Origin of the sequence: Paenibacillus sp. UNC451MF, from assembly GCF_000686845.1 — a bacterium.
Taxonomy (GTDB): Bacteria; Bacillota; Bacilli; order Paenibacillales; family NBRC-103111; genus Paenibacillus_S.
The window spans coordinates 1-57,671 of the sequence record NZ_JMLS01000029.1; the positions used below are offsets into that span (position 1 = coordinate 1).

Consider the following 57,671-nt stretch of genomic DNA (forward strand, 5'->3'; position numbering starts at 1 on the left):
TAAGGATGGATATTTTCTCGCAGCGATTTCGAAGAAGCAAAGCTTCGAAAAATCCCGTTTGGTGATGATGGCGGAAGGGAACCACGCGTACCCATACCGAACACGAACGTTAAGCCTTCCAGCGTCGATGGTACTTGGACCGCAGGGTCCTGGGAGAGTAGAACGTCGCCAAGCAAATCAAAAAACACTCACTTTGTGGGTGTTTTTTTCTTTAGCTACAAACCCGCAAGAATGATCAAAATAAAATCCATCCTGGTCAACAAAAGACCAGGATGGATTTGTAATATCCTTTATTCAAATCAATTCAGATCACCACGATTGACGAAGCGTGAACAAATCGCGAAGCTCATCATTGGATAGCTCTGTAATCCAATTCTCTGAAGTAGAGATCACGTTCTCACTCAGGCTCATTTTGCTCTCCAGCATCTCGTCGATTTTCTCCTCCAGAGTGCCGAGGGATATGAATTTATGCACTTGCACGTTGCGTTTTTGCCCCATCCGATAGGCACGGTCGGTAGCCTGATTCTCCACGGCAGGGTTCCACCAGCGGTCGAAATGAAATACATGGTTGGCCGCCGTCAGGTTGAGGCCGACACCACCGGCTTTCAACGACAAAATAAAGATGCCGGGGCCCGATCCGTCTGGTGCCTGGAACGTATCGATCATTTTGTCGCGATCAGCCTTGGATGTGCTGCCGTTCAAATACAGAACGGGCTCATTTCGATGCTTCCCTAGCACGTCGGCTAGCATGCGTCCCATGCCTACATACTGGGTAAAAATCAGGCAGGAATCCCCTTCGTCCCGGAGCTCATCAACCATGGCGACAAGCCGTTCCAGCTTTGCGGACCGTGTGATGAACGATTCTCGCCGCTCCTCAGACAGAAGCACTTCCTCGGACAACGCATCTTCCTTGGTCAACAGCACGGGATGGTCACATAGCTGCTTGAGACGGGTCAAGGCACCAAGGATGGCTCCCTTTCTTTCAATACCCTCCAAATTCTTCATACGGTCCATCAGATCTTTGACCGCTTGCTCGTATAGAGCTCCTTGCTCAGCGGTGAGGTTGATATACACCTTCATCTCCAGCTTATCCGGCAGATCCAGCTGGATTGCAGGATCCTTCTTTTTACGGCGCAGCATAAAAGGTTTGACCAGCTTTTGCAGCTGTAGGGTCCGTTCCTCGTCATGATGCTTTTCGATAGGATTGGCAAATCGATGCTGAAAGCCGCGTGAGTTTCCCAAATAACCGGGATTGAGAAAATCGTAGATCGACCACAGCTCTGATAAGCGATTCTCAATCGGTGTTCCTGTCAATGCGATACGGTGCCGCGCTTTCAGGGAACGGACAGCGGCAGATTGTTTGTTTTGCGCGTTCTTGATGTTCTGCGCTTCATCCAGACCGAGAGAGCTCCATTGGATATCCCGTAGTGTCTCTTGATCCAGAAGAGCCGTCGTATAAGAGGTGAGTACAATGTCCGTATCCTGTAGTACAGTATGAAACGCCTCACCGTTTAACCTTCCTTTCCCATAATGCACCCACACCTTTAAATCAGGAGCAAAGCGGGCAATTTCCTTCTGCCAATTACCCAGCACAGATATTGGGCAAATGAGCAGAGCTGGCGATTCGGACTCTTCTTTGTGGTGAAGCAAATAGGTGATGAACTGAACGGTTTTACCGAGCCCCATGTCATCCGCTAAACAGGCACCGAGCCCAAGCTTTCTAAGAAAACTTAACCATGTGAAGCCTTCGCGTTGATAGCCGCGCAGCTCTGCCCGCAGACCATTGGGGACGGCAAGCTCCTTTAACTCAGTAGGCTGTCCGAGCTGACGGAGCAGCGCTAATAGATGGGAGTTCAGTTCAACCTCCAGCTTGATCCGTTCTTCCTCGTTCTCATCATCTATCTCTGTACTCCGTCGCCCTTCAGCTGAAGGCTTCTCCTGCTCCAGCTCGCTTAACAGGTGCAGCTGAAGAACATCCTGTAGGGATAAGCCTTCTTCCGGATTCATGCTTTCCATTAGTCTTCGGATCTGTTCCAGCAGGGCAGGGTCCAAGTAGACCCATTCGCCACGGAAGCGGATAAGCCGTTCTTTGCGGCTCAGCAGCTCGGCGAATTCGGCTTCATTCAAATCCGAGTTGCCGATGGCAATGCGCCAGTCGAAGTCGACAAGGGCATTGAGCCCGAAGAGCGACTGGCTTTTGCCGCCAGCCTCGGACGTGACTTGCGCGCGCAGCCGAGGCTTGCGCTTTGAAGCAGCTTCCCACCAGCCGGGAAGCATAACATTCCAGCCGTCGCTCAGCAATTCGCGGCTGTCTGTGGTTAGAAATCGCCAAGCGGCTTCATCACTCAGCGGCTCAGCAAAGAGCTCACCGCCATTATTAGCGCTTGGAAGTGCCGCGGCCAGCCTTGCCGTCCATCCGGGAGAACGCTCCCGGATATAAGGGCTCCACTCGCTGGTCCATGTTCCGAATGCTTGCCCATCCGCAGCCAGGCGGATGGGCACAAGCACGGTATTATCGTTCTTATCCTGCAGCACCAGCCGGAGGCGCCAATCGTACTGCTCTTCGTCTGGCTCCAGAAGCTGCAAAGCAGGGCGAAAGGGTGCCATATCCGGCTTCCAGCCCAAGGATGCAAGCCACTCTTCCTCCGTAAAAGCGCCAGCCGAAGCGGATGCTGCGGACTCACGCCCTTTAAACAACGCGGGATAATCCCTTCTAAGATCGGACATGGCGGCCTCGCTACCATAGTGCTGTCTTGTTACCGTCGCGGAAAACGCGGAACGAAGACCTGACAGCTCCTCCTCTGAGACGTCGAGACTTTTTAATGAATCCCAATCCAGCGTTTCCAATGTTTCAGATCCAGACACCCAAGTCCACTGCAGCTTTCCACTGCGAAAAGAGCTGTAGCTAGGCACATAATGGCCTTCAATTGCTTCTTTGAGTAGAAGGGGAGCGGCTTTAAGCAATCCATTAACCGCTTCATTTCCACTTTCCCACCGGATGATGTCGATGAAATTCGGCTCAGCGAAGAAGGGAAGCACCATTTCAGCAGGGAGAACCGTTACCGTCAGCTCACCAGCCTGTTGCAGCTCTAGAGTAGTTCCGTAGTAGGAAGGCTCGTGCCAAGCAAACAATAACTTCCGGAATTTGTCGCCGGGAACGTCATGTCCATTCTGCTGCCCCCATAGCAAGGCATCCCCGCTGTCTGTTAAAATGACGTGCAAAGTCATGTCATACCATTGTGTGATCATTCCAATAGCTTTCCTTTCTTCATTTCCTCTTGCAGCGCCCTCAATCGGCTATGCCGTTCTATAAACCCAGCAAAGAATCGGTCCCACCGCTCGACCTGCTTCATTTTTTTGTACACCTTATCCAATCGCTTCAAAAGCTTGACTGCTAGTTTGTAATCGTGGCGATTTTTAAGGGAGACATATTGCTCTATGGCTTGATGATAGAACGGGAGAAGAAGCTCAGGAGCTTCTTTCTCAATCGGCTGTAGAACGCTGACCTTATGGGAGTGGGGATCATGTCCCTGGATAATTTGCAGCTCAAGCCAAGGCTTCCATCTCCGCTGTTCGTACAGCACATCTTCCATAATCGGGATAGAATGAGGCAGCATCCCTTCTAGAGCAGTCCATAAATGGTTTTCCGCTTCCGGAACATGGGAAATGGCTGCTTTCCAATAGCCCATATAGGCATCAAGCTCTTTGTTTTTTTGACCGTAGAAACAATTAGCGGTCTTTATTAACCAGTCCACTAGCTCATCCCAATTGTGAGAATCCATAATACGATTCAAGAAAGGGAAGAAGAGACTCGCCGGTGCTTTTAGTAATGAGTTGCTTTCTTGTAAAGTCTCCCATGCCTTTTTATTTTTGGATTGATATAGATATAAGTAAGCCTTAGCCGCTAACAGAGAAGCCGATTGGGAATCGGACGTTTGCTTCTCTAATTCCGTAATCTCTTGAGTCACCCAATGCCCTAGTTCGGGGGAATGAGCTATTCCATGCTCCCATAGTGCTGTATATAGTCCGAAATCCAAATACTTATGATTGGTTTCATCCAGCATTTGCTGTCTTAAATAATCTAATGTTTCTTCAAGACGTTCTGCATGGAGAGAGAAATCGACTAAGGCGGATTGATGCTGCAGCCAGTCCTGAATTTTATCTGACAAACGGTACAAAGCAAAAGAAGTGTAATAATTAACGCTGTTTTGAGCCGAGTGCTCTTTCATTTTTCGCAAAATAAATAGCTCTTGATGCAGCTCGAAAAAGATTCGGTCCATATCAGAGAAATTTATAGAGTCTTTACGAATTGTTTGCAGCTGATTTCTCAGTGCGTCTGAATACATTCCGAGATCATAAGACGGTGTAACACGGGATGTATATTGTTTCATAACATCATGCCAGCCTGAAATCTTCATGCTCGGCAACTGATTAAGCGACGTTTCTGGGGAAGGTGTGATCCGTTTAAGGTGATGCTTGGCGTTCACAATCTGGGAGGCAGGATAGCCCAGCCTGTCGGCAAGCTCCATCATAACGGCTGCTTGATGCTTGCAGTTGGTTTGGACCGGACAGTTACAAGAGTTAGACTTAAAATGATTTAAATGCAGTGTAACCTTGTACTCTTCCGAGCCAGTCACCCATGCTTGAATAACCCGGTCCTCAGAAGCGACCAGTCTGACTACGCGCTGCTGTTTAAAATAATTAAACCCTCGGCTCAGGGTGACTTCATTAAAAGTTCCTGCTACTTGTTCAAGCAGCTGTAACCATTGCTCATCGTTTAAGGTAGAAAACAAACTCATAGCAAAGCTCCTTGCTATTAAAATAAAAAGTTATATTCATCTATTATAGAACGACGTGGGGATAAATACGATATGTACATGATTGGGCCGCAAAAAAGAGTCGGTTGAACATGACGATTTTACCATAATCATGTTGCTTGCTGGGGCTATATTCTAACAAAACAAACAGCCCTCACAATAATTTGTGAGGGCCACTTTCTACTCCAGATTGGCGTGACGGCCAAACATGGTACCAGAGTTCAAGCCTTGCTTTTCCATAATTTTTAGGATAACGGCGTCGAAGTATATTAATAGGGTTTGCTCAAATAATGCACCCATCGGTTGAATGGTTTGGGCGATATTACTGGATTGATCCTTCGGTGCGCCAGGCAGTTTCACGGCAAGCGCTGCTATTGTTCCAAGAGTGGATTCTGGAAAAATGGTTACAACGGCGACGGATCCGCCTAAGCCTTTAGCTTTTTCGGCCATTGGGACCAAGCTTCTAGTTTCCCCAGAGCCGGATCCGATAATTAACATATCCTCGGTTTCCATGTTCGGGGTGACTGTTTCTCCTACGACATACGCTTCGATTCCCATTTGCATCATCCGCATGGCGAAGGCCCGTACCATCAAACCGGATCGGCCAGCGCCCGCAACAAATACTTTTTTCGATCGAAGGATGCGATCCGCCAATTGCTCCACCTGTTCTTCAGAGATCAAGTCGACTGAGCGGCTTAATTCTTTGCTTATGGTGTCTAAATAAGGCGCTGTCTGCATCATAGACATTAACCTTGTTTGATCAGCTTTTGCATTTCAGCTGCAACGGCTTGTTTATTTTCTTCACCTGTAATTCCGCCGCCTACAATGACTAGATCCGGCTGCGCTTTAATGACTTCCGGCAGCGTGCTTAATTTAATGCCACCAGCGACAGCTGTTTTCGCATTTTTGACGACGCTTTTAATGGTCAGCAAATCTTCAAAGGAGTTTTTCCCGACTGCTTGAAGATCATAGCCTGTGTGAACGCAGATGTAGTCTACGCCGAACGCATCGACTTCTTTTGCTCGCTGTGCCAGATCCTTCACGCTGATCATGTCGATCAGAATTTTTTTGCCTTGCTTTTTGGCTTCTTCTACGGCACCCTTGATCGTCATATCTTCCGCAGCTCCAAGAATAGTGATAATGTCCGCGCCTGCTTCGGATGCTTTCATGACTTCGTAACCAGCTGCATCCATGACTTTTAGATCCGCCAGTACTTTCAAATGAGGAAATGCTTCTTTGATTTCTTTTACAGCCTTGAGTCCTTCATTTATAACAACGGGTGTGCCGATTTCTACGATATCGATGTAAGGCTCAACTTCCTTCACCAGTTCTTTCGCTTGCGGAATGTTAACCAAGTCCAACGCTAATTGCAGTTCCATAGTATTATGCCCTCCGGATAATGTTTTTTAATAAAAAGCTTTTCTGGTATAATTTGATTTCCCTTACCTGGCTTCATCTCATTGTCTCTAAGAAGCGTTTATCCTCTATATCAAGCTATTAATGAGCATGAACATGGTAAAGCACCTCTCTATGAAATGGATTGATTAAGACAAAATACATCTTAACCCTTATGGAGAGATTAAAGAAGAATGCACTTTTTTGTGCGGTGGTACCAAAAAAGTAACTTGAAAGCGTGGGAGAGAATCATGTCGGACCTCAGGCAAGAAATACTAGATAAGATCAAGAACGGAGATTTTAACTGCGAGAAAGAATTGACCCTAGCCATGATCAGCGGAAAGTGGAAGATTGTCATTCTGTGGCATTTGGGTACGGAGGGGACCCGCCGGTTCAGCGAGCTTCAGCGCTTGTTTCCCAAAATCACACATAAAATGCTTACAAGTCAACTAAAAGAATTGATGGACGACGGGATCGTGCACAGGGAAGTCATTCCCGAGGTGCCCCCGAAAGTCGAATATTCCATAACGGAGCTTGGAAAGACGCTGCTGCCGATTGTCGAAATGATGTACGAATGGGGTAAAAAGAGAATCGCGGATATTAAAGAAAATGAAGGAATCAGCATGCAGGACTCATGAATGCTTACTTTACCAACGAAATGAGAGCGGGAGCCGATACGGCCTCTCGTTTAAGATTCACCCACCGGGGAGAATCGTTTTATCCAATATGGCACATCTCAAAGCTTACCAAAATGTGGTACGATAACTAGAACTAGTTATGATCAAAGTGAGGTGCCACCAACAATGAGAGTATTGTTTTGCTCGGATCCGTTAAACGATAAGCGGGTTGATCCGGATTATGAGATGGAATATAAGGCTGCAGTCGAATTAGGCATAGAAGTGGAGCTCTTTTCATTGGAAAGCTTACTGGAAGGAAATCTATCTAAGGCCTTAAAGCGTATCTCCAATGCCGAAACTAAGGAAACCATTGTGTACTGTGGATGGATGATGAAGCCGGAAGTATATAAAAAGTAATTTTTTTACAATAGACATTGCCAAGAAGGCAAGCGGGGACTGGATCATTATCGAAGTAGGGGACGGTCAGGTATCAGGACTCCCAAGTCATACTCAGGTAGAGGGATTTTACCTTGCCATAAGGACCATGCTATCCTCTGAAAAAGAAAAGTAGAACATCCTCTCATTCTATTCTGTACGGTTATAGGAGGACCACCATGCATAAACGCTACCGCCAAACGATGATCATGCTGATGCTGCTATCTATATTCCAGGCCTATATATCCGCCTACACGGTGCTTTTTGATAGGGGTTCTACTATTCAAACTATCTCAAGCATAGGTTTGCTGCTGCAAAGCTTAACGGTATTAACCGTAACTTTGCTGGAATGGAGCTTTTCCGAGAGCCGTTGGTTTCACAGGGCTTACAAGGCTGCGACCTATATTGCGGTTATAGGGTTGGGTTTATGCACCAGCATTTTTATACAGCAAGGACTTTTCTCCATTGATAGTGTGGAAGTGCTTTTGTCAGTAATAACGACGGTTATATTAATACAAAAATATAATCTCCTTTACAAGGAATAAATGATAGAGCCAGCAGAACAAAAACTAGGGCAACAATCGACCTCTCAGAAGGTCCGAGGGTTGGTTTTTTTATCTATTTACTTATGTTCAGCTCCTAGAGAGCAATTAGACCAATTATTAACAATTCTTAAGTAAACAGGCAATGGAAATGGTGTACAATAGGTGGGGCTAATGACCTAAAATGAGCAAGGGGCTGCCATAAGAAATGAAATATACGGGACGTATCGTATCTCTCCTCATCGTCATGATCAGCTCGTTGGGGTTAATTGTATATAACTACATATTTCATGGTTTATTGGATGTGATTCATGTTACGGTTTCGGCTTTCTACTTGTTTTGTGGCTGGTGGCTCGGCAAGCAGTACGACAAGATCAAGTATTTGTCCGAAAAGGATTTATTGACGGAATGCTACACCCGCCGTTTCGTCATGGACAAGTTCCCGAAGCTAAAAAGCATATCGGATAGAAAAGGGCAGCAGCTGATTCTTTTTCTCATAGATGTAAATAACTTCAAATCAATTAACGATCAGCATGATCATGCTATGGGTGATCGGGTGCTGCAGCTTATTGCGAATACGCTCAAAAGCATTTTTAGAAAATCGGATTATGTGGTTCGATGGGGTGGCGATGAATTCCTGATCCTTCTTCCCTGTACGGACGAAGCGAGAATGCAAGAGCAGCAAAGCTATCTGCACCATGAATTGCAAGCACTGTCTGGTCTTGTTCCCATGACGGTTACTGTATCCGCAGGGTATGCGGTGTATCCGAATGAAGGTATAGGCTTGGATGATTTAATAAAGATCGCAGATAAGAAAATGTACACCAACAAGTATGGTAATCAAGCAAACAAGGAGCGCAGAATGAGCTTATGACGAAAATTATGGTAGTTGACGACGCAGCTTTTATGAGACAAATGTTAAAGGATATGCTGAGCTCGAGCGGTTTTGAGATTGCAGGAGAAGCAGCCAATGGTGAAGAAGCGGTTCAAATGTATAAAAAGGTAAAGCCGGATCTGGTGACGATGGACATCACGATGCCTGAGATGGATGGAATTGAGGCTCTGACCGAAATCAAAAAGCATGACCCGTACGCCAAAGTGATTATGTGCTCCGCAATGGGGCAGCAGGGAATGGTGGTTAACGCTATTAAGGCCGGTGCAAAAGACTTCATTGTTAAGCCGTTCCAAAAAGAGCGGGTATTGGAGGCCATTAGCAAGGTGCTGGTCAACTAATAATACGGCGGTATGGGAGGAAATGCATGGATAGATATCTCGGGAGAAAAGTGAAAAATGACATTACCAACTCGTATGGGATGACCCTCGTACCTGCGGGAACCACACTGATTGATCTTCATGTTGAGTTATTGAGAAATCATAACGTTGATCCCCTATCCATAATTCTCGTATCCGAAGTTGAGGATGTATACAAGCATTCTGTTGACAAAGCGGTCCAAACCTCCGAGGAGCTGTTTCAATCGATCGGAAAATCGAATAAGATCCCGCTGATAGAAATACAAGAGGAGCTTCTCCCAGTCATTCAGCAGGTATCGGAGCATTCCAATATTTTTCGTCTGTTCCAGGTCGTAAGGGCGACGGATGAGTATACGTACCAGCACAATATTGGGGTCGGGATCTTATCTACATTAATAGGAAAATGGTTAAAACTGCCGGAGCCGGATCTATCTACGCTATCGCTGGCTGCTACATTGCATGACGTCGGTAAAGTGAATGTGCCGATTGATATTTTGAATAAACCAGGCAAACTGACAAAGGAAGAGTATGAGCTTATTAAAAAGCATACGATTTACGGTTACGAACTTCTGAAAAATACAGAAGGCCTAAATCGACGCATTCCACTTGTAGCGTTACAGCATCATGAGCGCAATGACGGCAAAGGTTATCCTTTGGGCCTTAAGCATAACCAGGTCGATTATTTCAGTAAAATCGTAGCGGTTGCCGATATATTTCACGCTATGTCATCCAAACGGCCCTACCACGATCCAATCCCATTCCATGAAATTGTAAGTCGTATGAGAACCGGGCTATTCGGGGAGCTTGATCCGAACATCGTATCCGTGTTTCTTGATAATATGATAAACCGATTGATCGGCGAGACGGTTTCTTTATCAGATGGGAGAGAGGGAGAGGTTGTGTATTTGAATCCTCACAGCAGAGAGACTCCATTAGTCAAGGTCAATGAGGAGTTCGTTGATTTAAGTAAAAGATACGATATACGCATCCAAGAAGTTAACGTGTAAGAGGGCAAAAGTTTCTTGAGCTGCTCAGCATGAATACGTTACTGCGCAGTACAATAGTAGTCTGATAGATTCAAGCAGTTCTAGGCATCCCATTGTGCTTTGGCAAGGGGTGCTTTTTTTTGTGTGTAGTTAACTTAAGTTAATATCCAATAGAAAATGGTTTTGGTACTATAGTACCATTCGTAAGTCGATTGAGCGGCTTGTCGCTCTGATGTATAAGGAGGAATAACCAGTTGATACAAAAAATGCTGCGCGGACTGTTCTTGCTCGCGGTTTTTGTCGTTTGTTGGCTTGCAGGCTGGGATCGGATGGCTCATGCAGCCGTGATGATAGAGCAGCTGCCGACTTCCGCTAATTTGCCTGAAGTGCTGCCGGGTGCTTCGGCTAGCACGCTCTCAGGTCAAGAGATTTTACTGACCGGAGGAGAGGATGCAAGTAAATTCAAGTATCCACAGCACTCCTACGTATTCAATACGGTTAGTCAGACGTGGTCCTCTTACGCTCCTCCATTGAACCTGGCTTTTCATATCCAATCCAAGCTTCAGGATGGCAAGGTGCTAGTAACCGGTGGGAACAATTTCACAAGCGGAGTCGGGTATACCTATAATAACCTTGCACGGATATACAATACCGGCTCGAACACCTGGACCAATGCGGCGAGTTTACCTCATGACTCTCTGGGCCACACCCAAAGTACGCTGTTGGATGGTAGAGTGCTCGTTGTGGGGGGAGCCAATGAGATTTATTCTCCCGGGAGCAGTACATTATACAATAATGCTTACATATACAGTCCAACAGCCAATCGATGGGATGAAGCGGCTCCTAGTCCAATCGGATTGTATGGTGCCGCACAAAGCACGCTCAAAGACGGCCGTGTGTTGGTGACAGGGGGACTGAGCGGATATGTTTATTCTTTTAATACTTATATATACGATCCTTCAAACAATACATGGACTAAAATGGCAAGCTTGCCTTTTTCGGATAGGGATATATTTTTTAGACATAATCAGGTGACGCTGCCTAACGGCAAGGTGTTGGTCATGGGCAATTATAATTTTTACCTGTACGATCCAGATACGAATACTTGGACACAGGACAAGCCGAATCCGAATTACTTGATCAATTCGAGTTTGATGCTGATAGGAAATGATGTATATATCATGGGTGGCTACAACGATTTGGATTATACTAACAATTCTGCAGTCTATAAGCTGACATTTGATTTTACACCTCCGACTGCGCCTGTCATTTCCGGAGCCCAAGCCGATTGGAAGGCTTCTGACGTTAATTTGACCATTGCACAGGGAACGGATGCGGAATCCGGTGTCACTCGAACAGAATACAGCTTGTCAGGGGCAACAGTGCAGGAGTGGACTCCGTATACGAATGGTTCTACGATTACCATCACCAATTCCGGCCAAACCACCATAAGTGCAAGGACAGTGGACAATGCCGGAAATACAAGCACTCTAGCAACAGCTGTTGTCAAAATTGATCGGAGTCCACCGACAGCCCCTGTTATTAACCGGTCATCTGCTTCCTGGACCAATGCTAATGTCACGTTCACGCTAGCGGGGGCAACGGATACCGGCGGTTCGGGAGTGAACCGACTGGAATTCAGCTTGTCGGGAGCCACGACGCTGGATTGGACAACCTACACGGGAACCGTAACCATTGCTACTGAGGGACAAACAACGGTCAAATCCAGAACCGTGGACAATGTAGGCAATATCAGTACCGAAAGCACAGCAGACATTTATATGGATAAAACATTGCCGACAGCACCAACTGTCGCTCCTGCAACCACAGCTTGGAGTAAATCAGACGTCTCAGTTACGGTTACTCCAGGCACGGATGATGCTTCAGGGGTGAGCAGGACGGAGTATAAGTTATCAGGGGTGACGACGTCAGGCTGGACGACCTATAGCGGAGCGATTACGATTAATGCCGAAGGTCAAACGACTATTGATGCTCGAACAATAGATATTGCAGGCAATATTAGCATAATAGGGACGGCGGTGGTCAAGCTGGATAAGACGCTGCCGACCACACCTACAGTGAGTCCTGCGACAACGGCATGGTCGAAAGGTGCAAATGTCCAAGCTACGATAACAGGAGGGGCGGATAACGCATCCGGAGTTAACCGAACGGAGTACAGCTTAAGCGGAGCGACCATATTGGGCTGGACGACGTATACGGTACCTGTCGTGATCAATAAGGAAGGACAGACAACTGTAACGGCCCGAACCGTAGACAATGCGGGGAATGTAAGCAGCACGGCCTCTACGGTGGTCAAAATAGATCGGACAGAACCAACGGCACCAACCGTAACACCGTCCGTTACGACATGGACGTCAGCGAACGTGAACGTTGCATTAACTGCAGGAACGGACACCGGAGGCTCCGGGGTAACCCGTACCGAGTATAGCTTATCGGGGGCTACGAATTTAAGCTGGAGTACCTACACCGGAGCGTTCGTCGTTTCAGCAGAGGGTCAAACAACGATTACAGCAAGAACAATAGACAATGCCGGGAACACCAGTGCCGTTGCTTCAGGTAACGTATTCATAGATAAAACGGCCCCGACGGCTCCAGCCATAGCAGCAACTGCTGGTTGGACATCAGTGTCTAGCATACCCGTCGCGATAACGGCTGGAGCAGACGCTAGCGGTTCAGGAGTACAAAGGGTGGAATACAGTCTGAGCGGAGCTACAACAGCAGGCTGGACGATTTATACTGCAGAGTTATCCATATCAGCGGAAGGACAGACAACAATCAGTGCGAGAACGGTAGATAAGGCCAACAACATGAGTACGGTTCAGACAGTAGTCATATCGATCGATCGGACGGCCCCGACGGCTCCGGTAGTGACACCGGAAACAATCGGCTGGACGTCGGCTGCAGCTGTACCCGTTACCATAACGGCAGGAACGGATAGCGGCGGTTCCGGTGTGAACCGGACCGAATACAGCTTATCGGGTGCAAGTACTTTGAATTGGACGACTTATAGCAGTGTGTTATCTATTACTGCTGAAGGACAGACCACGATTAGTGCGAGATCGATCGATAAGGCCGGTAATGTAGGGGCAGTATCAACGGCATTGGTGCAAATCGACCGTACGGCACCGCCAACTCCTGTTGTTATCTCACCGGAACAAGGGACGGTAACCAACAATAACAAGCCTGTAATTCAAGGCACGGCAGAAGCAGGGGCGGTGATCAAGCTATCCATCGATGACAACGCAAAGCTGCCGGTAACTGCCGATGCCAGTGGACAGTGGTCCTACACAGTATCTTCCGTATTAGCCGACTCCGTGTACAGGATAACCGTTGTCGCTATGGATGCGGCTGGAAATATTAGCAAGTCTGCTGCTAATCTCGTCATGACGATTGATACTGCGGCACCGGCTGCGCCGGTCATCCTGACTCCAGAGCAGGGAGCTGTGCTGGGCAATGCTAAACCGATCATTGACGGAACGGCGGAAGCCCGTTCCACGGTTAGGCTATATGCAGATACGCTTTCGGTCGGGACGATAATGGCCGATGTAGACGGGGAATGGACGTATGCATTGCCATCTTCTTTAGCGGATGGATTTCACAGGATGACTGCTACGGCAACTGATGAAGCGGGCAATATTAGTGCGGTATCGACGTCAGTCACTTGGACGGTGGATACACAAGCACCGTTGGCGCCCGTAGTTCTAACACCGGCGAATGGGATCATCCATGGAGATAACAAACCTGTAATCTCCGGTACAGCCGAAGCGGGTGCGGAGGTTGAGATAAGCTTGGACGGCAGTCATGCGGGGATCGGGATGGCTGACGGCACCGGCAAGTGGATGTATACACCGATTGGGGCACTCACCGACGGGGCTCATACGATTCAAGCTGTGGCCAAGGACGCGGCCGGCAATGTTAGCCCGGCGTCCATCGAGGTTGTGTGGACGATAGACACGCAAGCTCCTCCGGCACCTGTGATTGAAGCTCCGCTAGAAGGAGCGATTCTGAATACAGGGCTGCCTGCCGTTCGAGGCCGAGCAGAAGCCAATGCCTCCATCCGCATTACTTGGGATGGAGGTGCGGATTCTTCAGCTACGGCCGATGGGAGCGGGAACTGGGGATTTACGCCTAGCACGGTATTGAGCGAGGGCGTACATTCCGTGAAGACTCAAGCGACGGATGCGGCGGGCAATGTCAGTCCGGCGTCGACCGAAGTTTTCTTTACTGTGGATACAGTATCACCTCAAGTCCCTGTCGTTCTCCAGCCAACGGACGGAAGCATAACGAATCAAATGAAACCGGTCATTTCAGGAACCTCGGAAGCTAGCGTAACGGTAAGCGTATATGTGGATGGGGCCATAGCGGCTGATGTGAAAGCAGACAGCAGCGGCGGCTGGAGCTACATCCCTGTCGTCGGACTTACTGTAGGCGAACACTCGGTTCAAGCACAGGCGACCGATGCCGCAAGCAATGAGAGTGCGGTGTCCACGGAGCACCGTTTTACCGTTGTCTCGGATAATGCAGGACTTCGTACGTTAGAACTAAGCGGCATTACCTTGAACGAAACGGTAACAGGTACGACCTATCGATATACGGCCCAGGTTCCGTATGACATGGCGAGCACTGCGATTACGGCTGTCCCAACGGATGCGAATGCATCTGTACAAATTTTACAAGACGGTCAGTCTGTAGCTAATCCAATAATCCTTCAAGTCGGAATCCAAACGTTCACGATCCAGGTTACGGCTCAGGATGGGATAACCGTTCAACCGTATACGGTCACGGTTTCCAGAGGCTATTCAAGTGAAGTGAGTTTAAGTGACCTAAGTGTGAGCCCTGCGATTCTAACCCCGAACTTTAGCGAAGGGGTTACGGATTATACGGCAACCGTTACGAATGATGTTTATTCCGTAATGGTAAGGGCAAAGGCTTCCAGCGCAGAAGCCTCAATTCAGATCAATGGCACCTCATTTATGGAAAATAATGGTATAATATCACTGGAGCTTAAGGTGGGAAGCAATCCGGTTGTGGTGATTGTTACGGCTCAAGACGGTATTACAACACAATCGTACAGGGTAGATGTAAACCGGAAGCCGAGCTCGAATGTGATACTAAATGGGCTGGAGCTCTCTGTAGGTGACTTAACCCCTGTATTCAACAGTGGTATCGTCCACTACGAGAAGACAGTGGAGCATGGAACGACAAGTGCAACGGTGACAGCATCCGTGTATGACCGCACCGCAACCTTGACCGTCAACGGCCGAGCGGTAGCAAGTGGTCGGCCATCTCAGCCGATTGAGCTGCAGGTAGGGTCCAATGCAATTACAGTAACTGTAACTGCGCAAGATGGAGTCAGTAAGCAGTCCTACATTATAGATGTCCATCGACAGCCGAGTTCGAATGTTAGCCTTACCGGTCTTTCGTTATCGGCGGGGGAGTTAACCCCTTCTTTTGACAAAGGAATTACAGCTTATAACATGTATGTCGGCTACGGGGCATTCAACACGACCGTGACGGCTTCGGTCTATGATCCGAAAGCACAAGTAACCTTAAATGGCAAGGTGGCTGCCAATGGGCAAGCATCAGAAACGATTCCTCTGGAAGTAGGGAGCAATGCAATTGAAATCATAGTGACCGCACCGGATCAAAAGACCAAGCTGCTGTACACAGTTGTCATTCATCGTGCATCTCCTTCGAGTACGAGGGGAGGCTCTTCCGGTTCTTCCTCGGGAGCCATTGTGCCTCCTCAAGAAGTTCCGAAACCATTGGAGGAGCCGAAGCAGCCTGTGAAGCCCCCAGGCGGGAGTTCTCAGCGTTGTTTAACAGCGTTATCTACACATTTTGCCGATATGCAGGGACATTGGGCAGAGCGAGAAGTAACCGAAGCTTCAGGCTGTGGGATCGTGAGCGGGTTCGAGGACGGCACGTTCCGACCTGATGAACCGGTGACGCGCGCACAATTCGTAGTGATGCTCATGCAGACACTTGAACAGGACAACGTACAGCAAGGGGCGTCAGCAATCCATTTTACCGATGCGGCTGTAATCCCTGCATGGGCTGCTCAAGCGGTATCATGGGCAGAACAGAATGGCATCGTAAATGGATACGAGGACGGAACGTTCCGGTCCAATGTACAGGTAAGCCGAGCAGAGATGATTACTATGGCAGCCAAAGCCTTCAAGCTTCCCTCAGCTTCACCTGGAGCGGTAGACAGTTTGTTCTCGGATGCGACCGATATTCCGGCTTGGGCCAAGGGCTATGCTGCTTCTGCACAGCAGAAGGGCTTCGTGAAGGGAAGAGAGAATGGGAAGTTCGCTCCGAACGACCATACGACGCGTGCGGAAGCCATTACTTTGCTGCTTCGTATGCTTAAATAGAAATAGCTGGCTGTTTGTTTCAGCCAGCTTCAAAGTTGATTAGCGCGGAAAGGGCTTTGTCGCCCTGACCGCGTTATTTTGTGTACCGCCTATTATTTTTCACGAAACGACATGCTCTCAAGGATTTCCTGAAATTGCTGCTTGGAGCTTTTGTAAGTTATTTCGTAGGAAGAGTTCAAGATATGATAGAAATGGGAGTCCGTTTCAAACACGATCAGCGTGTCGATTCGTAAGACATGGAATAATGAAACTAATCATCCTGAGCCTACGAATGGTGTGCGCGTATTTATGGGACAGCCGGCGTTTGCCGGTAAGCCTGCATCAGGCCATAACACCCAATATGAAAATATGGAGTTTGGTCTGCAAGGGGTCGATGCTGCCATTACTGCTTTGTCAAAATGACAGCTCAGACGGTGAGGTATCCCCCTCCGGCCGCTATCGCTCCTTCAGGGGATACAAACTGTGCATTACAATTCAATTGCAATGTTCATGTTCCCGATGGTCATTGTTTTTGCCGTCATCTTATTAAGGTATAGATGGATTGTTGGCATTCATAATATTGTGAATCAAGCGTTTGATGAAGTTACTAAGGACAAAATATAGTTCTGCTTCACCCGGTAAGCCTTTATAAAAGTTTTGCTTTTTTATTGAGTAGCAAACAAATACACATTAATACTTACAATGATAGAAAGTAATTATTGAAATACCATTAAAAAAAGAACTCCCGGCTGGGAGTTCTTTCAAGAGATACGTATATAGTTCTTGCAGCCCACATATATCGTTAAAACAAAACGAATGGATCGAAGATGAATCCGAGAATATTGAGCTAGACTGGGTAAAAGAACAGATACAGCAAAGCTAGGATTTTCAAAAGCTAGATTCTTGTCCTCGCCACATACGGATAAATCGGATCTTTTAATTCGAAGTCGTACGTTTCTCCATTCACAATTCCAACAACTTTCTCGCCATCGTAAAGATCTAACATAAATCCAGCCATTTCTTTTGCAGTAGTCAGTTTATTTAAGAAGCTTTGGAAGTTCACATATAAATTGAATGATCAGGAATGTGAGGAAAATAGGGATGTAAATGCCCTAGCGATTGAATTAATTAATAGAGCTTACCCTGATTTAGTCATTCAGTGTTTGACGAATGACCCAGCGTACTATAGTCAGGTTTCACTGGATAAAGAACAGCTAGATAAGTTGATTAATTTGTTTAATCAATCTCCGCGGCTATTCAACCTTCTTGATGCTGATTTACAGAAACAGATAGAAACAGAGATTAAGGGAGCCCCATCATCACGTTATGTCCGTTCATGGTTCCTTAGTGGGGATCCAGGGGATCATCTTGTTAGTGTAAAACAATACTTTCGTGCCCGCCCTTTTAATCATTTAGCTCTTCAGAAATTCGAAGAACTTGCAGAGCAGGTAAATAAGATGGATGACTATTTGGATATGGTCATTAATTATTTCTCAAAATCCGGCAGTTACCAAGATGCCTATTCGCGATTCGAGCTAGTCTCACGGAAATTAAACCATTTCAATGAGGGACAGCTTAAAACATTGCTGGACGTGATGAATTCTAACTGGAAAATATATAAAGCACATGGATGCTCGGGAATGATAGATGAGATCCAAGAGGCAGCAGAAAACAAGCTAGGTGATAAGCTAGATTTAGCTCCTTATTCAAATCTTAGTTAATAAGGCAGTTCCTAAAGAAAATAGCATTGTCGGATCCCCTAGCTCGTCCGGACCGGAAGTCCAAGCGACTGACCGGCTCTAAGGCGCAAAATGCCTAAGACCCGGTAGCATTCCATTGGGCTTCTGATCGGTCCTTGTTGATCGATCATTTCATATGCGTTTAGAAGAACTTATATCCTTACTATTTATTCGGATGATCGAACAAGTACGCACCGGCAATCAGATGGAAATTATTGAGGATATTGTCAAACGATTTACTTACAACTGATGCGAAGGAATGAAAGTCATGAAGCGCAGGCTGATATTTGTCTTTTAGATTCTTGCCAGCTTCGATAAACTTAATATTCATGTTACCTTTTCATCAATATTAATAATAGAAAGATAAAGAGCGCTGGATCAGCGATGGCGCCCTTTCTCGTCAAGGACCAGATCAAGGTCAAAAGCGCAAACGGACTTCGCCTTTGGGTAACAAAAATCCCCTTGGATTCAACCGCGGGGATTTTCAGTAGGAGTAGGATCTGTCGTTTCTAGAAAATGTACAATATCTTTGAGAACAGCTTCATGTTCTTTCACAATATCCTCGGAAGAAATGCTTGAGGATGCTAAACGTGTAAGCTGTACATGAATCAGGATGTTTTTATATGAAAGGATCGAATTAAAGTCTCCTGTATTCCCTTGAACATCTGGCTTGAAATAAAGCAGGTTATTTCCCTGATTAACATCGGTATAAATCCATCCTGTAATCAGCTTATACCCATTTTTAACATCTTCGTAAGTTAAAAAATACTGCGTTGAATCCTTGAAATCATTACGTAAAGTTAAATTTTCCTTTTTACCAAAAGTCATCTCTTTATTAGTTATAATAATGGTCGGATTTTTCAGTGTCGAATCGGTTAGCTTCATTGGAGCACTTGAAAATTGTAATTTGTCTTGTATAGAATTCACTACTTTTACGTATTGATCGTAGGAAAGAACATCTTGTGTGTTCTTCTTATCAGTGCTTTTAGTATTGCAGGCAGTTAGCGTAAGGATTATTGCTAAAATAATAATGGGATACCGGATTATTCTCATTGCAAGCCTCCAGTTTAATATAAGTAACACTAATGGAATGAATATGATGTTTTACATCAAATTCATTCCATTAGTGTATTTACTTACCTTATTATAACATCAATACTCTCCCGAGGTGAAATTCAAAACGGATGTACTGGAATTAGCTAAAGGAGACCATCCGCCTTCATTCGAATTTGTGACTGTATTCCCGGTAGAAGTAAACGTTCCTGTGGCCGAAAAATACAAATATTCTTTATAACTTGCAGTCCCATTTGAATAGGCACCTGGCAAAGCAGCGTCAATATAACCTGTTTTTCCAGGAGACACGTCAATTTGGTAAAGGATTGTAGAAGTAGAAGTGGTAGTATTACTTGAGGTATACGAACCTCCAAAAGTAAGACCTAGCTTTTGTAAATAATTAGCTTTTATTTCTGCAGTAGAGCTAACTTGAGCGGTAACTGACCACTGTGAAGTAACGGCCGATGCTTGTGAGTAACTTAGTTTTGCAGTACCTCCGGTACCGTTGTAAGCTTGTGTATGACCAACATTATAGTGATAATCATCTTTAAAACCGTAATCCATTACATAACTGTTAGGGATATATTCGTAATAATAAACACCATCCCAATAGTTGTAAGTACCGACTTCACCGTTCGCACCTTTCATACCTTTCGCTGTCGCTGAAGAAATAATATTATTCCCAGTAAATGGAGAAACATCCAACACAGTTTTATTTCCAGCTTCATCAGTTTTATAGCCTTTGAACGTTGCGATAGGATCTTGGGTTACTTCCCCTCTCGACCAAGTTCCTTTTAATTCTGGTGAATTATCTTTTGCTGCAAAGGTTGGCACACTTAAACTAAATGTTAGTACCGAAATGGCGAGAAGTGAGCACGTTTTTTTGAACATAGAATTTCCTTTTTTCAAATTAATCCTCTCCTTAAATAAAATTATGAATAATTAAGTTAGAAGTCAATTATTATTGACATACTAACTTTTGAAAATAAACCAACTTCCTTACAATCCCAAAATTGTAATAAATTTGATTTATCCCTGCTAGAATATACCATAAATAAAATGTTAGAAAAATAGTTTACAAGATAAATGATTACATATACCTAAATAGGACGTAAGTACACTGTCGAATGAAGTCAGTTATTGTTTAGCGTTTGACAAATTGCGCCATACTATATCAACTTTCTTCCAGTTCCGACCGCCCCCTGATGATTGCAGGATGTACACTGAACGAGTGTACCCATGATTTTTCCTCCCTTCTTATTACTTTGAAACGAAAAAAGGTCCCGAATGGGTTTGTCCCACACAGAACCTTCTTCAACCAGTGCTTCCGGATTTTGTAGTCAAACTATATCACTATCACTACTTAACCTTACTCGTCAATGTCTTTAACCCCATTTAAAAACTATAACATCAATCGGATCCCCTAGCTCGTCCGGCCCGGAAGTCCAAGCGACTGACCGGTTCTAAGGCGCAAAGCGCCTAAGACCCGGTAGCATTCCATTGGACTTCTGATCGGTCCTTGCGTTCCGAAGCCTTTATGAAAGAAATGCTGAAGAAGAAGGTTCGCTTCCGGTCCCCGGAAGCGTGCGGCATTGGTTGGCTTTTGCCACCCTTTGCAATGCTATCATACCCGCTGAATCATTCAAGGGTTTTCCCGGCATATCCTCCCTACGGTCGGTATTCCAGTTTGCCCCTTGACTGATCCAGTTCTTCCACTCCGGCAGCGCGTAGCCGCGCTTTGCGAAGCCTCCGGAAGAACTAGCGGGGAAGCTTAATCGATGATGTTTTTTCGATATGATATCTATCGCCAAGTGGCAAACCTAGTAGCCGCAATTGAAATCTTCTAAGGAGAACAAGGCATGAAAACCAAGCTAAAACCGAATGATCTAAACATTTTCATTATGGTATTGATGATGGAAAGTAAGCCTTATGACAAGATTGGTCAAATTGTCATTAACGATGGCAAAAAGTATCTATTTGACGATTTGGGTTGCCTGGTCAGTGTGGTTTCTGAATAACACCTACAAATTAATTAATACCCCTATATCAAAGGAGCGTCGATAGACATGGAAGCAAATTGTACAACTATGGTTTATGTATGGGAAAAATTAATGGAGCAAATTGACCCGGATTGTCGAACGGGGGAACGCTTAAATTTACCAATATAATATTCCGACTTTTGGAATAAGAGGTTGACATTAAAAATTAGGATATGGTATATAAAAGGAGGAGTTAGCACTCAAGTGAAACGAGTGCTAAAACTTATAGCAGTTGAATTCGTGTCATCTGCGCAGCAACCTAACTACTTTGACGATGTTTATTTTGAAAGGAGATCTTTTCGTGGCCAAACAACAGTTTAAAGCAGAATCCAAAAGATTGCTGGAAATGATGATTAACTCCATCTACACGCAGCGTGAGATTTTTTTAAGAGAGCTTATTTCTAATGCAAGCGATGCTATCGACAAAATATACTACAAGGCATTAACTGATGAGCAATTGGTGTTCAATCAAGACAATTATTTCATTAAAGTCACTGCGGATAAAGCAAACCGTACGCTGACGATCTCCGACACCGGTATCGGGATGACAAGGGACGAGCTTGAGAATAACCTGGGCGTAATTGCCAAGAGCGGCTCGTTGGCTTTCAAAAAAGAGAATGAAGCAAAAGACGGTCACAACATTATCGGCCAATTCGGCGTTGGTTTCTATGCCGCTTTCATGGTAGCTGATGTGGTAACCGTCACTAGTAAAGCTTTGGGCAGCGAAGAGGCCTATAAATGGGAATCCGAGGGAGCTGACGGGTACACGATTGTTCCTTGCGAGAAGGATTCCGTAGGTACGGAAATCGTTTTGCAAATTAAGCAAAACACCGAGGATGACCAATACGACGAGTATTTGGACGAGTATCGACTGAAGGCGATTATTAAGAAATACTCCGATTTCATCCGCTATCCAATTAAGATGGATGTAAAAGGGCAGCGTCCGAAAGAAGAAAACGCTGAAGAGCTTGAGGAATACACCGAGGAACAAACGGTCAATAGTATGGTTCCGATCTGGCGCAAAAACAAAAGCGAGCTGACGCAGGAAGACTACGATCAGTTTTATTTTGAGAAGCGTTACGGCTTTGATAAGCCGCTCAAGCACATCCATATTAGCGCAGACGGCGCCGCGGTATACAATGCAATTCTTTTTATCCCGGAGAACACTCCGTTCGACTACTACACGAAGGAATATGAGAAAGGGCTTGAGCTGTACTCCAATGGCGTGCTGATCATGAACAAGTGCTCTGACCTGCTTCCTGACTATTTTAGCTTCGTGAAAGGGATGGTTGATTCCGAGGATTTATCCCTCAACATTTCCCGAGAAATGCTGCAGCATGACAGACAGCTGACGCTAATCGCCAAAAACATTAAGAACAAGATCAAAAGCCAATTGCAAAGCTTGTTGAAGGATGAAAGAGACAAGTATGAGCAATTCTATAAATCATTCGGCAGACAGCTGAAGTTCGGTGTATACAGCGATTACGGCGCAAACAAGGACGTACTTCAGGACCTTCTTCTGTTCTACTCCTCCAAGGAGAAGAAGCTAGTCACTTTGGATGAGTACGTATCGAGAATGCCGGAAGATCAGAAGTACATTTACTATGCTGCCGGAGAATCGATTGAAAGAATCGAGAAGCTTCCGCAGACCGAGATGGTATCGGATAAAGGCTATGAAATCCTATACTTCACCGATGATATCGATGAGTTCGCGATCAAAATGATCATGAACTATAAAGAAAAAGAGTTCAAATCTGTATCGAGCGGAGATTTGGGAATTGAATCCGATGCTAATGACAATACGGCTGAGAACGAGGAGAGCGGCACCAAGGAGCTCTTCGATTCCATGCAATCGCTGTTGACGAATAGAGTGACCAAGGTTAAAGCGTCCAAACGCTTGAAAACTCATCCGGTCTGCTTGTCTACAGAAGGTGAAGTCACGATTGAGATGGAAAAAATATTAAAAGCGATGCCGAACAGCCAAGATGTAAAAGCGGACAAGGTGCTTGAAATCAACGTAAACCACGAGGTATTCCAATCGCTGAAGGATGCTTACGGCAAAGATAAAGAGAAGTTCAATCTTTATACTCAATTGCTCTACAACCAGGCACTTCTGATTGAAGGGCTGCCGATTCAAGATCCTGTTGAATTCACGAACGATATTTGCAAAATTATGGTGTAATAGGCATCACCCTATACGGAAACCCGACGCTGGCATGGCCAGACTTGTCGGGTTTCTTTGTGTTGTGTGGAACACACTATCGGTAACGTTAAGAAACTCTTAAGAATTGTTTCTACAATCTGTTAAGATTCGGGAGCTATACTAATACCCATAGCGAGTCAAATGACATGTTAGAAAGTGGTCTTGGCAATCCTTAGGGATTTTATGGATGTTGAGAAATCTATTTTCTGGAAATTTGCTATATAGGGAGGTGGGGGATGCCTCGGAGGAGTTTACGTCCGCCTTTGAAATCCGTGAATATACCGCTAGTTTTTATTCAAATTCACGGGTTTCAACAGCGGCTGGAGGGGTATATCCCACTGGAGTATAGTGGCAACATTTCAAGTTCCTTAGGTTTCTAGACTGACTCACAATCCTTAGGGATTGTAATTCTCCACCCAAATTGTTACGTTTATGGATATGCGTGTAATAAGAAGAGCGTCCTCTCATAATGGATATAACTGAAATACAAACCTTAACAGGAGGGTATCCGCACGATGGCACAATCAACGATACTCCTAGTCGATGACGAGAAAGAAATCATTGATATGCTGGAAATCTATTTAAAAAACGAAGGTTACAAGCTGCTCCGGGCATCCGATGGCGAACAGGCGCTACAGGTGCTTCAGAAGGAGGAAGTCGATTTGATCGTTCTTGACATCATGATGCCGAAGATGGACGGGATTGAGGCTTGCCTCAAAATCAGAGAGCAAAAAAATATGCCCATCATCATGCTCTCCGCCAAGAGTCAGGACATGGACAAAATTTGGGGGTTATCTTCGGGAGCGGACGATTATTTGAGCAAGCCCTTTAACTCGCTCGAGCTGATTGCTCGGATCAAATCCCAGCTGCGCCGCTATACCCGTCTGAATGTTCCCCATGTGAACAAGGAGCATGAAATTGAAGTAGACGATCTGATGATCAATACTTTGACGCATGAGGTCAAGGTACAAGGTCAGGAAGTGAAGCTTACACCGCGGGAGTTCGCCATTCTGGAGCTTCTGGCTCGTAATCGGGGAATGGTGTGGAACATCGAGAAAATATACGAAGCCGTCTGGAAGGAAGCGTACTTTGATAGTGAGGCTCACAATCTTGCCCGGGAATTAGATCCCCCGTATCTCCATTCTGGAGACGTGCCTGAGGAGGACAGGCCTACGCCCGCCTCGAGGCAAGCTGACTTTGAAGAGCATGTGAAACGGATTGCCCAAAACCAGAGGTACAAGGTTCTCATCACGGATTTGGAAGGGAGAGTTATTTTCCGAAGCAGCAACGCGGCGGAAACGAATGTCGACATTCACAATGTCATTAACAATGCGATGAACGCCCGTACTGACAGTGATTATGATAGAAAAGAATTTTCCAGCTTTTATCCCGTTAATTATAAAGGACAAAAATCGTATTTGGTCGTATCCGGCATTCCCCAGCCGCACATTACGTATCGCAAAGGGGACAGCCCCATGTCGATTCTCAGCGCAATAGCCATGTTCATCTTCTTGTTCTACTTCTTGACGCAAAGGAAAATGCGTTACGTGGAGGAGCTGGCAGGCGGCCTGCGTATTATTGCTACAGGCAATCTGGACTATCGGGTTATCGAGCGCAGCGAGGATGAGCTGGGTTCCTTGGCACGGGATATGAATCTGATGGTGGAGGATTTACAGCGGAGGATCGAGGAGGAGAGGCGCAATGAGCAGTTGAAAAATGAACTGATTACGAATGTATCGCATGACCTGCGTACACCGCTCACTCTTATTATGGGCTACCTCCGGCTGCTGCACGATAAGGGGTACGAGACACCGGAACAAGCTGCCGGATATGTAAGTATCGCTTACAATAAATCCGAGAAGCTAAAGCTTCTCATCGACGATCTGTTCGAATATACGAAGCTGTCCAATCGCGATGTGCCGCTGTACAAAGAAGGCGTCCCGATCAATGACGTTTTGGATCAGCTCCTTGAAGAGTTCGTCACGATGGCTGAGGAACAACAGCTAGCGATCATCCGCAATATTCCGAAGGAAAAGCTGCTTGTCCGGATCGATGTGGATAAGATGATCCGCGTATTCGAGAATCTGCTCACCAATGCGCTCAAATATAGTCTGAAGCCAGGCGCTATCACGGTCAATGTCTCTAGGGATCACCGGTATGTGACCATCCGGGTCAGCAATCGGTCGGATATGCTGACAGATGAAGAGCTGCAGCAGCTGTTCGAGCGCTTCTACCGGGTTGATGCTTCTCGTACCTCCAGCACAGGAGGTTCCGGGTTAGGACTGGCTATCGCCAAGAGCATCGTGGATTCACACGATGGTACCATCTGGGCGGAGCAGGATAGCGGCCAGCTGCATTTCTATGTGAAGCTGAAGCTCGCGGCATTGAGTATATGACCTTAAACTGAAACGATGTAATAACCCGTCACTGGTACAGTCCAGGGCGGGTTATTTGCTTTTATGAACGCAGATGATAAACAGCCAAGATTCGACAAGAAATGCGATTCTCAAGTTTACAAATCATTACCATATGATAGAATAGCAGAAGTAGGTCCACGTTCCTAAAATATGGAGTAGGAGAGCTGGCTCACCGGACGGTCATCAGCTGCCTCTATCTATGGTTATGTACAGTACGATTCCCAGCCTTGTGTGCATTTAGGTATGGGTTATTTATCTATGTCTTAGTTTTTATTTATTAAAGAGACAGCGAGGGCGGAGGGGGCGGCATTGAAATCTCGTTTTAGATTAAAACTGACGATCACTTTGATCTTGTTTGCTATATTGATTTCATGTAGCATCGCAATAACGGATCATCAAAGACTTAGAGAGCAAGCGATTCATCATAAATTGGATCAAGTAGAGCAGAATGAGAAGATGGCTAAATATGCACTTGAGACGATTGAAAAGGCTTACTTCGTGTTCGGTGATCACATAGCGGAGCAATTGAAAGAAAACTCTATTTATTTGCTAAATAAGTATGACGAGAATCCTTCGTTTGATCAATGGGATTTTGATGCGCTTCATAGGCGGCTCTCCTCCGATATTTATATTATTGATGCCGATAATCGAATTATCTACAGCAGCTTTAAAGCAGATCTGGGGCTTGATTTCGGATCATGCTGCAAAAAGCTGGCACAAGTCTTGAGTGAAAGAAGGATGTCGGGGGAGTTTTTTCATGACGGCATCGATATTGAGCAAAAGACGGGGAAAATCAAAAAATACAGCTACATGGCAACCCGTGACAAGAAGTATATCATTCAGCTTGGTTACGCTCTTCAAAATGAAAATATTTTTAAAAAATTCAATTTCTTTAAGACGCTCGAAGAGCTGCTGCAAAAATACCCATCCATGAATGAAATCAACATATTGAATACGGGCGGCTTTTCATTGGGTGAACCGGCCGATGGCCGCAAGCTTTCAGGAGAAAGACGGAAAGCCTTCGACCAGACGCTTCAAACCGGACAAACGACGGAATGGAGAGGAGAATGGAGGAACGAGCCTGCTATATACCGTTATGTTCATTATATCTCCGAGTACGATATCGGCACGACGAAAAATAAGGTGCTGGAAATCATCTATAAAGACAAGGATTTGCAATCCGTTCTTGACCAAAACAAGAAAACTTTTTTAGTTCAATTATTTATTGTATTCATTATTTCCATCGGCCTTTCTTTCATAATATCCAGATGGGTTGCCAGACCTATGTATCTTGCTTTCCATGACAGTCTAACCGGATTGAGCAATAGGGCGGCTTTTGAGGAGATGCTGGCTATGACCATATCCCAAAACAAAGGAATAACCGCATTACTGATGATTGATCTCGATAACTTTAAACTGGTTAACGATCGTCTTGGACATGACAAAGGGGATCATTTATTAAAGTGTGTGGCGCAGTGTCTTCGTACTATCGCACGAAAGGAAGACATAGCCATACGATTGGGTGGCGATGAATTTGTGATCATTATGCCCTCCGTTACGAGACCTATGATGGAGTCCATGGCGACTCGAATCATTGAAGAGATAGGGAAGTCGACGGCTCGAGAAATACAGTTAGATGGGGACAAGGTCACGGTCAGTATCGGCATTTCTCTCTCGCCAGAGCATGGTGTGGACCCAGATGCTTTATGCAAAAGTGCTGACATTGCGTTATATCGTTCCAAGGAGAAAGGAAAAAACCAGTATCACATTTATACGGAGGATTGAAGTTTTCAATTAGAAAATAGAAAGTGTCTATTAGACCTGAGGGCGGGCGGGTGCTATATGATACGATAAGGGTATCTTAAGTAGAGAAGAAAGGATTTGCTAAGTACAGATGAGTGTAAAAAAAACCATGCTTGTCATTGATGATCAGTACGGAATTAGACTCTTTTTGTCCAAGGTGTTCGCTGAGGAAGGCTTCGAAGTTCACTTGGCTAGACACGGGAGACAAGGAATAGAGCTGTTTAACGAGACAGCCCCGGATATCGTATTACTCGATATTAAAATTCCTGGCATGGACGGCATTGAAATTTTGAAGGAGTTGATGATGCTCAATTCCCATGCCAAAGTCATCATGATGACTTCTTATGAAGACCACTATGACGAATGTATGGAGCTTGGAGCAGCCGATTACCTTCAGAAGCCGTTTGATTTGGAGGATTTAAAGGAAAGGATATATGCTTCTCTGAGTGTCGCCGAGTTGCAATAATATCGATGCCCCGCTTTCTGTATCCACTGTAACTAAACAACCTCTATAACTCAAAAAGAGCGCCTGGAACAGGCGCTCAGATTGTCGAAAACCCAAATTATTCAGGTGGGGTATGCCTCGGAGGAGCGAAAGCGTCCGCCTTTGTTATCGGGAAATCCCCGCTGAAAAGCGATTAAGTTCAAAATTTCCCGGTAACAACAGCGGCAGGAGGGGCATACGCCACCGGAGCATACTAGCAATTTTTCAAGGCTTTATGGGTTTCTCTTCAATCATAGCCCCTGGAACAGGTGCTCTTCAAACAGAATGACTTCACTTACTTTTGTTAACCAATCGGAACACCAATGCAGCCAATACAGCACCGACAAGCGGGGCTAAGAGGAATACCCAGACTTGCGATAGGGCCTGCCCTCCAAGCAGCAGTGCAGGTCCTAAGCTTCTAGCAGGGTTGACCGACGTTCCTGTTAAACCGATGCCGAGAATGTGAACGAAAACAAGCGTGAGACCGATAACCAGCCCTGCGAGCCCGGGATTGCCCTGGGCAGAAGTAACGCCCAGAATGGTATAAATAAAGACAAATGTTAAGACGACTTCGACGATGACAGCCATCCAAACGGAAATCCCTATCCCATAGCCTGAGCCGAAACCATTCTGTCCAAGACTGGTTACGGCTTTGCCGGTGGAATCGATAATCGCATAAAGAAGAGCCGAACCGGCAATAGCGCCGGCTATTTGTGCGATGACATACCCTACGAAGTCTTTACCGGACAGCTTTTGGCTGAATAGCATCGCTAACGACACTGCTGGATTGATGTGGCAGCCCGAGACGGGACCGATGACGTAGGCCATCGCTACAATCGACAAGCCGAATGCGAAGGCGATTCCCAGATAACCGAGCTCGCCCCCCGCTGTCGCAGCGCTGCCGCAGCCGAATAGAACAAGTACGAATGTTCCGATGAACTCGGCTAAATACTTTCTAGAAGATAAACCCATAACATCCCTCCATTGAATAAGATTTTTGCATTTTGTAAAACGCAAAGAAGCTCTTCTTGAGAGAAGAATCCCATTGCCTGAATGAATGGAGGCTCGCACCCTGCAAGAAGAACTCATAATCATCATAATGTATTTCTTTAATAATCGTTTCATGACATCTTTTTAAGTGAAAGGACAGCCGCAGCGGCTGCCTTTTAGATTTATCAATCATTTGGGAATCTGAAAAGAAACCGTAGTGCCTTGGCCCGAAGTGCTCTCGATAGCCAGGCCTCTTCCATATATGTTCTTTAAGCGACGATCGGTATTAACGAGTCCGATGCCCCGTTTTTTATCCTTAGGACTGTTCAATAGTTCCGACAGTCTCGTCTCATTCATGCCCATGCCGTTATCAGTAATTCGAATTTCCGCATAGTCTTCATGATCTTTTACCTGAATGGCAATCGTTCCGCCTCGCGCGTTCTTGAGAATACCGTGATTCAGCGCATTTTCTACGATAGGCTGGATAGATAAAGGAGGAAGCTGAAGCTGAAGCTTGTCGTCGATATCCCACTCGATGCGCATCCTGTCCTCATGCCTAACACTTTCAATCGCCAGATAGGAGCGAACGAGCTCAAGCTCGCGATGAAGCGAAACAAGCTGCTCGGAATTTTGGAAATCAAAGCTTTTTTGCAAATAAGCCGCGAACTCACCAAGCAGCTGCTTCATTTTATCCGTATCGAAATCACTAAGTACAGATATTGAATTGATCGTATTGAAGAAGAAGTGAGGCTTGATTTGAGCCTGCAGCCATGCGGCTTCCATGCGAAGCCGCTCCTCGACGGACAACTTCAAATCGATCAGCGACCGGACTCTGGCTTTCAGGTCATAAGCCTCCACAGGCTTAATGACATAGTCGTTGGCACCGGCATGAAATCCGGTCGTAATATCCTCGGGATGGCTGCGTGCCGTCAATAGCAGGATAGGCAGCTCGGATACTTTGAACTGGGCGCGGATAGTTCGGGTCAGCTCATAGCCTGACATGTACGGCATCATGACATCGGCGATGACCAGGTCCCAAGAACCGTTGTGCACCAGCTCCAGCGCCTCTTTGCCAGAATTGGCGGTGACGATATCGTAGCCTTCGGCTGAAAGCATGCCGTTCAATATTTTTAAATTCAAGGGATCGTCGTCCACGACTAATATTTTGGAGGTCTGTTCGGGAACGCTGGGCATAGATGCAGAGGCCGCAGCCATCATTCCGACAGAGGAAAGTACGAGATCCTTAACGGATGCAGATGGCTTGTCTTCTTCAACAGCAGACTGTGCTGGCTGTCCGGCTGGTTCAGCGAGCGGCAGGGAAAAGGTGAACACGCTGCCTTGACCAGGCTTCGATGCTGCGTCCAAAGTGCCTCCATGCAGCTCCACCAGCTGCTTACAAATACTCAACCCAAGCCCAATTCCGCCTCCAATGGACGTCATACTGGAATCCGCTTGCTCGTAGGGCTGGAATACAACTTGTATCATAGCTTCGTCTATACCGACGCCTGTATCCTCGACATCGATATAGGCCATTCCATTCTTTAAACGAGCTCCGATCGTAATCGTACCTTCATTAGTGAATTTAATTGCATTTTGAATGAGATTGAACAGGATTTGCGTCAGACGATTTTCATCTGCCGATACATTAGGGAATGAATCTGAAATATGGAGCCTTATCTTCACGGGCTTGCCGTCCGTCATGAAGCTGAGCATGTCCACAACGCCAGCGGCGACCGATTGAACCTGTACACTGCTGGTATGGAGCCGTACACGCTTCTCTCTCAGACGGGTTATGTCCAGAAGATCGTTCAGCAGAAACGACATGCGTCGCCCGACGGTAATCAAGAGCTCGAGATTTTTCTTGTTGCTGTCCGCCATGCTTCTATGTTCATTGTTAAGGACATATTGAGCGATATTGATAATGCCGTGCAGCGGATTTCGCAGTTCATGCGATGTGTTGGCGAGAAAGTCATCTTTTAACTTATCTTCCTTTTGAAGCTTTTGCGCTAGAGCAGCGGTCTGCTCAGCCGTACGGAAATATTGCTTGAACCAGAAGGCGGCAAAAGCCAATAAAGCGGCGATGATATCAAACGGGTAGTACCCGAACTCGACATGCATGATGTTTTTGATACAGCCCCACAAGACGCTCGACGTGACGGCGGTAATACCAAGCAGCAGAAAGATCATATCCTGAGTGCTCTTCATGGCCATCTTTAGGATAAGTATTGAGAATATAACACCCGAGAGCAAGATCATGCTGATCAGCACATACGATGAGTGCATGACCCAGTAGACCGGAGCCAGTAGGATAAAGGCGAGATAAATCCCGCAAATAAGCTGAAATTGGCTGAAGACCCGGTAGCTTGAATGTCTGAACCATTGATTGGCAAGCTGAAACAAGGAGAGTGCGATACAGGTGTAGGATGCAAAGAACAGTCTGATCGTCCACTCGTAATTAAATGGGATCCATGTCAGCAGCGGCTGTTCATCGTCTACAAGGATGGAAACCATGGCGCTGATAGCCAATAGGGAGAACGTAATGGATGCCTTTTGCCGCGAGCCTATTACATACAGCAGAACAGCATAAATAGCGTGAATCAATAAGATGATACACACAGCCAGCTGCGAACCTATGGAAATCCATGTCCTGATGAGTAGGGCGTGCTCCTCCCCGAATTGAATGGGGCGAATGATGCCTCCGTCTCCAACCACCTTCTTATTGGCCGCCTGAATGACGAGTTCAATCTCTCCGCCGTCCGGCTGGAAATCCGCCGAATACGGAATGTTACGAAAAGCGTAATGCTCTTCCAGCTCCCCGATTTGTCCGACCGCTTCAAGCAATTGCCCGTTTACATACAGCTTGGATGCCGATTGAATGTTGGCGACGCGGACGGCGTACGTTAATTTGGAAGCGTCGTTGATAAGGATGCGCAACCGGTACGTTCCATAATAATAAGATGCCGATGGATCGCTCGAGAAGGCAGATAGCCAATGTCCCGGCACTTGGAGATAGCTGCTTTGCCCAGAGGCCGCCGCGATACGATTGCTGTCGGACTGCAGAAAGGTATAGGGGAAAAACTCCCATTGTCCGTCCAGCGTCATGATGGGCTTGGTTTTAAAATCCCAATCCCTTAAATCAAGGACCCCTTGAATAGCTTCAGGATGCTCAGGGATAGCATTGATGCTGTTCCAGAGCAGACGGATCCCTGTCAATATAATTAAAAATACAACGACAATGATCAACGTTTTCGTTTTGTTGTTCTTCATAATAGGAGTAGTTTCGACAAAAGCGAGGCGAATCCTCTCTGAATTTGTCGTTATTGTTCAGAATTTGTTTAGTGCCTGTTTATATAATTGGGATCTATGACAACAATCACTGTCGTGCTGCTTACGGTAGGCAGGCAAGGACCAACTCAACATGGAGGTTGTTTATGGATCATCTGTTAGGTAGAAAAGTAAAGCATGATATTATAAACGCCTATGGCGCTACGGTCCTCCCTGCCCGAACCGTCATTACTTCTGACGAGCTAGCCGTGCTAATAAATCACAAAATATCTCTTGATTCTATAGTAATCGATTCAACTATTTATGAAGAAGATACGGAATCCATGGCGGTGCTCAAACAAACGGTAGATGCCTCCAAGGAGCTTATTGAATCAATCAGGAGCTCCCGCAAAATTCCGGTCATAGAAATTAGAAAAGAAATATTACCGGTTATTCATCATATAGCAATGAAAGACAATATTTTTCATTTGTTTGAAATGGTAAGAGCCAAGGATGATTACACTTACCAGCATAATATTGGAGTAGGCGTACTATCGACACTGATCGGCAGATGGATGAACTTTAGTGAGCCGGAGCTTGCGAATTTGTCTCTTGCAGCTACGCTGCATGATATAGGGAAAGTGAAAATTCCCGATGAAATATTGAACAAGCCTGGCAAATTAACCGATGCCGAGTACGAGCTGGTGAAGAAGCATACGATATTCGGATACGAGATGCTAAGAGAAACGCAAGGAATTAGCCATAGAATCGCACTCGTTGCTCTGCAGCACCATGAACGTGAAGACGGGAAAGGGTATCCGCTTGGCCTCTTGAAGCCTAAGATCGATCCTCTAAGCTCGATTGTCGCCGTTGCCGACATTTTTCACGCCATGTCTTCCAAGCGCCCCTATCATGATCCGCTTCCATTTCATGAGATCGTCAGCCAAATGCAGCGCGGCCGTTTCGGGGAGCTCGATCCGAGAATTATTTCGCTTTTTATTGAAAATATGATTAGAAGATTAATCGGAAAGCAAGTGGTGCTGACCGATGGAAGAGTAGGAGAGGTCGTCTACCTAAATCCTCACCAGCTGGAAGCGCCTCTAATCAAGCTGGAGGATGAGTTTATAGATTTGAGCAGGGAGAGAAGCTTGCAAATCCGAGAGATTCTAGTTCTGTGAGAAATGGATTCCGCAATCCATTTCCTAGTGGGCAATTGTCACAGGATGTTAATTTGTTCAGTTGGAGCATGTATGATAGAATTAGGTCTTAAAGCCTATAAATATTACTTTATATGGAAATAAAGAACTATATTTCGACAATATCTTCATTTTTTTATATACATCTTAAATAGGAAATAAACCGATATTCAGGAGGAAAGCCGTGGCATTGTTAAAAAAGAGTATATGGAGCATGAGCGTCATTGTGGCAGCTATAGCTGCTTACATGCTATTGCCCATCGATAACAAATACAAGGCGGTAACGGATGTGAATTCCCAAAGCAATGAGGCAGCAGTAGAGCGGGTACGTCTGCTTCCCGGAGAGCAATTCATTCAATCCCATATGATCAATGAGAATGGCACGCTAAGAACCTATCTGCTGCCCAAAGAATCCAAAGATCCGCAAACCGCGGCAGGTCATGACGCTTTATCCGAATCGATGGGATTTTGGCTGCAATATGCGCTTGAAAAAGGCGATCCGGCGCTCTTTCGCCAAAACGCGGAGATCGTTAAAACAAGCTTCATGAAGCCAGATGGCTGGATCGCCTGGAAGGTTGGGCCTACGAATACATCGGCAACGACGAATGCGCTTGTCGACGATTTACGAATTGCTTATTCCTTATACAGTGCCGGAGCCAAATGGCAGGATGCGGAATTCAAGAAAACAGCGGACTCGATTACGAAAAGTGTGGTAAGCAAGCAGGTCGTTAATGGCACTTTCAGAGACTTCTACGATATGGATAAAAAATGGCCAAGCAATGTTATTACGCTATCTTATTTAGATGCGACTGCGCTAACCAGTCTTTACGAACAAAGTAAAATCAGCGAGGGATTGTATCAGAAGACCAAAACATTCATGATCGATCTCCCGTTGCAAAATGGTTTTTATCCGTTTAACTATCATGTCGATGAGGAACGGTTTGAATTTCATGATCAAGTTAATCTGCTGGACCAGCTGTTTGTGGAATATTCCCGGGCTAAGTTCGGACAGAAGGATTCAGAGTTTTGGGCTTTTTTGAAGGAAGCTTTTCAAAACGATCACGTGTTATACGGGAAATATGACATAGCGAGCAAGCAGCGGGCTGTTGAATATGAGTCTCCATCGGTGTACGGGCTAGCGATTCTATGCGCATTGGAACATAACGACAGCGAGCTTGCCAAAGATTTATATTATCGCATGATTCGCTTTCAGACATTAAATCCCGCCAGCGAATATTACGGGGGCTACATAGACTACCGGCAAACAGATACTCATATTTTTGATAATCTCGTTCCCTTGTTAGCAGAAAGGAAGCTTTATAATGCAAGGATTTTACAATAAGCAGACAACCTTCTTCATCGTACAAACCTGCTTCTTCTTGTTTGTTATCGCGCTTTGCCTCTATGTTACCGGCTATAAGCAAATTCCGTGGTCAACCACTTTGTTGTTCTCAAGCGCCCTCATCATTACCCTAGTAAGCTTGCTAGGCGGATTGCTGTTCGGACTTGGCCTCAGTCTTGCCGTTATGTTTTTGCTCGGTACGGTACTTATCTGGAATGCGTTTTTTGCTGCGGCCAACACGTTGTCGGTGAAGGAAATCGTAATCTGGATGGTTGCAATAGGAGCAGCCGCAGTCATAGGAGGCGTTCTCCACCGGTGGACTACGACGGTAACTAACGAGAATAAAGAAATGAATGGCAAATTTGATGAACTCGTGACGATTGATGAAGTGACCGGGTTTGATAATAAAAAACGTTTTTATTTTGAGCTGGAGGAAGAATTCAAGCGGTCGATTCGAACGGGAACGCCATTTACGCTTTTTTTGATCCGGTGCAAATACTTTGCGGAATTTGAACGGCTGTATGGACTCGAAGAAAAGAAATTTTTGGTCAAGTCCCTATCCGAAGTGTTATGGAAGCAAACGCGGATCAGCGATCGCAAGTTTAGACTTGAGGACGATACGTTTGCGGTCATTTTATTTAATACAGGAGCGGAGAACGTCCATTTCGTGCTCGACAAAATGGAAGAGCAGCTAAGACATCATAGACTGGCGAACGGGAAAAAAGAAGTGACCATTACGGTTTCATTCGGCTCGGCCAGCTTTGATCAACAATTGAATGATTACTCGGAGTTGATTCAACTTGCATTCGAAGAGCTTGATGCATATATGCAATAATTTCATACGCCGTTCGGTTCTGGTCAGTCTGTTTTTCTTGGTAATACTCCAGCTTGTTCCAGTTACTGCTTTGGCTGATAGTCCGGTTCCTGAAGACAATAAGGTATTAGTCATTTATTCCACACAATCCGGTTCGATTAACGACTCGGTGAGATTGCTGGATTTGCTGTTAGGGCAATTTGCACGAAGCATAAAGTTTCAGGATGACGAATCCGTAACGAGCAGCGATCTGAAGGATGTGACTCATCTTGTTTACTACGGCGGCACGAAGAAGAAGCTTCCTGCCGAAGTTATTCAGCTGGTTACGCAATTTAAGGGGCCGGCATTGGTGGCTGGAGCCAATATAGAGCAGTTCCGTTCGCGATTTTCTTTTATGACGATCCGTGAGAGGGTTTATATCAATCAAGTTTCTAAGGCAGATCCTTCAACCGATGAACCGATATACCAGTTTCTGGATTCCACTTATCCGATTACCCAAGTCGAGCTGAATCAAGGGAAGGCCCTTTTTGAAGGCTGGAGAGGCGATGCCTCGTTTCCGTTATTTGCTCAATACGAGAACAGCGCCTATTATGCGGCGGACAACCTGGATGTTCCATTCAATCGATATTTAAGCAGAGGCTTGGCTGATTTTTTTGGTAGTCAGCTGACTGCCGGGCACACGGCTTATATTCGTCTTGAGGATGTCCACCCTATGTCAGATCCGAAGCTGTTGAAGCAGACCGGGGATTACTTGGCTGATAAAGGGATTCCGTTCATGATAGCACTCATCCCGATCTATACCAATAATCAGACCAACCAGCAGCTTCATTTGTCCGATTCTCCGGCTATCGTCGAGGTGCTGCGGCATCTGCAAGAACGCGGGGCTAGCATTCTACTGCATGGCTATACGCATCAATACAGGTCTTCCGAGACAGGGGAAGGCTTTGAGTTCTGGGATGTGTTGAATAACACGCCAATATGGGGCCCTTCAGATCAAGAAACCAAGGTGAGAAAACGGCATGAATTTTCCTCCAAAGAAGAATATGACCGCTACATGCAGCAGCTTCAAGCCTTCGAGAAACAGTATATAGATTCCAGAATCGTGAGCGGTATTCAGGAGCTGACGGATTTGGGTTTATATCCGCTAGGGTTCGAGGCACCCCACTATGTTATGAGTCAAACCGGGTACGAAATCGTATCGCACTATTTCAATTATGTATTGGGTCAGACTCAGGTCAGCAACAGCGACTGGGAGCATATGGGGGAATCGCCCTATAGATCAACACCGTCATTTCTGCATGGAATGACCCTGCTTCCTGAGACGATTGGATATTACGATGATGTCTCGTCCACGCCGGAGACCGACCTGGATCAAAAAATCGCAGGTATGCAGTTCATTGATGGCGGCATGATGGGGATGTTCTATCACCCTTATCTGGGTTTGGAGAAATTGAAAACTTTCATCTCTCATGTCGAGCGTGTGCCGAATATAAAATGGCTGGATTTAAAGAAGATGAATGCATCCGTGAAGGCGCCGGACATTACGATTTTGACGGATTCACAGGGGCAAATCCAGTATACCAATACGGCTCCACGATCAGAGGCCAAGCAGGTTGTCAAGACATTGAAGCAGCTTGGTGGCGTTCAGCTGATCCTGTGGGGAGTTGCCATCCTTGTGGCTATCATGGTTCTGATGTTTTTCCTTTATACCATCAGCATGAGGATGAATCTGCGTAAACAATTATTCGAGGAGCGAAACATCAGTGGCTAATCTATTGTTTTATACTTCATTAACCGTTATTTGGCTAATGCTGCTATATCACATGTTTCTCATGCAGGGCGGCTATTTGCATTATCTTCGCTTCCGAAAGCCCGTTCCAGAGTGGGAGAAGAAGGAGTATGTCTGGCCTAAAGTGAGCGTTATGATCCCGGCGCATAATGAAGAGGTCGTGATCGAGAGAACGATTAAAGCGATGCTGAAGCTGGAGTATCCGAAGGATCTACTCGAAATCATTGTGATCGACGATAACTCCAAGGATCGAACGGGAGAGATTGCGGACAGCTATGCGAGCCGGTATGACCGATTGAAGGTTGTACATCTGAGACCCCCCAACATCGGCGGAGGCAAGTCCGGGGCATTGAACCATGGCTTCAAGCATGCCACAGGTGACGTTATTGTGGTCTATGATGCCGACAATACGCCGGAGCGGAAGGCCGTATACTATCTGGTGCTGGCGATGCTTAATGATCCGAAGGCCGGAGCTATTGTCGGGAAATTCCGCGTTATCAATGCCGCTCAGACGCTGCTGACACGCTTTATTAATATTGAAACGATTTGTTTTCAATGGATGGCGCAGGCCGGCCGATTCTTCTGGTTCGGGGTTGCGACGATTCCCGGAACCAACTTTGCCATCAGGCGCAGCATCATAGAGGAGTTGGGTGGTTGGGATGAGAAAGCGTTGGCGGAGGATACGGAGCTGACGATCCGCGTTTATAACATGGGCTACCATATTCGATTCTTTCCTGCCGCCATTACATGGGAGCAAGAGCCGGAAACGTGGAAGGTATGGTGGAAGCAGCGCACACGATGGGCGCGAGGCAACCAATATGTCGTTCTTAAATTTATGGCCAAGCTGTTTACGCTGAAACGCAAAAGCATCGTATTTGACTTGATTTATTTTTTCTTCACTTACTTTCTATTCTTTTTCGGCGTCATCGTGTCAGACGGTTTATTCGTCGTCAATTTGTTCACAGACCTTCATCTCAATGTAGGGATGGTCTCGATCATTCTTTGGATTTTGGCTTACTTCTTATACATTACTGAAGTGATGATAGCTCTTGGCATTGAGAAAACAGAGCTCAATTCGAAAAACTTTTTTATCGTATCTCTTATGTATTTTACGTATTCGCAATTTTGGATTCTTCTCGTGCTCTATGCCTTGTACTTGGAAATGAAGCGGGTCATCTTCAAGCAAGAAACCAAGTGGTACAAGACGGAGCGCTTTCAGAAACCGAAAAAACAAGAAAGTGTTTCATCCTGATTTTTACTATGCTTTGAAAGGTGTTTATACGAATGAAAGCTTATCGCAAGACCGTTCTGTACAGCAGCATCAGTCTTTTAGCTCTGCAGCTTACAGCTCAACCGATCGTATCCTATGCCGAAACCGGCGGGTCCTCCAAGATCAATATATCTTCATCATATGTTCGTGACGGGGCCCAAGCGACATTCAGCTCCAATATTTCTTCTTCAACTCCTGGTTACTTGTCTCATCTCGCGAATGAGAATATATCCATGACAAGGGTGGATAGTACGCAGCAGCTGTATTACAGTGTTCCCAAGGCGGATGTAGCTGACGGAAGCTATATTGACTTGGATATCAGCTACTCGGAGCTGCTGCTGCCTTCGACGTCTACGATGACCATCTCGATCGACGGTAGACCGCTCAAAAGCATATTGTTAACCAAGGAAACTAGCTCTCGTCTTGTGAATCGGATTTATCTTGGCAGTGAGGACGTTGCCCCGGGCTTCCATAGCGTGACGATTGAAAAGCACAGCACCATCTCCAACGATTTATGCGATGATGAGGAGAATCCGGCGAACTGGCTGAAGATCAACCGTTCTTCGGTTGTTTTCCTGAACACGACAACGTCATTCACGACGGCGGATGCGCTCAGAAGCTATCCGTTTCCTTTCGTAGAGCAGGGCATTCAGGATGAAATGTACGGAGCCGTTATGGTGCCGGATCATCCCTCTTCAGATGTAATATCTTCGGCGATGCGTCTGGCTGCTTATTTCTCATCCAAGACCGCGACGAAACGGGCAACCCCTGTTATGACGGAATCCGAATGGCTGAATAAGGATCTCCTTCTTCCCGCAGCTGCTCTTGGGAGTATCGATTCATGGAGCGGGCCCGTCAAGCAAATGATAGCGGAAAGTCCGATTCAGGTGAAGGATCGCCAGCTAAGTCTGGATACCTTTGCGGTAAAAAACCAAGCAAGCAATGAAAGCAGACAAGTGCTTCTTGTATCAGCTGCAGCAGATAAGGTCATCAAAGACCAGATTCATGTACTGACGGAGAAAAAATACGTTGATCAGCTCGCCGGTAACCATTTAGTTATCAATGATCAATCCGCAGCGCCTGATGCGCAGGATTCTGCGAAGCCTATCACATTCGAATCCATGGGTATTGCCAACATCAAGCTAGATAAGACAAGCACGAGTTCCGATCGGTTGACTTACACGATTCCTTCTTTCTGGAGTCTGACCGGAGAAAGCCAATTGCTGTTAAAGGTTCGGGTTTCCCCTTTATTGCAGAATGAGGCTGTCGAGGTTAACGACAAGAATAAAAGCAAGAATGTTTCTGCTACGACCGACAGTGCCGGATTAACGGTTGTCATTAATGACATTCCCAAAACATTCGCATTTGCGGATATTATGAAATCCAAAAAGGAAGATGACAGCTATCTTCTTCCTATAGCGCTTGGCCCTTATTTGAAGTCGAATCAATCCAATACATTGACCATGACCTTCACTGCCCACTTGAACGAGGCTCATAACGTGTGCGGTCCAAAATCGGATAACGGCAAATGGATTTTCATAGATAAAAGCAGCACTCTCCAGCTGCCTCATGAGATTCAAAAAGAAACCAGCTTTAAAAACTGGCCATCCCCATTTGTTGGAGACCAGGGTCTGGACCGTACCGTATTCCTGTTACCAAAGGAAGTCGATGGGGTGCTTTTAAGTCAATTGGCTGCTATGATCCGGGATATGACGAACGGGTCGTCTGCCAATGCGTCAATCGATATTGTGCAGGATCAGGAGCCAGATCTGGAGCAAAAGCTTAAAGGACGCAATGTCATTGTCGTCGGAAATCCCGACTCGTTCGAAGCTCTTAATAACTTTAAGGACCAACTGATGATGAGCCCGGGCAGCAGTCAGTATCCGACCGTTAATTCTAACATTATTAATGAAACGACCGACTATGCGGCATGGATTCAAACATCAGTATGGGATAAAGAGCGTATCATGGCGGTATTCCAGGCGGGAGAAAGCAACAAAGCCAAAGATACATTCATGCATGTCAACTTGTTAAAGTTTCTAAACAATGAACAGAAATCCAGTCAGGTTGTTGTCATGAGTAAGTCCAACGAAGTTCTGTCCTTTGATCTCAAAGGAATGCAGACCACGACTCCTGCTACGAGTACGGCAAGTGCTTCGGGGTCGAACCGCTCCTTAATTTGGATGGCGGCTGCGGTCGGGCTTGTATTCATCATCGGACTCGTTCTGTTTATTCGTCTGCTTCGTCGTCCTAAGTAAGTAATCAAACAACAAATGTTACTCTAAAATAACCTGAAACCGGCAAACTGTCGGATCAGGTTATTTGTCATTTTATCGAAATTAGGCTTGAAGTACTAGTCTTGATGAAGTGAAAGTCGAATCGTGGTGAATCTTGTTCAAAAATTGTTTAGATCGTGCTTGTATAATTTGGAACTAGGAATGGTAGCAATGCAGAATTCGTTAATAGAGGGAGGGACGTGATGGGGGTTTTGAGAGGACGATGTAGTATAGCTAAAGTTTAGAATTACAAGTCACTAGGATATGAAAAGGAGTCAAAAGGAAATGAAACGAAATACAGCTAAATGGTTGTCATGGGTGATTATGCTGTGTATGCTGGTCACCATGATGCAGCCGTTAACGGTGGGAGCCGCTGCACCGGATAACACGAAATGGGTCACTTTTAAAAATGATGATTTTTCGAATGCAAACCAAGTGAATCTTTTCTCGAGAAACGGTACTGCAAAAACTATAACAGATGATAAAAATCGTAAAGTATTACGATTAACCGAGAGTACAGGTAACGTTTTTGGAAGTATTTTCAACAAAAAGATGATTACTTCAACAAATAAGTATTCTTTCAGTACGTTCTTTAAATTCCGTTTGAATGCTAATAATCAAAGCAACAGCCCGGCTGACGGAATTACATTCACCATCCAAGCCCAGTCCAATAATGCCGGAGCGGTTGGTCAAGGCATAGGGTACGGCGGAATTAAACCTAGCTTTGCAGTGAAGTATGATACCTATGAAAACACTGCTCTTGGCGACCCATCGGCGAACTATATCGGACTTGCAGTTAATGGCGACGTTAACAACAAAGCAGGCTGGTATACAACGAATATTAATTCGGTAAACCTCTCTAATGGTAACGATTATTATTCGTGGATTGATTATGATGGTGCCACTAATAATGTGAAGGTCTATATCGGCAGTTCGCCTACACGACCAAATACACCTGTATTAAATGTTACGGGTATTGATTTGGAAAGCATCTTCCAAGGCAAGCCGGGCGTTTACGCAGGCTTCACTGCAGCAACAGGTGGCGCTATGGAGACGCATGATATCCTGTCCTGGTATTTTGTAAACGAATTGGATCCGATCGATACGACCCAATATCAATACAAGCAAGCTCCAACGGAAGTTAAAATTAACGCAGTGCCGACAGGAGAGCCAGGAAAATATAACGTTATCGCAACGCTATATGATGTAGATGGCAACCCTGTGGCCGGTGCTCCGGTTAGCTTGAATACTTCCCAAGGAACGATCCCGATGCAATCGGACGGTAACGGCCAAGCCAGTACTGTAGTGGATTTCGGAAGTAATCCACCTAGCGACATTACGGCCATAGCTGTCGGCGGCGCTTATGCTACCGTGAAAGTTCCACCTGCACCGACGAACCTGTCTACAGGAACAACGGCACAGACAGCCAACAAGCTGACATGGAATACAGTAAGTACTGCAACCTACTACAATGTGTATAAAGATGGAGCTTTGTACGCTACGAATGTGACGGGCGCTACTTACAATGTGACCGGACTTACGCCAGGAGAATTCGCTACATTTACCGTTACGGCAGTAACGAACAATGCGGAGGGTACGGCTGAATCGCTTCCTTCCAATAGCGTGAAGCTCCCGATCCCATTGGATCTGGCTATAGATAGCCCGAGCTATACACTGCCAGTAGGTTCTACACATCAAACGGTAGTATCCTCCGTCTATTCGGATGGAAGCAAGGTTGAGGTAACGAATAAAACGAACTTTACTTCGACAAACTCTACCGTCGCAACAGTAGACCCAGATGGTCTTGTTACGGCGATTGGAGCGGGAACAACCGTAATTGAAGCTGTTTATAACGGCAAGAAAGTTCAAGCTACGGTTACGGTACCTATTGCAGCACCGACTGGAGTTGCAACGAAAGATGTGACATCAACGGAAGCGACTGTGAGCTGGAATGCAGTTCCAGGTGCTCAGTCCTACAATATTTACGATAACGGTAAATTGATTGCCTCTGGTGTTACAGGTACTCAGTACACTGTAACAGGACTTACACCTGGTACGGAGCATAGCTTCACAGTAAGTGCTGTTAGCAATGGAATTGTATCACAGGCTTCGGGTGTAGCAGGGGCAACCACAACAACATTGCGTGACCTGCTAGTAGATCCGGCTAATGCTACGCTGGTAACAGGAGCTGCTCAACAAACCCAAACAAGTGCAGTTTACTTGGATGAGAGTGTTAAGGATGTAACGAAACAGGCATCGTACATTTCCTCTAATCCTGCTATCGTTACTGTGGATGCTAATGGTCTTTTAACAGCCAAAGCTCCAGGAACAGCGACGATTACAGTAACCTTCGATGGCAAGACAACAACGCAAACGATTGTTGTGCAAGATCAAGCTCCACAGTTTAGCTTAACCTTCAGCACATCGCCTGAGACGGTTGTAGGGGACGGTCATTCCAAGGTGACCTTGAGCGCCAAAGCAACTTCACCGAATGGTGGACCGGTTGCTGGAGTACCGGTTACATTCCATTTTGGCAATAACTCTGCCGACGATGTCACTGTTATTACAAATGAGCAAGGAATTGCTTCCACAGAGTATACGGTGCCAGCTCTTCAAGGCATTATCCCTGTAAGTGAAGTTATTACTGCAACAGCAACTGATACGAAATCCGGATTGTCCCAACAGCAAAGTGTAGCGATGACGTACATGCCTGCTGCAGTGTATGGGATCATCATGGATCAAGTGACTGGAAAGCCAGCTTCCGGAGCAACCGTTTCGGTTACAGCTGATTTTGACGGGGACGGCGTTATTGATTTTAATTCCACGATAACGACAGGACCGGACGGTTCTTACCAAATCCCGGTACCTCGCGGTAACTTCACGTACACGATGAATATTCAAACACCGGTACAAATCGGGAATCAAACGGTAACCTTAAAGCAAACGCAAACAGCAACTGTAGGTCAATTGAGCGGCGTAGGCCAGAAAATTGATTCTACCAATAAAATTAGCGGCTCGCTGTTCATTGCTTCTTCTGCAGATTCACAGCCTACGGTAGGCAGCATGTTCGGAAACGGAAATGTGAGTGCACAGATCCAAGGCATGAATGGAAATACATTCACTTCGACGCTTCCGCTTGATGCTGAAGGGAATTTTGAATTAGCTAATGTACCTCAGGGTGAGTATAAAATTACGTATCAAATTAAAGCACCGGATGGAACGATATTGGCAGGACCATCGACAACGGTGAAGGTAAATCAGAACGGGGAATTGGGCGTTGTATATTCCTTGATCGATCCTTATGGTGTTGTTACTGATGCTTACACAGGACAAGTACTTGAAGGAGTAACTACACAGCTGTACTGGGCTGATACGGAGCTGAACAGACAAAATGGCCGTAAGCCTAATACACTGGTCACTTTGCCGGAGCTGTCTGACTTTGCACCGAATCAAAACCATAACCCGCAAATAACGGATGCATTCGGGCAATATGCTTGGATGGTATACCCAGATGGAGATTACTACATTGTCGCAACCAAGCCGGGTTACATTAATTACAGCACCTTGGATGCGAAGCCGAACGTGCCTGCAGCCAATGGCTCGAGCAGCTATATTAAAGACGGCATTATTCACGTAGGACAAGATGTGGTAGGGTTGGATTTCTCCATGCGCAGAATTCCTTCATCCGATCGCCATAGCTCAGGAGGTGGCTCCAGCTATGTAGCGCCTGCTGCACAGCCATCATTGAATTTGACTGTAGACAAGAACCTGGTCAAAGAAGGCGACCAATCAACGATTACGCTTGATTACAAAAATACATCTGCTTCTTCGATGGGAGCTGGGGTTATCACCTTCAACATTCCTCAAGGAGCTGAAGTAGTGAGTGCCGACGGCGGTACGGTTAATGGCAATACGATTACATGGAATATTGCGGATTTGCCTGCCGGACAAGCAGGAAGCTTCAAGGTTGTTTTGAAATGGGATCTTCTAACGGCAGTTGATGCTCAGTTTGACATTTCAGGTCAATTTGCAGTTAACGGTGGAACCGATAATGCTGTGAAAGCCGATTCTACTGTAAAAATTAAAGTGTTCTCCGATCGTTTCGGACAGCTCAAGCATCAACGTTATATTCTCGGATACCCGGATGGTAAGTTCCACCCGGATAACACGCTAACTCGTGCTGAGCTGGCGGCTATCGTTGCCAGATTGACGGAGAATGTTACGGTAAATGACGCTATTACCTATACGGATGTTAAAGAAAACCATTGGGCGGCTAATTACATTAAGATTGCTACGAAGCATGGCTATTTCAGCGGCTTCGAGGACGGAAGCTTCCGTCCGGAGGCTCAAGTTTCTAGAGGTGAGCTGGCATCCGTTATGGCGCGCTTCTTGAAACAGAATGTCACTGCACCGGCAGCGTATCACTTCCAGGATACCGAAGGTCACTGGGCTGCTGATGCTATTGAACAATTGTACCGCGGCAAATTCCTTGCAGGGTACCAAGATGGAACCTTCAAGCCGGATGATAGTATCCGCCGAGTTGAGGCAGTGACGATGATTAATCGGATGCTGTATCGCGGTCCTCTTAAAGGTACGGATGTGGTGTTCCCTGATGTTCCCGAGAGCCATTGGGGCTTTGGGGACGTGCAGGAAGCAACAGTTTCCCACGAATCGACCCGCAATCAAGATGGAAGCGAAGCTTGGAAGAACCAGCTTGCTGACGAAGTGCAATAAAGACAAACAAGAAACCGACCATGCGAATTCACTGCGTGGTCGGTTTTTTGGTACATGTATGTATGAGATCTACTCTTACTGTAAAGATTTCGCTTGGCCGGAGATCGAACAGTTCTTCATTTGTAACCATGCCTCTATCTCTTCACGGGCCATCGGCTTGCTGTAATAATAGCCTTGTATGACTTTACAGCCTAATTCCTTGAGCAGCTCGAGGTGCTCCTTACTCTCTACTCCCTCAGCTATGACATCCAGCTGTAAGCTTTCGGCCATTAGTATGATGGCATTAATAATGGCTCTTTTACTCGGAGTATGCAGGTCGTTGGTGAACAGCCTGTCCAGCTTCAGTGCGTCGATGGGGATTTGATCCAACAGCCCGATAGACGAATATCCGGTACCAAAATCATCCATCGACACCCGTACACCCAAGTCGCGAACAAGCTTTAATTGTCTCACGATATCATTCACATCATAGAGAATCATGGATTCTGTTATTTCAAGCTCCAGCAAATGCGGGGTTGCACCTGTTTTTGACAATACGGATTGAATCATCTCCAGCAAGCTGTCACTTTTGAATAGCCGAATGGATACATTGACAGATAGCGGTTGACGGATCCCTTTCTGCTGCAGGATGACGCATTGTCGGCAAGCCTCTTCTAAGACCCAGCGTGTCATAGGGATGATTAAGCCGGTCTCCTCGGCTATGGGGATGAATTCAATCGGCGAGACGACGCCTAAGCGCGGGTGATTCCAACGAACAAGCGCCTCAAAGCCATAAGGCTGGTTGGTTGCAACATTCCATTTGGGCTGATAGACGACGAAGAATTCCTGATGGTCAAACGCTCTGCGCAGGTCTTTCTCGAGCTCCATTCGGCGTACGGCAGCATGACCTATTTCTTCGTTGTAGACGAAGTATTGATTTTTGCCCAGACCTTTGGCTTTATACATAGCGGTATCGGCCTTCTTGAGTAGAATCGAACGGTCCTTATGTTCAATCGGTCCGATGCCGATTCCTATGCTTGCGGTTATATACAGCTCGTTGGCCTCGAGATAGTAGGGCATTTTAATGCTGTGGAGTATTTGGTCGGCCAGCAGCTCGCATTGCTCTTGATGGCAGTTCCGGACAATGACGAGAAACTCATCCCCGCCGATCCGGAAAACCTGCTGTCGAGCTGATATGAAGCTCCTCAGGCGGATTCCCATCTCTTGAATGAGTCTATCTCCGATAGGATGTCCCAGCGTATCATTAATGACTTTGAATTGGTCCAGATCCAGAAACAATACTCCGAGGCTATCTTCTCCCATATAAGTATCGAAGAAGCGGTTCATTTCATTACGATTAGGCAGACCGGTTATCGAATCGGTGTAAGCCATCTTTTCTAGCACATGCCGGTCCAAAAGAACTGTTACCCAGGATACAAGCAAAATAACGCAGACACTCAAGGTGACTCCACCTAGCAACAGAGGATCTACACTCAACAAGCCATTGTCGATAACCGGATCCAAATAGCGGGAATCTCCCCGGAATACAGCGGCCTTCATTCCCGTATAATGCATGCCGCAAACAGCGATACCCATGACGATGGCGGATAACCATTTGTGTGCGCAGGAAGCGGGATAATCCCGGAAGCGAAGCAACAATAATAAGGCTACATAGGATACGACTAAAGCGATCAGAGCAGACAATATCCAGTAAAAAAGGTCATATTCCAGCTCAAGCGGCATTCGCATGGCAGCCATACCAGTATAGTGCATGACAATAATATCGCTTCCCATAAAAAAACCGCCTAGGGCGATCTTGTTCAAGCTTCGGTTTTTAGGTATGGTAGTATAGAAGGCTACAAATGCAGCTGCGACACTGGCAGCCATAGATAATAGAGTCAAAGTGGTATCGTAATTGACCTGAACGTGCAGATGAAAACCAAGCATACCGATAAAATGCATGGACCAAATGCCGCTTCCCATTACAAGCGCTCCTGAAAATAACCAGAACCACTGTACTTTACCTTTTGCAAGAGAAAGCTTGGACATCATATTGAATGCCGAATAAGAGGCAAGAATAGCTATGGCTATAGAGAGTGCTACGATATGGTAGTTATAGTATCCTTCGACTGGCATGACAACCACTCCTTACGAATCGATAAAGGCCTTAGATGACATGGAGAGTGAAGCCGTGGAATGGAGCGATACGATGAAACCCAAGCACACTAAAGCCGTTATATATTAAAATAGTATTGTACCTTTTTATACTAAACAATTTCTGAACATGTACATTTCATAAAAGTCAGACTGTATATCCAACGACAACGATAAGGAAATGGAACAGGCTCCACAAGGAGGTAAGAGGATAACGATGAAGGCTATGCTGGTGGATGATGAACGGCTTGCTTTAATGCAGCTGGATAAGTTACTGAAGGAAATACCAGGAATTGAAATCATCGGGACTTATTTGGAACCGAGTCAAGCTATTGAGGCGGTAGGTACGCTGCAGCCCGATGTAGTATTCTTGGACATCCATATGCCGGAGATATATGGTCTGAAGGCCGCTGAGCTTATGCAGGAGGCATGCCCGTCGGTGGAAATTGTGTTCGTCACCGCATATGACGAATATGCCGTCCAAGCCTTTGAATTGAATGCGTTGGATTATGTAATGAAGCCTATACAGAGGGAGCGCCTGGTCAGAACCGTTCAGCGGCTACAACAATCCTTAGTTGACAATCCCAAGCAAGCGGTTCAAAGCAGTTCCTTGCTCATTCGATGCCTGCAGACGATGCAGATCGAATTGCCCGGCAATGAGCCTGTCACGCTGAAATGGCGTACAGCCAAAGCGCAGGAGCTGTTCGCCTTTTTACTCCATCATAGAGGACAGCTGGTTCGTAAAGGAGACCTGTTCGAAATGTTGTGGCCGGATTTTCCATTGGAAAAAGCGACGACGCATTTGTATACGACAATATACCAGGTTCGTCAGGACTTAAAGCGGATGGGAGCGGATATCGAAATCCGCAGCTTGAGTATCAAAGAAGGATATGTGCTGGATGCCTCCAGAGTGCGTATCGATGTGGAGGAATGGGAGCAGGCCCTTCGTCGATTGGGTGTTGTAACGGCTGATAATCTGCATGAGCAACAACAGCTTGTGGATAGGTATTCGGGGGATTATCTGGCCGACTGCGATTATTTATGGGCCGAGAACGAGCGTCAGCGTCTGCGGACACTATGGCTGCAGCAGGTGCTGCTGCTGGGGGATTATTATACCCGGCAAGGGATGATCTCCGAAGCGATGCGGGTCTATCATCGGATGCAGCAGCAGTATCCGTACTATGAGGAGAGCTATTTTGCTTTAATGCAGCTGTACAGCATCTTAAATGAGCGGACAGCAGTGGAAGAGCAGTACAAGCAGCTTACCTCGATAATGCAGGAGCTGGACGTTCTTCCTAACGAGAAAATTGTTATATGGTATGAGCAGTGGAAAGGGTTTGGCGCAAGCTTAGCTAGGCCGGCTCAATAAAAATATAAAATAAGGCAGCACTCGTTAAGGGTGTCTGTCTTTTTTATTGGCGAACGCTCACCATTTGTTCAATTTTTGTTCAGGGCGATTTGATTAAATAAAAGTAAACATGTAGTGGAAGGGCGAGGTAGACAGATGACAGCAGTTATGGTTGTGGATGATACGGCATTTATGAGAATGGTCATGCGCGGAATACTGGAGGATATGGGGATGAGCGTGGTGGCGGAAGCCCGTAATGGGAGGGAAGCTGTGGAGCTGTACGATAAGGTGAAGCCTGACTTGGTCACTATGGACATTACGATGCCCGAGATGGACGGCATTGAGGCCTTAAAGGAAATTAAAGGGCGCCATCCCAAGGCGAAGATCATTATGTGCTCCGCTATGGGCCAAAGAGACATGGTGCTTGAAGCGATCCGAAGCGGGGCGGCTGACTTCGTTGTTAAACCTATTCAGAGAGATCGTATTGAAGAAGCTGTCGGTAAAATCATTATGTAGCACTTAGAATTTGAGCTGGAGATAGACTATAGATTCGGGGTGAAGCACATGACCGGAAGAGATTCCATCAATCCCAGTTCCGTTCAAGCTGCCGTGTTTGTAGATGGGATAAGGGCTGCTCTGAAGGAAGACCCGCTGTTTTTTGTCTTCAAGTACCATATCTCCTTGATTCGTGAGCTGACAGAGGGACTTGATGATGAGCTCGGAAACGAACTCATTAAGGAGTGCGTATCCATCATTCAGGAAGCTTGTCAAGATAACGTGAAATGCCCGAAATGCCGGGATACTCTAAATTTCAGGCACTGTCAAAACCCCGGTACGGAGCAAAAAATAGTTCATGTCGTCGAGCTGGCCTGTACAAGGTGCGGTGATGTATTTACATTAGCTGAAAACCGGGATCGGATATCTTACTTTCATCCTCGCTTTTATAAAAATAGAGCCAATGGACGCAAGGAAGGACGCAGGCTGTCTCCCTCCCCAAGCCCATCCCAAAATATTTTTTGAAACGAATAAGATTCTCTCTTCGTAATGACATGATATAGTAGAGGTATTATTTTCCTCTTTTTAAAGCATAGGGAAGGGATGGGTCCAGCATGGATTTGCGTCGGCTTCATCACTGCATCTTACATCAGCAGTTAGATGATGCAGAGGTGGTCACCTTTGTTAAAGACTGGCTGCCGAGGGTCGTAGAACATCAAGCCAGGCAAGAGGCAATCGGACAATATCGGTCCATGGGAAGGAGTGATTACGAGGAAATAACAGATAAAGTACGAGATCTTGTTTTTCAGAAAATCGAATGCATCGAGCCGGACAAGCTCCGGGCGTGGATCTGCCAAGCGGCGAGTTTTGTCACCAAGAATCATTTAAGGAAAAGGCGGCCGATCTTATACGGTACCGTAGAGGATGGAATTCTGAACCTGACAGTCCAAGTGGATAGGTCCATTCTGACCGAGACGCAGCAGGATAGGATGGAAGAGGCTATTCGCCTTTTGCCGTTGCAGCAGAGAAAAGCATTTATTATGAAATACATAGAAGGCTATTCCGCTAGAGAAATAGCAGAGATACTTCAAAGTAATGAGAACCAGGTTAATCAATGGTGCTTCAAAGCGAGGAAAAACTTAAACGAAAGGTTAGCGCAAACATTTCAAAGAGCATAAGCCATCCTAATTTATTAATAACAACTAAACTTAGAAAAATATCAGACGGGCAGGTTAGAACAAAGGAAATAAGTTTTAACCTGTTCCAGATGATTTATATAAATATGACTATAGAATTAGATAATTTAATATTTTGGAGAGTTGATGTATGAATAAATTAAAATCAAATAACATCGATTCCGTTAGCTGCTTTCATTATTTTTTAGAAGATGAAAAAGATGAGGATTTACCTGAGTTTCATAGACTTGAATCCTATACCTTGGATTGTATATTGCTTATTCAGTTTGCATTAGAAGATCAAAATATTAATATAAATGAACTTTCAAATCATTTAGAAATATTAGAAGACTCTATTTATCAATTATTAAATAATTCAATTATGCCGTGGGAATTACCTGAATCCTCATTTATTAGATTAGTTCAATATTTACATTTAGAAGTTAATGAAGTCATAGAAGGATTAAAACTATTAAATATTCCGTCTGCGCCTATTCCATGGAATCAATTAAAAGATGTTCAAGTTCAATTTAAACAAGCTGCGGGAATGAAATTACAAGAACCTTTATCTCCTTATGCCCGAAATTATAGAGAACAACATGTGAAAAGAAGAGATCGACTTATTCAAGAGCTTCAATTATTGAGATAAATGGGAAGAGAAAGCCACTGTATTCAGTGGTTTTCTTTATGTTGATATTAAGATTTAAATAAATAAAAGACATTAATAATTAGAAATATTGAAGATGATTAGATATCAAAGGAGAGGAAGCAGGGATGTTCGCCGTATTTTATGGAAAAAAAAGATTGACCCGGATAGGGTCTGAATATGAGGCTCGAATGGAGTTGTTTCGGCTCCAGGATTACTTCCTGAACCTGAAGATCAAAGAGTGTACACGCAGACATTTATGATGTTCCAAAGTCCACCTTTATTGGTGGTATTTTCTATTTAGATCCAGGAAATGATAAAGATTGCACATAGAGAAGAGGCAGAAGAGTGAGTGTTAAGATAGAAGAAGCATTATTAAAAGAATTGAAAATGTTAACGAACAAAGTGTACGAGGTTGAAGCGAACCAGCGCAATATGATGAAGCTGCTTGTTGAAATGAACGATAAATGGTCTCAAATAGGGGCGTCTCAACCATCTCAACATACTCAAGTATCTCAACCATTGCGTCCATCCGAATCACCAAAAATAAACGCCATGGCTTCGGAAATTCAAGGATTAAAGTTCGCTCTTAGCAATTTGGATAATAGCCCCAAGCCGACCATTTCACGTGCAAGCCTTGATCCAGAGTCTATAGATGAAGAAAAAAGGGTTATTCGACTACTGGATTTTTTATGTGTTCCGGACCATATAAAAGGGTTCCAGTATTTAAAAGACGCGATTCTAATAGTTATAAACGATCCAGATGCTACCTCGGCGATAACTCGATCCGTTTATCCGGTCATTGCTGAGAAATATCGAACGACGCCAAGCCGCGTGGAGCGGGCTATTCGTCATGCCGTGGATGTATGCTGGGGGCGGGTAGATAAAGAAGCCATTAGGGAAGTTTTTGGGAACACGAGTATATTGAAAAAGTCTGTGCCGACCAACCTGGATCTTATAACGATGTCAGCAAATTGGTGCAAAATAATGAAGATGAAGCAGTAAATGAGGTAACTATTTACAAAAAATAGGTGACCCGTTATAATAAACAAAAATGGCTGAGGAGGATCATCATAATGAACTATAATCTTTGCACTTATATGATTGAATCCTACAGTCATCATCATAGTTAAGCGTTTGTAATACGGATCAATGAGTCCGTAGGTACAAGCGCTTATTGGCGTTATACCTACGGACTTGAAACATAAGAGTCATGTGGGTATTTTTTTATCCCGCATGGCTCTTTTTTGTTTACCACATTATTGGAGGTCGATTACAGATGGAGAAGATTATGTATTCAATACCGCAGGACAACGAGCTGCTTACAAGGAGGCTTGCACCGCACAAAACGCTTTTTAGCCGGGAAGTATTAACCGGGGTGCTGCAAATTTTTGACGAGGTAGCGGCTCAGGGGGATGAAGCAGTCCGCAGTCTGACGCTGAAGTTTGACGACACAGTATTAGAACAGCTAGTGCTTACTCAAGACTATGTTAATGAGTGCATCGCTTCCTTAGCTCCTTCTTTACGTGCAGCGGTGGAACATGCCTTACGCAATGTGCGGGAAGTCAATCTTGCCTTACTCCCCCAATCGTGGGAGCAAGAGATCAGGCCGGGAACGATCGTTGGTGAAAAGGTGACTCCGCTGGATCGGGTTGGTATATGGATACCGGCAAGGAAGGGGCCGCTCGTGTCCACTTCTATTATGCTGGTCGCCGCGGCGAAAGCAGCGGGTGTTCCTGAGATAGTAGTCGGAATGCCTCCGCTAAAGGACGGTTCAGCAGATCCCGGGACTGTAGCGGCCGCGAAGCTTGTAGGTGCTGATCGATTTGTCATAGGTAACGGCGTAGCCGTCATTGCAGCCTTTGCTCAAGGGACGGAATCCATTCCGGAGATGGATGGCATCTTTGGCCCTGGGCCAGGCGGCATTGCAGCGGCTATGAGCATAGGTATGACCTATGGCAAAAAGAGCGCGTTAGGCATCGGTCCCACGGAAAGTGTGATTGTGGCTGATGAGACGGCTGATCCTCTGCAAACTGCCCATGATCTCATCAACGAAGCAGAGCATGGCCCTGATTCCACTTCGATTCTGATGACAACTTCTGTAGACTTCGCTGCCCAAGTAGAGAGGCTGCTCTGGAAATGTATTGAAGAGGTCGTGGGAATAAGGAAGACCTATTTGGACCAAGTGTTTGGCCCCGAGGGGAAAGGAGCTATTATTGTTGCATCGGATATCGAACAGGCTTGTGAATTTATTAATGGTTTTGCCCCGGAGCATTTAATGATTGTTTGTGAAGAAGAGCAGGAGAAGAGGGTAATGGAGCTGGTACGTCATGCAGGGGAAATTCTGATCGGCGGCAGTACGCCGTTCTCTGCTGCCAACTATGGGATAGGCATTACGGCCGTGCTGCCTACGAATCATTTTGCCAAAGCGTTTTCAGGGGTGACTTCTAGAGATATGGTGAAGGTTTCGACAATAGGGAGGCTGAGCCAAGAGGCACTGCAAAGCCTGTATCCGATTATTCAAGAAATGGGGGCTTACGAGCAGCTTCCTTGTCACGTAAGGGCGGCTGAAGTCAGGGTTGCTGAATGCGAGTGAACTAGGGACGGCTAATCAGAAAAAGCAAGGAAGACGTGAAGTAACCCATTATTCAACAATTTTGGAGAATGGAAGAAGGGCTCGGTACCCTTTTTGGAATGGAGTACTAACCGTCTGTTGATAGCATGAAGTTAGCTGAAGTAAACGGATTGATGTTGCCCTCGAGCCACTGTACAGATGCCCTATCGGCAGTATATTCTTAATATAGGACGCTCTTGGAGGGAGGAACCCTTGATGCAGCTTATTGCCATGCTGACCATGCTCATCGACCACATCGGTTTGGTGTTCTTTCAAGATCAAGCGATATGGAGGATGGTCGGTCGGATTGCTTTTCCCATCTATGCCTACTTTATTGTCGTTGGATATACGCGTACAAGGAATTTAAAGCTGTATATGGTTCGGCTTTTCATCATCGCTCTACTTTCCCAAGTTCCCTTCATGCTGGCATTAGGTGCAAGAGGAGTGAATGCGGTAGGAACCCTGCTGATGTGCGTGATCATCTTATATCTCATCGAAAATACGGCAAAATCCGTCTGGCTCCCCGCGGTAATTGCTATGTCGGTGGCTATGGAGGCCCTCAGCTTCGATTACGGTTTGTACGGCGTATTGCTGGTGCTGATCTATAAGTATACGAAAAGTCATTACATGGTACTATGTCATTTCGCTTTGAATGTTTTGTTTCTTTTTCTCAAGGGTTGGGTGATCGAGGCCTATAGCATCATCACAACGGTAGCCATTGTGTATGCTCCGACCGTATGGAAGCAGGTTGAAAGCATTCGGATGCCTAGATGGTTATGGAGGAGCTTTTATCCGGTTCACTTGACGGCTATCGCGATTCTTGAATTTATGCTGTCCTTGAAACCATAAAGATTGTACTATTTCTAAAGCCGACGCGGGCACTGATGCCTGGTCGGTTTTTTGCTGTAGGCGGGAATTGGCATCGTTAAGAAACTAATAAGAATTCACCTTACAATCTGTTAAGTTTTGGAAGGTATACTGGTACCATAGCACATGAACGGCAAGATATGAGTAAGTGAGCGTTTGTGAATTCGAACAGGGCTATACCATTCCAAAAAGTAAGGGGTAATGATAATGAAACGATGGTTGGTTTGTCTAATCTTGCTGGGCCTATTCATACTGGCAGGCTGTTCACGACCCATTGAATTTAACGGAAAAAGCGAGTTCTGGAACGTCGATTGTTCAGTTGATCCGTCTGCTAATGTAAAGTCTTATGCTATCAAGAATATCGGTATAGAAGGTCAGCCTATATCGAAAGTTTATTATGCTTTTGAGAACAGCAAAAATTTCAACAGTGAAGGGAGGAGTGATTCACAATCAACCAACCTCACTATAACAGGAAAATCAACGCTCGATAAGCCATATGCGGATGAAACCAGCTTTACTCTTCGTATCCAATGGGATGGGAAAGAAGAGAAGATTGCTGTGGTGAAAAAATAGCTTGGCCTATACTCCAAGAACACACAGCCGATTAGCACCTTGATAGTTAGGTCGAATCGGCTTCATTACTATGCCCATTTTTGCTGATGTAGGGGTTTAAAGCCGCGTTGTTTTTTAAAGATTTGGAACTGCTAAGAAGCAAGTAGGGGGAGGTATAGGAGCTTGATGAAATTAACCGATTTTTCGATGAAGAACGTGTCGGCTGTCTTTATTATTATGCTGCTGACGATCGGGGGAGTTATTCCGCGACCGCGCTCAAAGTAGAAAGTATGCCTATGTTTCTTTTCCCAATCTTATTATCATAACGGATTATACGGCTCCTCCCAACATACTATACTTCCGGGCTTTGAAGGCATCCGAGGTATGGATCATATTGATTCCTATGGAAATCAGGAAGTTGTGCTCACCATCAAGCTGGATGCTTGGGCAATTAGCAGTTATGGTTTAAATGAGGATGGGCTGCTTATGGATACAAGCTAATCTTTTTTTGTGACAACTCCCATACTGCCATTTACAACGACGATATCACCTGTTTTAAATTCCGTTGTGGCGTTACCGCACCCTACAACAGCAGGGATGCCAAATTCCCTTGCAACTATTGCGGCGTGGGACAAAGGAGCGCCCAAATCCGTGACTATCGCGGCGGCTTTTGGGAAAAGCGGCGTCCAGCCGATATTTGTAAGAGGGGTAACCAATATTTCCCCTTTTTGAAATTCGGCTGCTTGCTCAAAGCTGTGCAGGACGCGGACTTTTCCCTCCACCGTTCCGGGTGCGCCCGCGAAGCCTTTTACCGCACTACCGCTTATCGCCGGCATTTGATTATTGGGGTCATAATATAATTGGCTTCTTCCTGGTGAGTTAATCCACTCCCGCGGATTGAATCGACCCCTGATCCACTGCGGGAAAACTGGCAAGCTTTGATACTCCTCAAAATTTGCGCGACGCAAGGGCAGCTTATCTATCATTGAAACATCGCCCTGCAAAAATTTCGGAACCTCAAAGCAGTACATCATGAACACATCTTCACCAATTCCCGTGACCTCTCCGATTTTTAGAAGCAAATGCCTCATGACCCGAAATACCTTTATAAACTCGTTTCGGAGAGATTCGCGGGTATTTGCATCTCTCGAAACAGTTTCAAGCTTTTTCTCCAACCATTTTTGCTTGTTCGGATATTTCCGCGCGAAGTGCCGCTTCGCTTTTTCAAACTCCGCCTGCTGTTTTTTCAAAAGTGCGGTCGGGTCAATGTCTAGATTCCGGTATTCTTTGATCTGATGATCTATATAATCAGGGTCGTCGGCGGGGTAGGGGTAATAGACGTCAAACTCATGAGGGCTTCTGTGGCCATATAACTCAATGTATTTTTCTCGGGTTAAAGAGCCGGTTATAACCTGTCCTATACCCAGAACCGGCTGCATGCTGACAAGCACTCCGCTGCCACTGAAATTTGAACACAAAAGGTTGGCCTGCTCCTCCCCGACAAGGTTAACAAGTTTCTTCCTCAGCGTGGTCAACGTCGTGCTGCCCGCGCCGCCGAACCAGATATACCATAACGCGGATAAAAACGGCCGCACATCGGATGTCCAAAGGTTATGCAGATCCTGCTTAGAATGTACGCTTTCAATTTTTTTAAGGGTCTGGACATACCACACGGGGGTATGTTCCAAATAATAGGCTTTTTGCTTTTTTGAGTCGTTTATGCGTTTGAGATTTTTTTTCGAGCGGATAAACATTTCTTTAAACAATTCAAATGCCTTGAACGGGTACATAGGTACTTCGATATTTTCCGGCATTTGGCCGAATACATCGCCTATCAGTTTCTTAACCCGCGGTACGTTGAATCCGTAGACCTTGAGCGAGGAAAAGATTAAGCTTACGTTCGTATACGTCCTACCGCAAATGTTTCCGAACATATAGTATCCCGGCACCTTCTGGCATTCCAGGTCCATTTCCCGAAGCAGGCTCCAGGTGAACGGGCTCATAACAT

43 protein-coding genes, 1 rRNA gene and 1 pseudogene (1 of these 45 running past the window's edge) are annotated in these 57,671 nt (G+C 45.7%); 33 read left to right on the forward strand and 12 right to left on the reverse strand.

Going from position 1 to position 57,671, the window contains the following annotated elements:
- Positions 1–57 precede the first annotated feature (57 nt).
- Positions 58–174 (forward strand): 5S ribosomal RNA (gene rrf / locus BP97_RS0125470).
- 135 nt (positions 175–309) lie between these two features.
- Here the strand turns inward: rrf and BP97_RS0125475 are convergent.
- The 4 genes from BP97_RS0125475 to hxlA form a co-directional block, all read right to left on the reverse strand.
- On the reverse strand, positions 310–3,249 hold the full coding sequence (locus BP97_RS0125475; RefSeq protein ID WP_036746526.1) for a DEAD/DEAH box helicase: 2,940 nt from the start codon (positions 3,247–3,249) through the stop codon (positions 310–312).
- On the reverse strand, positions 3,246–4,799 hold the full coding sequence (locus tag BP97_RS39100) for an SWIM zinc finger family protein (RefSeq protein ID WP_051620961.1): 1,554 nt from the start codon (positions 4,797–4,799) through the stop codon (positions 3,246–3,248). Before BP97_RS39100 ends, BP97_RS0125475 begins: the two co-directional genes overlap by 4 nt.
- A gap of 198 nt (positions 4,800–4,997) precedes the next feature.
- Positions 4,998–5,555 (reverse strand): 6-phospho-3-hexuloisomerase, encoded by a 558-nt coding sequence (gene hxlB, locus BP97_RS0125485; RefSeq protein WP_028551661.1) that lies wholly within the window; start codon positions 5,553–5,555, stop codon positions 4,998–5,000.
- Between the two features lie 8 nt (positions 5,556–5,563).
- On the reverse strand, positions 5,564–6,196 hold the full coding sequence (hxlA, locus tag BP97_RS0125490) for a 3-hexulose-6-phosphate synthase (protein ID WP_028551662.1): 633 nt from the start codon (positions 6,194–6,196) through the stop codon (positions 5,564–5,566).
- Positions 6,197–6,463: 267 nt separating this feature from the next.
- On the opposite strand from hxlA, the gene BP97_RS0125495 reads away from it, so the two are divergent.
- The 10 genes from BP97_RS0125495 to BP97_RS40345 all read left to right on the forward strand — a co-directional run bounded on the left by BP97_RS0125495 (position 6,464) and on the right by BP97_RS40345 (position 17,044).
- Positions 6,464–6,850 (forward strand): winged helix-turn-helix transcriptional regulator, encoded by a 387-nt coding sequence (locus BP97_RS0125495; protein WP_028551663.1) that lies wholly within the window; start codon positions 6,464–6,466, stop codon positions 6,848–6,850.
- 165 nt (positions 6,851–7,015) lie between these two features.
- Complete coding sequence (locus BP97_RS0125500; RefSeq protein ID WP_028551664.1) at positions 7,016–7,246, forward strand: hypothetical protein; 231 nt, start codon at positions 7,016–7,018, stop codon at positions 7,244–7,246.
- 16 nt (positions 7,247–7,262) lie between these two features.
- The gene (locus tag BP97_RS40760; RefSeq protein ID WP_331281324.1) at positions 7,263–7,400 is read left to right on the forward strand and encodes an ATP-grasp domain-containing protein; all 138 of its coding nucleotides are present in this window, start codon (positions 7,263–7,265) and stop codon (positions 7,398–7,400) included.
- Positions 7,401–7,443: 43 nt separating this feature from the next.
- The gene (locus BP97_RS0125505) at positions 7,444–7,809 is read left to right on the forward strand and encodes a hypothetical protein (RefSeq protein WP_028551665.1); all 366 of its coding nucleotides are present in this window, start codon (positions 7,444–7,446) and stop codon (positions 7,807–7,809) included.
- A gap of 205 nt (positions 7,810–8,014) precedes the next feature.
- Positions 8,015–8,680, forward strand: coding sequence for a GGDEF domain-containing protein (locus BP97_RS37395; protein ID WP_051620962.1), 666 nt, complete (start codon positions 8,015–8,017; stop codon positions 8,678–8,680).
- Complete coding sequence (locus tag BP97_RS0125515; RefSeq protein ID WP_028551666.1) at positions 8,677–9,039, forward strand: response regulator; 363 nt, start codon at positions 8,677–8,679, stop codon at positions 9,037–9,039. Before BP97_RS37395 ends, BP97_RS0125515 begins: the two co-directional genes overlap by 4 nt.
- Positions 9,040–9,065: 26 nt before the next feature.
- Positions 9,066–10,064 carry an HD-GYP domain-containing protein gene (locus tag BP97_RS0125520; protein ID WP_028551667.1) on the forward strand — a complete coding sequence of 333 codons (999 nt, stop codon included), beginning with the start codon at positions 9,066–9,068 and terminating at the stop codon, positions 10,062–10,064.
- A 233-nt stretch (positions 10,065–10,297) separates the two neighbouring features.
- A complete protein-coding gene (locus BP97_RS0125525; protein WP_231506418.1) occupies positions 10,298–16,441 on the forward strand; it encodes an OmpL47-type beta-barrel domain-containing protein in 6,144 nt (2,047 codons plus the stop codon).
- Positions 16,442–16,660: 219 nt separating this feature from the next.
- The gene (locus tag BP97_RS41155; RefSeq protein WP_028551669.1) at positions 16,661–16,843 is read left to right on the forward strand and encodes a hypothetical protein; all 183 of its coding nucleotides are present in this window, start codon (positions 16,661–16,663) and stop codon (positions 16,841–16,843) included.
- 60 nt (positions 16,844–16,903) lie between these two features.
- A complete protein-coding gene (locus BP97_RS40345; RefSeq protein WP_156043316.1) occupies positions 16,904–17,044 on the forward strand; it encodes a hypothetical protein in 141 nt (46 codons plus the stop codon).
- Between the two features lie 271 nt (positions 17,045–17,315).
- Here BP97_RS40345 and BP97_RS41160 read toward each other — a convergent pair.
- Positions 17,316–17,459: pseudogene (locus tag BP97_RS41160) on the reverse strand (SDR family NAD(P)-dependent oxidoreductase); the annotation flags it as partial.
- 31 nt (positions 17,460–17,490) lie between these two features.
- Between BP97_RS41160 and BP97_RS0125540 the strand changes: the two are divergent.
- The gene (locus BP97_RS0125540) at positions 17,491–18,141 is read left to right on the forward strand and encodes a hypothetical protein (RefSeq protein ID WP_028551670.1); all 651 of its coding nucleotides are present in this window, start codon (positions 17,491–17,493) and stop codon (positions 18,139–18,141) included.
- 181 nt (positions 18,142–18,322) lie between these two features.
- Here BP97_RS0125540 and BP97_RS40350 read toward each other — a convergent pair whose 3' ends face one another.
- The 3 genes from BP97_RS40350 to BP97_RS0125555 all read right to left on the reverse strand — a co-directional run bounded on the left by BP97_RS40350 (position 18,323) and on the right by BP97_RS0125555 (position 20,121).
- On the reverse strand, positions 18,323–18,490 hold the full coding sequence (locus BP97_RS40350) for a hypothetical protein (protein WP_156043318.1): 168 nt from the start codon (positions 18,488–18,490) through the stop codon (positions 18,323–18,325).
- Positions 18,491–18,627: 137 nt separating this feature from the next.
- Positions 18,628–19,212: a hypothetical protein gene (locus tag BP97_RS0125550; RefSeq protein WP_028551671.1), complete on the reverse strand. Its 585-nt coding sequence runs from the start codon at positions 19,210–19,212 to the stop codon at positions 18,628–18,630.
- A 99-nt stretch (positions 19,213–19,311) separates the two neighbouring features.
- Positions 19,312–20,121, reverse strand: a complete 810-nt coding sequence (locus BP97_RS0125555; RefSeq protein WP_028551672.1) for a hypothetical protein — start codon at positions 20,119–20,121, stop codon at positions 19,312–19,314.
- A gap of 950 nt (positions 20,122–21,071) precedes the next feature.
- Between BP97_RS0125555 and BP97_RS40355 the strand changes: the two genes are divergently transcribed.
- From BP97_RS40355 to BP97_RS0125585, 5 genes are all read left to right on the forward strand, one after another.
- Positions 21,072–21,230, forward strand: coding sequence for a hypothetical protein (locus BP97_RS40355; RefSeq protein WP_156043320.1), 159 nt, complete (start codon positions 21,072–21,074; stop codon positions 21,228–21,230).
- 322 nt (positions 21,231–21,552) lie between these two features.
- Positions 21,553–23,433, forward strand: a complete 1,881-nt coding sequence (gene htpG / locus BP97_RS0125570) for a molecular chaperone HtpG (RefSeq protein ID WP_028551674.1) — start codon at positions 21,553–21,555, stop codon at positions 23,431–23,433.
- Between the two features lie 536 nt (positions 23,434–23,969).
- Positions 23,970–25,850 carry an ATP-binding response regulator gene (locus BP97_RS39840; protein ID WP_081824361.1) on the forward strand — a complete coding sequence of 627 codons (1,881 nt, stop codon included), beginning with the start codon at positions 23,970–23,972 and terminating at the stop codon, positions 25,848–25,850.
- A gap of 330 nt (positions 25,851–26,180) precedes the next feature.
- A complete protein-coding gene (locus BP97_RS0125580; RefSeq protein WP_028551675.1) occupies positions 26,181–27,656 on the forward strand; it encodes a GGDEF domain-containing protein in 1,476 nt (491 codons plus the stop codon).
- A 109-nt stretch (positions 27,657–27,765) separates the two neighbouring features.
- Complete coding sequence (locus BP97_RS0125585; RefSeq protein ID WP_028551676.1) at positions 27,766–28,140, forward strand: response regulator; 375 nt, start codon at positions 27,766–27,768, stop codon at positions 28,138–28,140.
- Positions 28,141–28,449: 309 nt separating this feature from the next.
- Here the strand turns inward: BP97_RS0125585 and BP97_RS0125590 are convergent, their stop codons facing one another.
- The gene (locus BP97_RS0125590; RefSeq protein WP_036746528.1) at positions 28,450–29,130 is read right to left on the reverse strand and encodes an MIP/aquaporin family protein; all 681 of its coding nucleotides are present in this window, start codon (positions 29,128–29,130) and stop codon (positions 28,450–28,452) included.
- Between the two features lie 207 nt (positions 29,131–29,337).
- A complete protein-coding gene (locus BP97_RS0125595) occupies positions 29,338–32,415 on the reverse strand; it encodes an ATP-binding protein (protein WP_028551678.1) in 3,078 nt (1,025 codons plus the stop codon).
- A gap of 164 nt (positions 32,416–32,579) precedes the next feature.
- Between BP97_RS0125595 and BP97_RS0125600 the strand changes: the two genes are divergently transcribed.
- From BP97_RS0125600 to BP97_RS0125630, 7 genes are all read left to right on the forward strand, one after another.
- Positions 32,580–33,590 carry an HD-GYP domain-containing protein gene (locus tag BP97_RS0125600; RefSeq protein WP_028551679.1) on the forward strand — a complete coding sequence of 337 codons (1,011 nt, stop codon included), beginning with the start codon at positions 32,580–32,582 and terminating at the stop codon, positions 33,588–33,590.
- A gap of 202 nt (positions 33,591–33,792) precedes the next feature.
- Positions 33,793–34,950: a glycosyl hydrolase family 8 gene (locus tag BP97_RS37405; RefSeq protein WP_051620963.1), complete on the forward strand. Its 1,158-nt coding sequence runs from the start codon at positions 33,793–33,795 to the stop codon at positions 34,948–34,950.
- Positions 34,931–35,785 (forward strand): GGDEF domain-containing protein, encoded by an 855-nt coding sequence (locus BP97_RS0125610; protein WP_028551680.1) that lies wholly within the window; start codon positions 34,931–34,933, stop codon positions 35,783–35,785. The genes BP97_RS37405 and BP97_RS0125610 overlap by 20 nt, the downstream gene beginning before the upstream one ends.
- Entirely contained in the window at positions 35,751–37,535 is a 1,785-nt protein-coding gene (locus tag BP97_RS0125615) for a polysaccharide deacetylase family protein (RefSeq protein WP_028551681.1), read from the forward strand. Before BP97_RS0125610 ends, BP97_RS0125615 begins: the two co-directional genes overlap by 35 nt.
- Positions 37,528–38,805 (forward strand): glycosyltransferase family 2 protein, encoded by a 1,278-nt coding sequence (locus BP97_RS0125620; protein ID WP_028551682.1) that lies wholly within the window; start codon positions 37,528–37,530, stop codon positions 38,803–38,805. Before BP97_RS0125615 ends, BP97_RS0125620 begins: the two co-directional genes overlap by 8 nt.
- Positions 38,806–38,837: 32 nt before the next feature.
- Entirely contained in the window at positions 38,838–41,081 is a 2,244-nt protein-coding gene (locus BP97_RS0125625) for a cellulose biosynthesis cyclic di-GMP-binding regulatory protein BcsB (RefSeq protein ID WP_028551683.1), read from the forward strand.
- A 303-nt stretch (positions 41,082–41,384) separates the two neighbouring features.
- On the forward strand, positions 41,385–45,833 hold the full coding sequence (locus tag BP97_RS0125630; RefSeq protein WP_028551684.1) for an S-layer homology domain-containing protein: 4,449 nt from the start codon (positions 41,385–41,387) through the stop codon (positions 45,831–45,833).
- Between the two features lie 75 nt (positions 45,834–45,908).
- On the opposite strand, the gene BP97_RS0125635 is transcribed toward BP97_RS0125630, so the two are convergent.
- A complete protein-coding gene (locus BP97_RS0125635) occupies positions 45,909–47,948 on the reverse strand; it encodes a bifunctional diguanylate cyclase/phosphodiesterase (RefSeq protein WP_028551685.1) in 2,040 nt (679 codons plus the stop codon).
- 235 nt (positions 47,949–48,183) lie between these two features.
- Here BP97_RS0125635 and BP97_RS0125640 point away from each other — a divergent pair, with 235 nt between their 5' ends.
- From BP97_RS0125640 to BP97_RS0125685, 9 genes are all read left to right on the forward strand, one after another.
- Positions 48,184–49,335, forward strand: coding sequence for a response regulator (locus BP97_RS0125640; protein WP_028551686.1), 1,152 nt, complete (start codon positions 48,184–48,186; stop codon positions 49,333–49,335).
- 135 nt (positions 49,336–49,470) lie between these two features.
- The gene (locus BP97_RS0125645) at positions 49,471–49,830 is read left to right on the forward strand and encodes a response regulator (protein ID WP_028551687.1); all 360 of its coding nucleotides are present in this window, start codon (positions 49,471–49,473) and stop codon (positions 49,828–49,830) included.
- A gap of 48 nt (positions 49,831–49,878) precedes the next feature.
- Positions 49,879–50,334 (forward strand): hypothetical protein, encoded by a 456-nt coding sequence (locus BP97_RS0125650; protein WP_028551688.1) that lies wholly within the window; start codon positions 49,879–49,881, stop codon positions 50,332–50,334.
- Between the two features lie 89 nt (positions 50,335–50,423).
- Positions 50,424–50,987, forward strand: coding sequence for an RNA polymerase sigma factor (locus BP97_RS39105; RefSeq protein ID WP_028551689.1), 564 nt, complete (start codon positions 50,424–50,426; stop codon positions 50,985–50,987).
- Positions 50,988–51,135: 148 nt separating this feature from the next.
- Complete coding sequence (locus BP97_RS0125660; RefSeq protein WP_028551690.1) at positions 51,136–51,633, forward strand: hypothetical protein; 498 nt, start codon at positions 51,136–51,138, stop codon at positions 51,631–51,633.
- A gap of 345 nt (positions 51,634–51,978) precedes the next feature.
- On the forward strand, positions 51,979–52,635 hold the full coding sequence (locus tag BP97_RS37415; RefSeq protein WP_051620964.1) for a sporulation initiation factor Spo0A C-terminal domain-containing protein: 657 nt from the start codon (positions 51,979–51,981) through the stop codon (positions 52,633–52,635).
- Between the two features lie 274 nt (positions 52,636–52,909).
- Entirely contained in the window at positions 52,910–54,226 is a 1,317-nt protein-coding gene (gene hisD / locus BP97_RS37420; protein WP_051620965.1) for a histidinol dehydrogenase, read from the forward strand.
- A 234-nt stretch (positions 54,227–54,460) separates the two neighbouring features.
- Positions 54,461–55,093 carry a TraX family protein gene (locus BP97_RS0125680; RefSeq protein ID WP_028551691.1) on the forward strand — a complete coding sequence of 211 codons (633 nt, stop codon included), beginning with the start codon at positions 54,461–54,463 and terminating at the stop codon, positions 55,091–55,093.
- Positions 55,094–55,318: 225 nt separating this feature from the next.
- The gene (locus BP97_RS0125685) at positions 55,319–55,684 is read left to right on the forward strand and encodes a hypothetical protein (RefSeq protein WP_028551692.1); all 366 of its coding nucleotides are present in this window, start codon (positions 55,319–55,321) and stop codon (positions 55,682–55,684) included.
- 476 nt (positions 55,685–56,160) lie between these two features.
- On the opposite strand, the gene BP97_RS0125700 is transcribed toward BP97_RS0125685, so the two are convergent.
- Positions 56,161–57,671: the 3' portion of a PEP/pyruvate-binding domain-containing protein gene (locus BP97_RS0125700; protein WP_028551693.1), read on the reverse strand. The gene runs 820 nt beyond the window's last position; the window shows 1,511 of its 2,331 coding nt (coding positions 821–2,331); the start codon falls outside the window, past its right edge; it ends in the stop codon at positions 56,161–56,163.

What these genes read in the sequence shown, in the direction of transcription:
- BP97_RS37395 (WP_051620962.1), top strand. Translation starts at nt 8,015, where the DNA reads ATGAAATATACGGGACGTATCGTATCTCTCCTCATCGTCATGATCAGC.
- BP97_RS0125495 (WP_028551663.1), top strand. Translation starts at nt 6,464, where the DNA reads ATGTCGGACCTCAGGCAAGAAATACTAGATAAGATCAAGAACGGAGAT.
- BP97_RS0125585 (WP_028551676.1), top strand. Translation starts at nt 27,766, where the DNA reads ATGAGTGTAAAAAAAACCATGCTTGTCATTGATGATCAGTACGGAATT.
- BP97_RS0125645 (WP_028551687.1), top strand. Translation starts at nt 49,471, where the DNA reads ATGACAGCAGTTATGGTTGTGGATGATACGGCATTTATGAGAATGGTC.
- BP97_RS39840 (WP_081824361.1), top strand. Translation starts at nt 23,970, where the DNA reads ATGGCACAATCAACGATACTCCTAGTCGATGACGAGAAAGAAATCATT.
- BP97_RS0125590 (WP_036746528.1), bottom strand. Translation starts at nt 29,130, where the DNA reads ATGGGTTTATCTTCTAGAAAGTATTTAGCCGAGTTCATCGGAACATTC.
- BP97_RS0125635 (WP_028551685.1), bottom strand. Translation starts at nt 47,948, where the DNA reads ATGCCAGTCGAAGGATACTATAACTACCATATCGTAGCACTCTCTATA.
- BP97_RS0125625 (WP_028551683.1), top strand. Translation starts at nt 38,838, where the DNA reads ATGAAAGCTTATCGCAAGACCGTTCTGTACAGCAGCATCAGTCTTTTA.
- hxlA (WP_028551662.1), bottom strand. Translation starts at nt 6,196, where the DNA reads ATGGAACTGCAATTAGCGTTGGACTTGGTTAACATTCCGCAAGCGAAA.
- BP97_RS0125500 (WP_028551664.1), top strand. Translation starts at nt 7,016, where the DNA reads ATGAGAGTATTGTTTTGCTCGGATCCGTTAAACGATAAGCGGGTTGAT.
- BP97_RS0125505 (WP_028551665.1), top strand. Translation starts at nt 7,444, where the DNA reads ATGCATAAACGCTACCGCCAAACGATGATCATGCTGATGCTGCTATCT.
- BP97_RS0125660 (WP_028551690.1), top strand. Translation starts at nt 51,136, where the DNA reads ATGAATAAATTAAAATCAAATAACATCGATTCCGTTAGCTGCTTTCAT.
- BP97_RS0125680 (WP_028551691.1), top strand. Translation starts at nt 54,461, where the DNA reads ATGCAGCTTATTGCCATGCTGACCATGCTCATCGACCACATCGGTTTG.
- BP97_RS0125685 (WP_028551692.1), top strand. Translation starts at nt 55,319, where the DNA reads ATGAAACGATGGTTGGTTTGTCTAATCTTGCTGGGCCTATTCATACTG.
- BP97_RS0125520 (WP_028551667.1), top strand. Translation starts at nt 9,066, where the DNA reads ATGGATAGATATCTCGGGAGAAAAGTGAAAAATGACATTACCAACTCG.
- BP97_RS0125630 (WP_028551684.1), top strand. Translation starts at nt 41,385, where the DNA reads ATGAAACGAAATACAGCTAAATGGTTGTCATGGGTGATTATGCTGTGT.
- BP97_RS0125550 (WP_028551671.1), bottom strand. Translation starts at nt 19,212, where the DNA reads ATGAGAATAATCCGGTATCCCATTATTATTTTAGCAATAATCCTTACG.
- BP97_RS40350 (WP_156043318.1), bottom strand. Translation starts at nt 18,490, where the DNA reads ATGAATATTAAGTTTATCGAAGCTGGCAAGAATCTAAAAGACAAATAT.
- BP97_RS0125475 (WP_036746526.1), bottom strand. Translation starts at nt 3,249, where the DNA reads ATGATCACACAATGGTATGACATGACTTTGCACGTCATTTTAACAGAC.
- BP97_RS39105 (WP_028551689.1), top strand. Translation starts at nt 50,424, where the DNA reads ATGGATTTGCGTCGGCTTCATCACTGCATCTTACATCAGCAGTTAGAT.
- BP97_RS40355 (WP_156043320.1), top strand. Translation starts at nt 21,072, where the DNA reads ATGAAAACCAAGCTAAAACCGAATGATCTAAACATTTTCATTATGGTA.
- BP97_RS0125610 (WP_028551680.1), top strand. Translation starts at nt 34,931, where the DNA reads ATGCAAGGATTTTACAATAAGCAGACAACCTTCTTCATCGTACAAACC.
- BP97_RS0125640 (WP_028551686.1), top strand. Translation starts at nt 48,184, where the DNA reads ATGAAGGCTATGCTGGTGGATGATGAACGGCTTGCTTTAATGCAGCTG.
- BP97_RS0125650 (WP_028551688.1), top strand. Translation starts at nt 49,879, where the DNA reads ATGACCGGAAGAGATTCCATCAATCCCAGTTCCGTTCAAGCTGCCGTG.
- hisD (WP_051620965.1), top strand. Translation starts at nt 52,910, where the DNA reads ATGGAGAAGATTATGTATTCAATACCGCAGGACAACGAGCTGCTTACA.
- BP97_RS0125600 (WP_028551679.1), top strand. Translation starts at nt 32,580, where the DNA reads ATGGATCATCTGTTAGGTAGAAAAGTAAAGCATGATATTATAAACGCC.
- BP97_RS39100 (WP_051620961.1), bottom strand. Translation starts at nt 4,799, where the DNA reads ATGAGTTTGTTTTCTACCTTAAACGATGAGCAATGGTTACAGCTGCTT.
- hxlB (WP_028551661.1), bottom strand. Translation starts at nt 5,555, where the DNA reads ATGCAGACAGCGCCTTATTTAGACACCATAAGCAAAGAATTAAGCCGC.
- BP97_RS0125515 (WP_028551666.1), top strand. Translation starts at nt 8,677, where the DNA reads ATGACGAAAATTATGGTAGTTGACGACGCAGCTTTTATGAGACAAATG.
- BP97_RS0125595 (WP_028551678.1), bottom strand. Translation starts at nt 32,415, where the DNA reads ATGAAGAACAACAAAACGAAAACGTTGATCATTGTCGTTGTATTTTTA.